50 protein-coding genes, 1 tRNA gene and 1 pseudogene (1 of these 52 running past the window's edge) are annotated in these 57,671 nt (G+C 64.2%); 32 read left to right on the top strand and 20 right to left on the bottom strand.

Translation table 11 applies throughout. The features are described 5' to 3' along the window. The 12 genes in view from nuoG to J3474_RS18200 are tightly spaced (at most 15 nt apart) and all read left to right on the top strand, a layout consistent with a single transcriptional unit that may run on beyond the window. On the top strand, positions 1–1,027 hold the 3' portion of the coding sequence (gene nuoG / locus J3474_RS18255; RefSeq protein ID WP_013833768.1) for an NADH-quinone oxidoreductase subunit NuoG. It extends 992 nt beyond the left edge of the window; the window shows 1,027 of its 2,019 coding nt (coding positions 993–2,019); the start codon falls outside the window, past its left edge; it ends in the stop codon at positions 1,025–1,027. Further along, positions 1,024–2,085, top strand: coding sequence for an NADH-quinone oxidoreductase subunit NuoH (nuoH, locus tag J3474_RS18250; protein WP_207095150.1), 1,062 nt, complete (start codon positions 1,024–1,026; stop codon positions 2,083–2,085). The genes nuoG and nuoH overlap by 4 nt, the downstream gene beginning before the upstream one ends. Further along, positions 2,082–2,567 (top strand): NADH-quinone oxidoreductase subunit NuoI, encoded by a 486-nt coding sequence (gene nuoI, locus J3474_RS18245; RefSeq protein ID WP_007015106.1) that lies wholly within the window; start codon positions 2,082–2,084, stop codon positions 2,565–2,567. The genes nuoH and nuoI overlap by 4 nt, the downstream gene beginning before the upstream one ends. 15 nt (positions 2,568–2,582) lie before the next feature. After that, a complete protein-coding gene (locus tag J3474_RS18240; protein WP_007015107.1) occupies positions 2,583–3,200 on the top strand; it encodes an NADH-quinone oxidoreductase subunit J in 618 nt (205 codons plus the stop codon). Beyond that, complete coding sequence (gene nuoK / locus J3474_RS18235) at positions 3,197–3,502, top strand: NADH-quinone oxidoreductase subunit NuoK (RefSeq protein ID WP_007015108.1); 306 nt, start codon at positions 3,197–3,199, stop codon at positions 3,500–3,502. Before J3474_RS18240 ends, nuoK begins: the two co-directional genes overlap by 4 nt. A gap of 4 nt (positions 3,503–3,506) precedes the next feature. Further along, a complete protein-coding gene (nuoL, locus tag J3474_RS18230; RefSeq protein ID WP_013833767.1) occupies positions 3,507–5,534 on the top strand; it encodes an NADH-quinone oxidoreductase subunit L in 2,028 nt (675 codons plus the stop codon). 4 nt (positions 5,535–5,538) lie between these two features. Beyond that, complete coding sequence (locus J3474_RS18225) at positions 5,539–7,074, top strand: NADH-quinone oxidoreductase subunit M (protein WP_013833766.1); 1,536 nt, start codon at positions 5,539–5,541, stop codon at positions 7,072–7,074. Continuing rightward, positions 7,074–8,537, top strand: coding sequence for an NADH-quinone oxidoreductase subunit NuoN (gene nuoN, locus J3474_RS18220; protein ID WP_207095149.1), 1,464 nt, complete (start codon positions 7,074–7,076; stop codon positions 8,535–8,537). Before J3474_RS18225 ends, nuoN begins: the two co-directional genes overlap by 1 nt. Further along, complete coding sequence (locus J3474_RS18215) at positions 8,534–9,256, top strand: biotin--[acetyl-CoA-carboxylase] ligase (RefSeq protein ID WP_207095148.1); 723 nt, start codon at positions 8,534–8,536, stop codon at positions 9,254–9,256. The genes nuoN and J3474_RS18215 overlap by 4 nt, the downstream gene beginning before the upstream one ends. 15 nt (positions 9,257–9,271) lie before the next feature. After that, positions 9,272–10,051, top strand: coding sequence for a type III pantothenate kinase (locus J3474_RS18210; RefSeq protein ID WP_013833764.1), 780 nt, complete (start codon positions 9,272–9,274; stop codon positions 10,049–10,051). Beyond that, positions 10,048–11,673: a ribonuclease J gene (locus J3474_RS18205; protein WP_007015114.1), complete on the top strand. Its 1,626-nt coding sequence runs from the start codon at positions 10,048–10,050 to the stop codon at positions 11,671–11,673. The genes J3474_RS18210 and J3474_RS18205 overlap by 4 nt, the downstream gene beginning before the upstream one ends. A 13-nt stretch (positions 11,674–11,686) precedes the next feature. Beyond that, positions 11,687–11,977, top strand: coding sequence for a DUF1467 family protein (locus J3474_RS18200; RefSeq protein WP_207095147.1), 291 nt, complete (start codon positions 11,687–11,689; stop codon positions 11,975–11,977). Positions 11,978–12,037: 60 nt separating this feature from the next. On the opposite strand, the gene J3474_RS18195 is transcribed toward J3474_RS18200, so the two are convergent. Continuing rightward, entirely contained in the window at positions 12,038–14,692 is a 2,655-nt protein-coding gene (locus J3474_RS18195; RefSeq protein ID WP_207095146.1) for an ATPase, read from the bottom strand. 69 nt (positions 14,693–14,761) lie between these two features. Between J3474_RS18195 and J3474_RS18190 the strand changes: the two genes are divergently transcribed. From J3474_RS18190 to J3474_RS18175, 4 genes are all read left to right on the top strand, one after another. Continuing rightward, positions 14,762–15,064, top strand: a complete 303-nt coding sequence (locus J3474_RS18190) for a hypothetical protein (protein ID WP_013833761.1) — start codon at positions 14,762–14,764, stop codon at positions 15,062–15,064. 89 nt (positions 15,065–15,153) lie between these two features. Continuing rightward, positions 15,154–16,335, top strand: coding sequence for a hypothetical protein (locus J3474_RS18185; RefSeq protein ID WP_207095145.1), 1,182 nt, complete (start codon positions 15,154–15,156; stop codon positions 16,333–16,335). A 35-nt stretch (positions 16,336–16,370) separates the two neighbouring features. Then, positions 16,371–17,333, top strand: a complete 963-nt coding sequence (locus J3474_RS18180) for a hypothetical protein (protein WP_207095144.1) — start codon at positions 16,371–16,373, stop codon at positions 17,331–17,333. Next, a complete protein-coding gene (locus J3474_RS18175; RefSeq protein ID WP_207095143.1) occupies positions 17,333–18,721 on the top strand; it encodes a sensor histidine kinase KdpD in 1,389 nt (462 codons plus the stop codon). The genes J3474_RS18180 and J3474_RS18175 overlap by 1 nt, the downstream gene beginning before the upstream one ends. A gap of 6 nt (positions 18,722–18,727) precedes the next feature. Here J3474_RS18175 and J3474_RS18170 read toward each other — a convergent pair whose 3' ends face one another. The 3 genes from J3474_RS18170 to gltX all read right to left on the bottom strand — a co-directional run bounded on the left by J3474_RS18170 (position 18,728) and on the right by gltX (position 21,864). Then, complete coding sequence (locus J3474_RS18170) at positions 18,728–18,937, bottom strand: hypothetical protein (RefSeq protein WP_041559020.1); 210 nt, start codon at positions 18,935–18,937, stop codon at positions 18,728–18,730. A gap of 175 nt (positions 18,938–19,112) precedes the next feature. Further along, a complete protein-coding gene (locus tag J3474_RS18165; RefSeq protein ID WP_207095142.1) occupies positions 19,113–20,396 on the bottom strand; it encodes a citrate synthase in 1,284 nt (427 codons plus the stop codon). Positions 20,397–20,409: 13 nt separating this feature from the next. Next, positions 20,410–21,864 (bottom strand): glutamate--tRNA ligase, encoded by a 1,455-nt coding sequence (gene gltX / locus J3474_RS18160; protein WP_013833756.1) that lies wholly within the window; start codon positions 21,862–21,864, stop codon positions 20,410–20,412. A gap of 20 nt (positions 21,865–21,884) precedes the next feature. Between gltX and J3474_RS22920 the strand changes: the two are divergent. Together J3474_RS22920 and J3474_RS22795 are read left to right on the top strand one after the other, a co-directional pair. After that, a pseudogene (locus J3474_RS22920) lies at positions 21,885–22,574 on the top strand (DUF4131 domain-containing protein); the annotation flags it as partial. 93 nt (positions 22,575–22,667) lie between these two features. Continuing rightward, positions 22,668–24,083, top strand: coding sequence for a ComEC/Rec2 family competence protein (locus J3474_RS22795; RefSeq protein WP_242528496.1), 1,416 nt, complete (start codon positions 22,668–22,670; stop codon positions 24,081–24,083). Positions 24,084–24,167: 84 nt separating this feature from the next. Here J3474_RS22795 and lexA read toward each other — a convergent pair whose 3' ends face one another. The 9 genes from lexA to J3474_RS18110 all read right to left on the bottom strand — a co-directional run bounded on the left by lexA (position 24,168) and on the right by J3474_RS18110 (position 33,504). Then, complete coding sequence (lexA, locus tag J3474_RS18150) at positions 24,168–24,863, bottom strand: transcriptional repressor LexA (RefSeq protein WP_207095140.1); 696 nt, start codon at positions 24,861–24,863, stop codon at positions 24,168–24,170. Positions 24,864–24,947: 84 nt separating this feature from the next. Continuing rightward, complete coding sequence (locus J3474_RS18145; protein ID WP_207095139.1) at positions 24,948–26,171, bottom strand: molybdopterin molybdotransferase MoeA; 1,224 nt, start codon at positions 26,169–26,171, stop codon at positions 24,948–24,950. Further along, positions 26,171–26,653 (bottom strand): cyclic pyranopterin monophosphate synthase MoaC, encoded by a 483-nt coding sequence (moaC, locus tag J3474_RS18140; protein WP_007015127.1) that lies wholly within the window; start codon positions 26,651–26,653, stop codon positions 26,171–26,173. The genes J3474_RS18145 and moaC overlap by 1 nt, the downstream gene beginning before the upstream one ends. 185 nt (positions 26,654–26,838) lie before the next feature. Beyond that, on the bottom strand, positions 26,839–27,627 hold the full coding sequence (trpC, locus tag J3474_RS18135) for an indole-3-glycerol phosphate synthase TrpC (RefSeq protein ID WP_207095138.1): 789 nt from the start codon (positions 27,625–27,627) through the stop codon (positions 26,839–26,841). Positions 27,628–27,675: 48 nt separating this feature from the next. Further along, complete coding sequence (gene trpD / locus J3474_RS18130; RefSeq protein ID WP_207095137.1) at positions 27,676–28,665, bottom strand: anthranilate phosphoribosyltransferase; 990 nt, start codon at positions 28,663–28,665, stop codon at positions 27,676–27,678. Then, on the bottom strand, positions 28,662–29,246 hold the full coding sequence (locus tag J3474_RS18125; protein WP_207095136.1) for an aminodeoxychorismate/anthranilate synthase component II: 585 nt from the start codon (positions 29,244–29,246) through the stop codon (positions 28,662–28,664). Before J3474_RS18125 ends, trpD begins: the two co-directional genes overlap by 4 nt. Beyond that, positions 29,243–30,028, bottom strand: coding sequence for a phosphodiester glycosidase family protein (locus J3474_RS18120; protein WP_207095135.1), 786 nt, complete (start codon positions 30,026–30,028; stop codon positions 29,243–29,245). Before J3474_RS18120 ends, J3474_RS18125 begins: the two co-directional genes overlap by 4 nt. Further along, positions 30,025–31,536 carry an anthranilate synthase component I gene (gene trpE, locus J3474_RS18115; RefSeq protein WP_207095134.1) on the bottom strand — a complete coding sequence of 504 codons (1,512 nt, stop codon included), beginning with the start codon at positions 31,534–31,536 and terminating at the stop codon, positions 30,025–30,027. The genes J3474_RS18120 and trpE overlap by 4 nt, the downstream gene beginning before the upstream one ends. An 18-nt stretch (positions 31,537–31,554) precedes the next feature. Continuing rightward, positions 31,555–33,504, bottom strand: a complete 1,950-nt coding sequence (locus tag J3474_RS18110) for a SurA N-terminal domain-containing protein (RefSeq protein ID WP_207095133.1) — start codon at positions 33,502–33,504, stop codon at positions 31,555–31,557. Positions 33,505–33,771: 267 nt separating this feature from the next. Between J3474_RS18110 and tpiA the strand changes: the two genes are divergently transcribed. From tpiA to J3474_RS18095, 3 genes are all read left to right on the top strand, one after another. Further along, a complete protein-coding gene (gene tpiA, locus J3474_RS18105) occupies positions 33,772–34,530 on the top strand; it encodes a triose-phosphate isomerase (RefSeq protein ID WP_013833747.1) in 759 nt (252 codons plus the stop codon). Between the two features lie 138 nt (positions 34,531–34,668). Beyond that, positions 34,669–35,073, top strand: a complete 405-nt coding sequence (gene secG / locus J3474_RS18100; protein WP_207095132.1) for a preprotein translocase subunit SecG — start codon at positions 34,669–34,671, stop codon at positions 35,071–35,073. A 130-nt stretch (positions 35,074–35,203) separates the two neighbouring features. Further along, the gene (locus J3474_RS18095; protein ID WP_207095131.1) at positions 35,204–36,832 is read left to right on the top strand and encodes a CTP synthase; all 1,629 of its coding nucleotides are present in this window, start codon (positions 35,204–35,206) and stop codon (positions 36,830–36,832) included. A gap of 98 nt (positions 36,833–36,930) precedes the next feature. On the opposite strand, the gene J3474_RS18090 is transcribed toward J3474_RS18095, so the two are convergent. The 3 genes from J3474_RS18090 to J3474_RS18080 all read right to left on the bottom strand — a co-directional run bounded on the left by J3474_RS18090 (position 36,931) and on the right by J3474_RS18080 (position 39,956). Further along, positions 36,931–37,272, bottom strand: coding sequence for an energy transducer TonB (locus tag J3474_RS18090; RefSeq protein ID WP_207095130.1), 342 nt, complete (start codon positions 37,270–37,272; stop codon positions 36,931–36,933). Between the two features lie 70 nt (positions 37,273–37,342). After that, complete coding sequence (locus J3474_RS18085; protein WP_207095129.1) at positions 37,343–39,223, bottom strand: methyl-accepting chemotaxis protein; 1,881 nt, start codon at positions 39,221–39,223, stop codon at positions 37,343–37,345. Positions 39,224–39,485: 262 nt separating this feature from the next. Continuing rightward, the gene (locus tag J3474_RS18080; RefSeq protein WP_207095128.1) at positions 39,486–39,956 is read right to left on the bottom strand and encodes an Hsp20 family protein; all 471 of its coding nucleotides are present in this window, start codon (positions 39,954–39,956) and stop codon (positions 39,486–39,488) included. Positions 39,957–40,120: 164 nt separating this feature from the next. On the opposite strand from J3474_RS18080, the gene grxC reads away from it, so the two are divergent. The 4 genes from grxC (at position 40,121) to J3474_RS18060 (ending at position 41,851) form a co-directional block, all read left to right on the top strand. Then, positions 40,121–40,384, top strand: coding sequence for a glutaredoxin 3 (gene grxC, locus J3474_RS18075; protein WP_207095127.1), 264 nt, complete (start codon positions 40,121–40,123; stop codon positions 40,382–40,384). Positions 40,385–40,402: 18 nt separating this feature from the next. After that, positions 40,403–41,218: a carbon-nitrogen hydrolase family protein gene (locus J3474_RS18070; protein WP_207095126.1), complete on the top strand. Its 816-nt coding sequence runs from the start codon at positions 40,403–40,405 to the stop codon at positions 41,216–41,218. A gap of 8 nt (positions 41,219–41,226) precedes the next feature. Continuing rightward, on the top strand, positions 41,227–41,724 hold the full coding sequence (locus J3474_RS18065) for a DUF1178 family protein (RefSeq protein ID WP_207095125.1): 498 nt from the start codon (positions 41,227–41,229) through the stop codon (positions 41,722–41,724). Positions 41,725–41,774: 50 nt separating this feature from the next. Beyond that, positions 41,775–41,851, top strand: a tRNA-Arg gene (locus J3474_RS18060). A gap of 99 nt (positions 41,852–41,950) precedes the next feature. Here the strand turns inward: J3474_RS18060 and J3474_RS18055 are convergent. The 3 genes from J3474_RS18055 to J3474_RS18045 are packed head-to-tail and all read right to left on the bottom strand — an operon-like array spanning position 41,951 to position 44,738. After that, a complete protein-coding gene (locus J3474_RS18055) occupies positions 41,951–42,364 on the bottom strand; it encodes a TadE/TadG family type IV pilus assembly protein (protein WP_207095124.1) in 414 nt (137 codons plus the stop codon). Continuing rightward, the gene (locus J3474_RS18050; RefSeq protein ID WP_207095123.1) at positions 42,364–42,873 is read right to left on the bottom strand and encodes a TadE/TadG family type IV pilus assembly protein; all 510 of its coding nucleotides are present in this window, start codon (positions 42,871–42,873) and stop codon (positions 42,364–42,366) included. The genes J3474_RS18055 and J3474_RS18050 overlap by 1 nt, the downstream gene beginning before the upstream one ends. Then, on the bottom strand, positions 42,870–44,738 hold the full coding sequence (locus J3474_RS18045; protein ID WP_376706543.1) for a hypothetical protein: 1,869 nt from the start codon (positions 44,736–44,738) through the stop codon (positions 42,870–42,872). The genes J3474_RS18050 and J3474_RS18045 overlap by 4 nt, the downstream gene beginning before the upstream one ends. A 538-nt stretch (positions 44,739–45,276) precedes the next feature. Here J3474_RS18045 and J3474_RS18040 point away from each other — a divergent pair. The 6 genes from J3474_RS18040 (at position 45,277) to J3474_RS18015 (ending at position 54,083) form a co-directional block, all read left to right on the top strand. Then, on the top strand, positions 45,277–46,932 hold the full coding sequence (locus J3474_RS18040) for an FAD-binding protein (protein ID WP_207095292.1): 1,656 nt from the start codon (positions 45,277–45,279) through the stop codon (positions 46,930–46,932). Between the two features lie 111 nt (positions 46,933–47,043). Continuing rightward, positions 47,044–47,436 carry a hypothetical protein gene (locus tag J3474_RS18035; protein WP_242528475.1) on the top strand — a complete coding sequence of 131 codons (393 nt, stop codon included), beginning with the start codon at positions 47,044–47,046 and terminating at the stop codon, positions 47,434–47,436. 55 nt (positions 47,437–47,491) lie between these two features. After that, positions 47,492–48,775, top strand: a complete 1,284-nt coding sequence (locus tag J3474_RS18030) for a TolC family protein (RefSeq protein WP_207095120.1) — start codon at positions 47,492–47,494, stop codon at positions 48,773–48,775. Continuing rightward, on the top strand, positions 48,772–50,031 hold the full coding sequence (locus J3474_RS18025) for an efflux RND transporter periplasmic adaptor subunit (RefSeq protein ID WP_207095119.1): 1,260 nt from the start codon (positions 48,772–48,774) through the stop codon (positions 50,029–50,031). The genes J3474_RS18030 and J3474_RS18025 overlap by 4 nt, the downstream gene beginning before the upstream one ends. Positions 50,032–50,053: 22 nt before the next feature. Next, positions 50,054–53,218 (top strand): CusA/CzcA family heavy metal efflux RND transporter, encoded by a 3,165-nt coding sequence (locus tag J3474_RS18020; RefSeq protein ID WP_207095291.1) that lies wholly within the window; start codon positions 50,054–50,056, stop codon positions 53,216–53,218. Between the two features lie 91 nt (positions 53,219–53,309). Next, positions 53,310–54,083: a glycosyltransferase family 2 protein gene (locus tag J3474_RS18015; RefSeq protein WP_207095118.1), complete on the top strand. Its 774-nt coding sequence runs from the start codon at positions 53,310–53,312 to the stop codon at positions 54,081–54,083. Between the two features lie 68 nt (positions 54,084–54,151). On the opposite strand, the gene J3474_RS18010 is transcribed toward J3474_RS18015, so the two are convergent. Further along, a complete protein-coding gene (locus J3474_RS18010) occupies positions 54,152–55,336 on the bottom strand; it encodes a hypothetical protein (RefSeq protein WP_242528474.1) in 1,185 nt (394 codons plus the stop codon). Between the two features lie 478 nt (positions 55,337–55,814). On the opposite strand from J3474_RS18010, the gene J3474_RS18005 reads away from it, so the two are divergent. Further along, positions 55,815–57,671: Ig-like domain-containing protein (locus J3474_RS18005; RefSeq protein ID WP_207095116.1), on the top strand; the 1,857-nt coding region annotated here is incomplete at its 3' end.

Below are 57,671 nucleotides of genomic sequence, written 5' to 3'. Positions count from 1 at the left end.
CCTGCTTGAAGGTCGCCAGACCGGCATGGACTACGACACCTCGAGCCTGGCCGCGGTGAACTTCAACTCCACGCTCGGTGGCATCGAGACTGCCGACGCAATCCTGGTCGTGGGCAGCAACGTGCGCGCCGAAGCGCCGTTGGTGAACGTGCGCCTGCGCAAGGCCGTGAAGGCCGGCGCGAAGGTGTTCCTCGTCGGCCCGGAGTGGGAAACCACCTTCGGCGGCGAGTTCCTCGGCGATGACCTTTCGGTTCTCGGCAAGCTTCCGGCCCATGTCGGCGAAGCGCTCAAGGGCGCGGCGCGTCCGGCGATCATCGTCGGCGGAGCAGGGCTGGGCCGTGGCGGCCTCGAAGCGGCTCTGGCGCTGGCGGGCGAGTTCAATCTCGTTCGCGATCTGGAAGACGGCACCAGGTGGAACGGCTTCAACGTCCTGCACATGGCGGCTTCGCGCATGGGCGGGCTTATGCTCGGCTACGCGCAGAAGGGCGGCATCGCCGACATCGTCGCAGCCAAGCCCAAGGTCCTGCTCTCGCTCGGTGCGGACGAAGTGGACTACACCCGGTTCGCCGACTCGATGATCGTCTACATCGGTCATCACGGCGACAAGGGCGCGCACGCAGCAGACGTGATCCTGCCCGCTGCGGCCTATACCGAAAAGGCCGGTACCTATGTGAACACCGAAGGGCGCGTGCAGATGGCCGACAAGGCCGTCTTCGCTCCCGGCGATGCGCGCGAGGACTGGTCGATCCTGCGGGCCCTGGCCGACGCCTTCGGCGTTTCGGTGGGCTTTGACAGCTTCGAGGAATTGCGCGCTGCGATGATTTCCGAGGTCCCGGCCCTTGGCATCGAGGGTCTGGCCGACTACGGGAGCGACCTGCCTGCTGGTGGCGGTTCTGCCGCCGGCGTGATCGCCTATCCGGTCAAGGACTTCTACATGACCAACCCCATCGCCCGCGCCAGTGCGACGATGCAGCGCTGTTCGGCTGAACTGCTGCACGGCGAGGAGATTGCGGAGGCTGCGGAATGACCGCTTTCTTTCAATCCCTCGGCATGTCTCACGACTGGGCGTGGTTCGTCTCGACGATCTGCGGCATCCTGCTGATCGCGCTCCCGCTGCTACTCGGCGTGGCGATGATCATCTACGCGGACCGCAAGATCTGGGCGGCCATGGCGCTGCGCCGCGGTCCCAATGTCGTCGGCCCGTTCGGTCTGCTTCAGTCCTTCGCGGACGGCCTCAAGGTCTTCCTTCAGGAAACCATCATTCCCTCGGCCGCGAACAAGGGCATCTTCCTGATCGCCCCTGTCGTGACCTTCACCGTGGCGCTGATGGCCTGGGCGGTGATCCCGTTCAATTCGGGCGCGATCCTCGCCGATATCAACGTCGGTCTGCTCTACGTTCTCGCGATCAGTTCGCTGGGCGTTTACGGCACGATCATGGCGGGCTGGGCTTCGAACTCGAAGTACCCGTTCTTCTCGGCGATGCGCGCTTCGGCGCAGATGATTTCCTATGAAGTCTCGATCGGCTTCATCCTCATCTGCGTCGTCCTGTGGGCCGGCACGTTCAACCTGAACGACATCGTCTTGGCCCAGAAGGGCCATGTCTTCGGCATCTTCAACGGCTTCGCGTTCAATCCGCTGCTGTTCCCGATGTGGGTGATGTTCCTGATCTCTGGCATGGCCGAGACGCAGCGCGCTCCCTTCGACCTGACCGAAGCGGAATCCGAGCTCGTCGCCGGTTACCAGACAGAGTACTCGTCGATGGCGTTCGCCGCCTACTGGCTTGGTGAATATGCCAACGTCCTGCTGATGTGCGCGCTCAACGCGACTCTGTTCTGGGGTGGCTGGCTGCCGCTCATGGATATTCCGTTCCTTGGCTTCTTCCCCCAGATCGTAATCCCTGGATTTATCTGGTTCCTGCTCAAGGTACTGTTCTTCTTCTTCGTGTTCAGCTGGGTGAAGGCGACCGTCCCGCGGTACCGCTACGACCAGCTGATGCGTCTGGGCTGGAAGGTCTTCCTGCCCGTATCGCTGCTGTTCGTCGTACTCGTCAGCGGCTACCTCATGGCTACCGGACACTTCGCATGACCGTCGGACACCTCATCAAGAGCTTCACGCTCTGGGAGTTCGTGAAGGCGCACTGGCTCACCTTGAAGTACTTCTTCAAGCCCAAGGCGACGATCAACTACCCCTTCGAGAAGAACCCGCTTTCGCCCCGCTTTCGCGGTGAGCACGCCCTGCGCCGTTATCCCAACGGCGAGGAACGCTGCATCGCGTGCAAGCTGTGCGAGGCGATCTGCCCGGCGCAGGCGATCACCATCGAGGCCGCTCCGCGTGCCGACGGTTCGCGGCGCACCACGCGCTACGACATCGATATGACGAAGTGCATCTACTGTGGCTTCTGCCAGGAAGCCTGCCCGGTCGATGCAATCGTCGAAGGGCCGAACTTCGAATACGCGACCGAAACGCGTGAAGAACTGCTCTACGACAAGGCTAAGCTGTTGGCGAACGGGGACAAGTGGGAGCGGGCCATTGCCGCGAACCTTGAAGCCGATGCGCCGTATCGCTAGGGGCGCGCCGAGGTCATGATTCACGTATTTGCCTTTTACCTCTTCGCCGTGATCACCATCGCGTCCGCCGTGACGACGATCACTGCCCGCAACCCGGTCCACTCGGTCCTCTGGCTGATCCTGGCGTTCTTCAACGCCGCCGGCCTGATGGTGCTGACCGGCGCCGAGTTCATCGCGATGCTGCTCGTCATTGTCTATGTCGGCGCGGTTGCGGTGCTTTTCCTGTTCGTCGTCATGATGCTCGACATCGACTTCGCCGAACTGCGTGCCGGGTTCGTCAGGAACTTCCCCCTGGGCCTGCTCGTCGCGATCGTCCTGCTGGCCGAGATGGTCCTGGGCATCGGTGCCTACCGCGCCGGCGCGATGGACCTTGGCTCGCCCGACGGCACCGCCGCGACGCCTGCCGGGGCCAGCAACATCGAGGCCATCGGTGGCCTCCTTTACAGCCGCTACCTCTTCCTGTTCGAAGCCGCGGGCATCATCCTGCTCGTCGCGATGATCGGCGCCATCGTGCTGACCCATCGCCAGCGTTCGGACACCCGGGGCCAGAAGATCTCCAAGCAGATCATGCGCCGTCCCGATGAAGCGACCGTCAACGTCAAGCCCGAAGTGGGCAAGGGGGTCCAGCTGTGATCGGTATCGAACACTATGTCGTGGTCAGCTCGATCCTTTTCGTGCTCGGCGTTCTCGGCATCTTCCTGAACCGCAAGAACATCATTGTCATCCTGATGGCGATCGAACTGATCCTGCTTGCGGTGAACATCAACCTCGTCGCCTTCAGCTCCTTCCTGGGAGACCTGACCGGGCAGATCTTCGCCATGTTCGTTCTGACCGTGGCGGCGGGCGAGGCCGCAGTGGGGCTTGCTATCCTCGTGATCTATTTCCGTGGCCGCGGCAGCATCGCCGTCGACGACGTCAACCGGATGAAGGGATAAGGCCTTGCAGTCGATCCTGCTCATCGTCTTCCTGCCGCTCCTGGCAGCGATCATCGCCGGGCTTGGCAACAAGCAGCTCGGCAATGTTCCGGCAAAGGTGGTCACCACCGGCGCCCTGTTCATTGCCTGTGCACTGTCCTGGCCGATCTTCATCAGCTTCCTGACGGGCAGCGCCGAAGCGACCGTCGTACCGGTGCTGACCTGGGTGAAGTCGGGCCCGATGGCCTTTGACTGGGCCCTGCGCGTCGACACCCTGACCGCGGTCATGCTGGTGGTCGTCACGTCGGTTTCGGCGCTCGTGCACCTCTATTCGTGGGGTTACATGGACGAGGAGCCGGATCAGCCGCGCTTCTTCGCCTACCTCTCGCTGTTCACTTTCGCCATGCTCATGCTGGTGACCGCGGACAACCTGGTGCAGATGTTCTTCGGTTGGGAAGGCGTCGGTCTGGCCTCGTACCTGCTGATCGGCTTCTGGTTCCGCAAGCCTTCGGCCTGCGCTGCCGCCATCAAGGCCTTCGTGGTCAACCGCGTCGGTGACCTTGGCTTCATGCTTGGCATCTTCGGTACGTTCCTGGTCTTCGGCACCGTCTCGATCCCCGAGATCCTGCATGCGGCACCGGGCATGGCGGGTTCGACGATCGGTTTCCTTGGCCATCGTTTCGACACCATGACCGTCCTGTGCCTGCTGCTGTTCATCGGTGCGATGGGCAAGTCGGCACAGCTCGGCCTGCACACCTGGCTTCCGGACGCGATGGAAGGCCCGACCCCGGTTTCGGCGCTGATCCACGCGGCGACCATGGTCACCGCCGGCGTCTTCATGGTCTGCCGTCTCTCGCCGATGTTCGAGACCAGCCCGACGGCGATGGCCTTCATCACCGTGATCGGCGGCGCGACCTGCTTCTTCGCCGCGACGATCGGCTGCACCCAGTGGGACATCAAGCGCGTGATCGCGTACTCGACCTGCTCGCAGCTCGGCTACATGTTCTTCGCCGCTGGCGTGGGCGCGTACGGTGCGGCCATGTTCCACCTGTTCACGCACGCCTTCTTCAAGGCGCTGCTGTTCCTGGGTGCCGGTTCGGTCATCCATGCGATGCACCACGAGCAGGACATGCGCTTCTACGGCGACCTGCGTAAGCACATCCCGATAACTTTCTGGACGATGACGGCCGGTACGCTCGCCATCACCGGCGTGGGTGTATTCGGTGTGGGCTTTGCCGGCTTCCACTCGAAGGACGCGATCCTCGAGGCGGCCTATGCCGCGGGCAGCGCCTCGGGCAGCTTCGCCTTCTGGATGGGTATCTTCGCTGCTTTGATGACCAGCTTCTATTCCTGGCGTCTGGTGTTCCTGACTTTCTTCGGCAAGCCGCGCTGGGCCGGTTCGGAGCACATCCAGCACGCCGTGCACCATCACCACGAGGACCCTTCCGAGGAAGCCGGGCATGACAACCATGTCCACAATCCCGAAGGCACTGCCGGCTATCATCCGCATGAAAGCCCGCTGGTCATGCTGATCCCGCTGCTGGTTCTCGCCTTTGGCGCGGTTGCCGCAGGTTATGTGTTCCAGCACGAGTTCGTCAGCGAAGGTACCGGCGAATTCTGGAAGGGCGCACTGGTGTTCCACGAACACCTGATCCACGCGATGCACTCGATCCCCGAGCTCATCAAATGGAGCCCGTTCATCGTGATGGTCATCGGTCTGGTTACTGCCTGGTACGGTTACATCCGCAACACCAGATTCCCGGCGGCGGTCGCCGAGCAACTCGGGCCGGTCTACACCTTCGTGTACCGCAAGTGGATGTTCGACGAACTGTACCACTACCTGTTCGTGGTTCCGGCATTCTGGCTCGGCCGCGTGTTCTGGAAACAGGGCGACGTGGGTCTGATCGACCGCTTCGGTCCCAACGGCGCGGCCTGGGTCGTCGCCAAGGGTTCGACTTACGCACAGAAAGTCCAGTCGGGCTATCTCTACAGTTACGCACTAGTCATGCTGCTGGGCCTTGTCGGCGCCATCAGCTGGGTGATCGCGGGATAAGATGATGAGTGGTTTTCCGATCCTCAGCCTGATGCTGCTTGTGCCGCTTGCGGCGGCACTGGCATGCCTCTTCCTCGAAGCGAAGCCGGCGCGAAATCTTGCGCTGGCGGCGACCTTGGTCGATTTTGCACTGGGCGTCGTGCTCTGGGCGAATTTCGACATCGGCGGCGCGCAGTGGCAGTTCACCGAGCGGGTGGAGCTGTTCTCCGGCTTCTCCTACGCGCTCGGTATCGACGGCATCGCCCTGTTGCTGATCATGCTGTCCGTCTTCCTCATGCCGATCTGCATCGGTGCCAGCTGGAAGTCGATCGACAAGCGCGTTGGTGAGTACATGGCCGCGTTCCTGCTGATGGAAACGCTCATGATAGGCGTTTTCGCGGCGCAGGACCTGTTCCTGTTCTACATCTTCTTCGAGGCCGGCCTCATCCCGATGTACCTGATCATCGGCGTGTGGGGCGGTGCGGACCGTATCTACGCTTCGTACAAGTTCTTCCTCTACACGCTGCTCGGCTCGGTGCTGATGCTGATCGCGATGCTGTGGATGGCGAATACCGCCGGTACCACCGACATCCCGACGCTGATGGCTTACGATTTCGATCCGCAGGTCCAGACCTGGCTGTGGCTTGCTTTCTTCGCCAGCTTCGCGGTGAAGATGCCGATGTGGCCGGTCCACACCTGGCTTCCGGACGCGCACGTCCAGGCGCCGACCGCCGGTTCGGTCATCCTTGCAGGCGTTCTGCTGAAGATGGGCGGCTACGGTTTCATCCGCTTCTCGCTGCCGATGTTCCCCGAAGCCTCGGCCTACTTCGGTCCGCTGGTCTGGGGCCTGTCGATGGCAGCCGTGGTCCTGACCTCGCTGATTGCACTCGTGCAGCACGACATGAAGAAGCTGATTGCCTATTCGTCGGTTGCGCACATGGCGATCGTGACCATCGGCCTGTTCGCCTTCAACGTGCAGGGTCTCGAGGGCTCGATGCTGATCATGCTCAGCCACGGTCTGGTTTCGGGCGCGCTGTTCCTGTGCGTGGGCATCATCTACGATCGCCTGCACACCCGCGAAATCGATCGCTACGGCGGCCTTTCGATCAACATGCCGCGTTACGCGCTGTTCTTCATGCTCTTCACGATGGCCTCCGTCGGCCTTCCGGGCACCAGCGGTTTCGTTGGCGAGTTCCTGAGCCTCGCGGGTATCTACCAGGTGTCGACGTGGACCACGCTGATCTGCGCCACCGGCATCATCCTGGGCGCTGCCTACATGCTTTACCTCTATCGCCGGGTCGCTTTCGGCGAGCAGAAGAACGCCGATGCTGCCGCCATGGCCGACCTCGACGTCCGTGAGCTGCTGATGGTGGTTCCGCTGGGCATCGCGGTGCTGTGGATGGGCATCTATCCCGAGAGCTTCATCGCGCCGATGCGCGCCGACATTGCCGCGCTCGACGCCCGTCTTGCCGCTGCCAAGCCGGAAGGAGACTCCAAGGTCGCCATGGGTAAGGAAAAGCCTGTGCACGAAGAAGAAGCTGCGCATGAGGGGGCACACTGATGGACTGGTCACAGTCGCTGCGCCTGATCGCGCCGGAAGAAACACTGAGCATTGCAGGCCTGGTCCTGCTTCTGATCGCCGCCTGGGGCGGTGACAAGTCGGGCCGTCTGATCTCGATCCTGGCGGTTGCTGCGCTTGCCGCCGCGTCCTTCCTCGTCGCCCCCGCGCTGTGCGGCGGCGCAATGGGGCCGGATACCTCGGCTTTCTTCGGCCAGTTCCGTGCCGATGCCTTTGCGTCCTACGCCAAGATCCTGATCTATATCTCGGCTGCGGCCTCCTTGGTCATTGCCCCGAAGTTCTTCGATCGGTTCGATGCGATGCGTGCGGAATATCCCGTGCTCGTCGTCTTCGCGGCGCTGGGCATGGGCATCATGGTTTCGGCAGGCGACCTGCTGACGCTGTACATCGGTCTCGAGATGAACTCGCTGGCTGCCTACGTCCTTGCGGCCTTCCTGCGCACGGATGACCGTTCGGCGGAATCGGGCCTGAAGTACTTCGTCCTGGGTTCGCTCGCCTCGGGCATCCTGCTCTTCGGCATGAGCCTGACTTATGGCTTTACCGGCACGACCTCGTTCTCGGGCATCAACGCCGCTCTGTCCTCCGGGCTGTCGCATGGGGCGCTGTTCGGCATCGTGTTCATGCTGGCAGGGCTTGCCTTCAAGATCAGTGCCGTGCCGTTCCACATGTGGACGCCCGACGTTTACGAAGGCGCGCCGACGCCGGTCACGACCTTCTTCGCGACCGCGCCGAAGGTGGCTGCCCTCGGCCTGACCATGCGCGTCATGCTCGATGCGTTCGGTGAGCAGGCCGCTGCCTGGCAGCAGATCGTGATCTTCATCTCGCTCGCCTCGATCGTGGTCGGTGCCCTTGGCGCCATCGGCCAGTCGAACATCAAGCGACTGATGGCGTATTCGTCGATCAACAACGTCGGTTTCATGCTGATCGGTCTGGCCGTTGCCACGCCGCAGGGCGCGTCGGCCATGCTCGTGTACCTTGCGATCTATGTCGCGATGTCGCTGGGCGGTTTCGTCGCGATCCTGATGCTCAAGGACGAGAACGGCAATTACGTCGAGGACATCGCGAAGCTTGCCGGCCTGTCGCGCACGCGACCGGCGCTGGCGCTGGGCCTGGCGATGATCATGTTCAGCCTTGCCGGTATTCCGCCGTTGTTCGGTTTCTGGGGCAAGTTCGTCGTCTTCCAGGCGGCGGTGCAGGCCAACCTGATCGCGCTGGCCGCCATCGGCATTGCGGCATCGGTCATCGGCGCCTTCTACTACCTCAAGATCGTCAAGATCATGTACTTCGACGAGGCTGCCGACGTGGTGAAGGGCGAGAACGACATCTGGCACAAGATCATCCTTGTCGCCTCGGTCGTCTTCATTTCGCCGCTGGGCTACCTGTTGACCAAGTGGCTGGGCGGTCTCGCTGACGCTGCCGCGGCAGCCCTTTACTTCTCGTTTTGATCCGAACCGTCACTCAGACGGGTTCGACCAACGCTGATCTGGCTGCTCGCCTGTCCGGAGGGGAATACCTTCCGGAGGGCGAGTGGTTGGTCGCGGACCGCCAGACGGCAGGGAAGGGCCGCCTGGGCCGCGCCTGGAATGACGGGCTCGGCAATTTCATGGGCTCGACGGTAGTGAGGCCCGGGCAGGGCGATCCGCCGTTTGCCAGTCTTGCGCTTCTGGCCGGTCTTTCGGTCCACGAAGCCATCGCCTCGCTGCTCCCCGATCCTTCGCCCCTGTGGCTCAAGTGGCCGAACGATCTCCTGCTGTCCGGCAGCAAGGTCGCGGGCATCCTCCTCGAAATGATCGCCGGGACAGTCATTGTCGGCATCGGCGTGAACCTGCGCGTCGCGCCGCATGTCGAGGGGCGTGCCGTTGCCGCACTTTGCGATCACGGCGTCGATGTCTCCCGCGATGATTTCGCGAATCTGCTGGCGCGGGCCTTTGCTCTCGAACTTGAGCGCTGGCGTTCGGCCGGCCTTGCCCCCATGCTTCGTCGCTGGCAGAGTGCCGCACATCCCAAGGGAACACGCCTCACAGTGCTTCCTCCGGGAGAGGAGGCAATCGAAGGCGGGTTTGCCGGGCTGACGCAAGAGGGGAACCTCCTGCTCAGCCTGGATGAGGGATCGCTGCGGACGATCCACGCCGGCGACGTGCTTCTTTCCGCAACTTCGCATTGAGGAAAACCAGGTCCCATGCTGCTCGCCATTGATGCTGGCAATACCAATGTCGTTTTCGCGCTGTTCGACGCAGGCGAGTTGAAGGGGCGTTGGCGCATCGCCACCGATCCGCGACGTACAGGCGACGAATATGCCGTCTGGCTGATGCAACTGCTCGGCATTCGCGGGATCGACGCCAAGCAGGTCGACACGATCATCATTTCGACCGTGGTGCCGCGCGCGCTCCACAACCTTGAGATTCTGAGCCGGCACTACTTCAATGTCGAGCCTCTGATCGCGGGTCAGGGCAAGGCCAATTACGCCATTGAAATCGACGTGGACGAGCCGCGCTCGCTTGGCGCCGACCGCGCCGTCAATGCGATTGCCGCCCATGCCAAGCATGGCGGAGACCTGATCGTCGTCGATTTCGGGACGGCGACGACCTTCGACATTGTCGATTTCAAGGGCGCGTACAAGGGCGGGATCATTGCGCCTGGGATCAACCTCTCGCTCGATGCGCTGGTCGGCAATACCGCCAAGCTGCCGCGCATTGCCATCGAGCTTCCCAAGACGACCAGCGTTATCGGCCGCAATACCGAGGACCAGATGCTGATTGGCGTCTTCTGGGGCTACGTCGCCATGATGGAAGGCCTGATCGCGCGGATGCGTGCCGAGATCGGCCGTCCCGCCAAGGTCATCGCGACGGGCGGCCTTGCGGTGCTGTTCGATGAGGCGACCGAGATTTTCGATGCCGTCGATCCGGATCTTACGCTCGACGGCCTTGCCATACTTGCCGAAAGGGCAGCATCTAAGTGATACCCGGTAACGAATTGTTGTTTTGCGCGCTCGGCGGCTCGGGCGAGATTGGCATGAACGTCAATCTCTATGGCTGCCAGGGCAAGTGGCTGATGGTCGACCTTGGCATGACCTTCGGCATGAACGAGTACCCGGGCATCGATCTCGTCTTCGCCGATCTCGAATTCATCGAGAATGAGCGCGAGAACCTGCTGGGCATTGTCCTGACCCATGCGCATGAAGACCACATCGGTGCCGTTCCCTACTTCGCCCAGGAACTGGGCGTTCCGATCTATGCGACGCCCTTCACGGCAAAGCTGGTCGCGGCCAAGCTTGAAGAGGCCGGTATTCTCGGCGATGTCGAACTCATCGTGGTGGAAGACCTCGAGCGTTTCGAGATCGGGCCTTTCGGCATTCGCTACGTGCCGCTCGCGCACTCGATCGCTGAAGGCAACGCCCTGCTGATCGATACGCCGTTCGGCCGAATTTTCCATACCGGCGACTGGAAGCTGGACGATGCGCCGCAGATCGGCACCCCGGCGACAAGCGAGGAACTGACGAAGATCGGTGACGACGGCGTGCTGGCGCTGGTCTGCGACTCTACCAATGTGTTCAATCCGAAGGCATCGGGTTCGGAAGGCGACGTCTTCGACGGCCTGCTCGAGGAAGTGAAACGTCACAATGGTCGCCGCGTTCTGGTGACCACTTTTGCGTCCAATGTCGCGAGGCTCCAGACGCTGGGCGAAGTGGCGCGCCGCACCAACCGCAAGCTGTGCGTGGCGGGGCGCTCGCTCGATCGCATCATCCAGACCGGGCAGGCTTGCGGATACCTCACGGATCTGCCCGAGATCGTCGATCCGGAAACGGCGATGGACCTGCCGCGCAGCGACGTGTTGATCGTCGCGACCGGTGGGCAGGGTGAGCCGCGCGCGGCGCTTGCGCGCATTTCCGAAGGCAATCACCCGATCAAGCTGGAGAAGGGCGATGTCGTCCTCTTCTCCAGTCGCCAGATTCCGGGCAACGAGATCGCCATTGGCAAGATCCAGAATCGTCTCGCGGACGACGGTGTCGTGATTGTCACCGACCGGCAGAGCCATATCCACGTTTCGGGCCATCCCGGGAGGCCGGAACTCGAGGCGCTCTATGGCTGGATCCGTCCCGACATTCTTGTGCCCGTGCACGGAGAGATCCGTCACATGCGTGAGCAGGCGAAGCTGGGCCTGTCATGCGGCATTCCCAAGGCGGTCTTCCAGAAGAACGGCGATCTCGTGCGACTGGCTCCGGGGGCACCGGGCAAGTTCGGCGAAGTCCGCTCGGGCCGACTCGTACTCGACGGCGATATCATCGCGCCTGCCGATGGCGAGGCCATCGTGATGCGCCGGCGCATTGCCTTCAACGGTGTTGTCTCGGTTGCAGCCGACCGCAAGGGGAACGTCGAAGTGGCCGCCATAGGCCTGCCTCTGGACGAGGACTATCAGGCGTTCATCGAAGAGGCGCGCAGCGACGTTGCCCAGGCCCTGGCCAAGTCGAAAAAGGCGGATCACGCCGACCGCGTAGAGGCCGCGCGCCTGGCCGCGCGGCGTGCGGCGACCCGTTGGTCGGGCAAGCGACCGCAGGTCCAGGTCCTGCTTCTCGAGAATTGATCGGAGCGGGCCCATGCAATGGACATCGATAGCCGCGATCTACAGCCTGCTGTGGGTCCTCAGCGCCTTTCTGGTCATGCCCATCGGCCTGCGTACGCCCGATGAGGTTGAAGGTCACAAGGTCGAGGCCGGTCATGCGGACAGTGCACCGATCAATTTTCGTCCCGGCCGCATCGCCCTGCGCGCGACGGTCCTGGCCGCGGTGCTGATGGGGCTGTTCTACCTCAACTATATCTATGGCTGGATCGAGGTCGAGGACCTCAACTTCTTCGGCGATCCGCCGGTCAAGGACCTCGGTTACTGAAGGTAACGCAGCAGGGCGGTTCCCTTGTCGGAGATCGCCCTGCCGGTCTTCCGGGCGGGTTCAGTTGCGCAGGCGTTCGATGGCCTGTGCCAAGGCCACGTAGAGCTTGCCCATGTCCGACGAGAGCAGGGTCACGCCCAGCGCATTGCCGTCACGCGTCGAGAGGATCTGGCGCAGGATCGCTTCGAAATCGTGGATGTAGCGGCTGACGTGCTCGCGGAAGGCATCATCGCGCTCGAAGATCTGCTGGATTGCCTTGGCTTCCCCGGCCTCGAGGAGCCGCACCGCACGGCGGGTGAAGATGCCGCGATCGCCCCGCAGGTAGGCCGCCCAGGCCGTGTCCGAAACATCGGATGACAGAGCGTTGGCGATGTCGATGGAATTTGAGTTGAGCGATTCCGTGATAAGGGCGACGCGCCGCGAGAAGTCGTTGTCGACCTGCTCTTCGGCCCGGCTGCGGGCATGGGCAACGCGGTTCTCGAGGTTGCCGACCAGTTCGTCGATCTTGCCAAGCTGGTCGCGCAGCTGGATAGCGGCCTCCCGGGTCGCTCCCGAGGCATGGGCGACGGCCTGATCGAGCTGTCCGGAGACTTCGGCGACGCGCGAACGCATGGCCTTGTCGATGGCCATGGCGCCTTCCTTGCCGAGCTGGTCGGCGACGCTCGCGACTTTCGCCGCGCTCTTCGTCTCTATCGCTTCGATGCTTTCGGCAATCGTTGCGTTGAGGGCCTCGATGGAGGCGCGCAGTTCGGTCCCGGCCTTCTCCGAAGCCTTGGCGGTTGCCTGTTCGATTTCGTCTAGAGCGCTACGCAGCTCGCGCAGCAGCGCGGCGTGGTCGCTGCCCTGCCGATTGATGCCGGCATGGGCCGTGGATAGCGAGGCCATGAGTTCGTGCAGCGCCGTGCCGGTGGCGTCGATCTCGCTGGCAAGGCCTTCGCTGCCGTCTCCGGCCTGCCTGAGGCTTTCGAGGAGGGCGGCCACGCCCTGATTGACGCGGTCGAGACGGTCTTCGGTAATCGAGAGGGCTTCGGGCAGGGCGTTGTGCGCCTGCTTGGCGCTCGCCTGGATGAGCTCCAGCAGCCGGATGCTGTCGTCAGTGAGCTTTTCAACGTCGTTGTCCGTTGCCGCGAGGGTTGCGCGGGCCGAGGTCAACCTTTCGGTCAATGCGGTCAGGCTTGCGCTCAGGACTTCCTCGCCTTGTGCGCTGTCTTCCGAAATGGCCCGCAGGCGCGCTTCGAACCCGGAGAGCTGGCCGGTGATCGCAGCTGCCGTTTCGCGCAGGTTCTCGCTCTGGATGCGATGGTTCTCGAGGCGTTCGGCGATGCCGCTGTCCAGCTCGCCCAGTGTCTCGCGCAGGCGGGCAATCGCGGCGTGTTCCTGTTGTTGCTGGCGTTCGAGACGTTCGGCCGCTTCACCGGCGAGACGGGCGGAGCGCTCCGCGAACTTCTGGTCGAGGCGCATGGCCTCGTTCTCGATACCGGCGAGCCGCTCGGTGAGGCCTTCGAGTGCCTTGCGCTGCGATTGCGCGATGGCATCGCTGACGCCTGCCTGTTCAGTCTGTAGTTCGGCCAGGGACGATTGCAGCCGTTCAACGGCCTTCGTCTCGGCATTGCGCAAGGCGCGTGAGACGACGTCGCTTTCATCGCGCAGGGCCTTGAGGCGGGCACGCAGCGACGTGAGACTTTCGGCCTCGTGGTTGTCGAGCTGGCTGCGCGTGTTGCCAATTTCCTCGCTGAGAGCGGCGGCACGCGTGCGCACGGCGGCAAGGGCTTCGATCTCGTGCTTGTCGAGCTCGGTACGGAACTCCTCGCTCTTCTCGGTCAGCGCGGCGAAGCGCTTCTCGGTCAGGTCCTCGAGTTTCTCGCACTGCGCGGCGAACTCGCCGAGCGTTGCCTCCACGGCGCTGCGCAAGGCTTCGACCTGACGCTCGCTTGCGGTGCCGAATTCGTTCAGGCGGTTGAAGCCGGTGATCATGTCCTCAAGCTGGACATGCGCGGCGCGGCCCGCATTGCCGATGTTGTTGGTGACGTCCTTGGCCGAGCTGGCGATGACGGGAAGCTGGCTGCGCAGCTTTTCCATGTTTTCCAGCGCCGCATGGCTGACCGAGCTGATGGAATCGACACGCGTCCCGTTGTCGCGGATCAGTTCCTCGAGACGCCCGGCGTTCTCCGAAATGCGTTCGGCGGCAATGCGGCCGAGGCTTTCCAGGTCGCGCGACTGCGAGGCGAGGAATTCGCGGGCGAGGCTGAGTTCGCGATTGACCGTGGTCAGGCGTTCTTCGAGCCGCGCGGATTCGCGTGACAGAGACTGCGCGATGTCGCCGAAGCGCTTGCCCTCGCGCGCACTGTGGCGAAGCGCGAGCAGCCAGCAAAGCCCGATCAGCAGGACCGGAACAGCCCATTCGCTAACCAATGTAGGAATGGCCTCAAGGATAACGCCGGGTTGGAACTGGGGAAGGCGGGCGAAGAGGAACAAGGCCGTCCAGCCCGCTGTTGCCAGACCGGCCAGGAGCGGAGCGATCCACGCATTGGAGGCCGCTTCTTCCGGCTCTTCATGATCGCCGACCCAGGCTTCGTCCCAGTGCTCCTGCGCCTGGCGGGGCTGCTCGGCACCCGTTTCTGCGGGTGTAACCTCGGGCGCGGTAGCCTCGGGCTTGTCCGCGTTTGCCTCGTTGCCGCCGGCGCCGAAGGCAATGATCCTGTTTTCTCCAGCCATTTCGATAGAATACCACGAGCCGGGCGGCGATAAACCCCGGTTTAATACATTGCCCATTATCCTGGGGAAATGGCTTACGAATCAGGCGCCCTCGAAGCGACATTGGCTGCTGCGGCAGGCGGAGACGCCGTGCTTTTCGAAGAATTGCGCGCCAGTTTCCTCGAAAGCGTCGCGCGCCAGGTCGACCTGCTCGAACGCGCGCGCTGCGATGGCAACTGGAACCTTGCGGCAATGCGTCTCAAGGGGCTTGCAGCCAGCTTCCATTCACGTGCCTTGCTCGATCTGGCGGAGGAAGCCCTGGAGGCGGCTCCGGGCGAACCCACGGTCGTCAGGCGCCTGAAGGCATTCCTTGCGGAGTTTTCCGCCGATTGATCGCCCGGCGATGCTTGGCACCGACCAAGCCTGTGCCTAAATGGGCGCGCTTCGCTGGAGATTGAAAACTGCGCATCGCTTTGCTTGCCATGACTGAACCCGCGGGAGCGGGACAGGCGTTTCCGCGCGGATTTCTGCGGGTGGCGGGCGTGAGCGTGGCACATCACCAGCTTGGCCTGGCCCTCGCGCTCGACTGCCAGCGTGTCATCTGCATGGCGCGCGGCACTTCGCCCGAACTTCTGGCGCTCCAGCACGCGGCGGAAGATGCCGGGCTGCAGTTCTACATTGCCACGAATGTGCGCCAGCTCAGCGGCCTCATCACGGCCAGCGATGAAGTGCTGGTCGTCACCGAGGGACTTTTCGTCGATCCGGGAAGCGTCACCCACCTGTTCGAGAGCCGCGGGCCGGTGGTGCTGGTCATGCCGGTCGAGAATGCCTTGGCGGCCGGGTTCGAACGGATCGACCTCAACCGCGCGGCGGCAGGGATCATGCGGGTTCCGGGCGAATTGATGGAGCGGCTGCAGGAGCTGCCGCCGGATTGCGACATGATTTCGGCCCTGACCCGGATTGCGCTTCAGTCGGGCATTGCCATGCGCGAGGTGCCTTCAGGGGTACGCATCGGCGCCAACTGGCGTCTGGTCCGCAACGAGGGCGAAGCCGTCGCGGTGGAGGCCGAATGGCTTGCCGAGCAGGTCAGTGACGGAAGGCAACTTTCTCCGGGCGGTTCGGTGGCTCGCCTTGGTGTCCTGACTTTCGGCACATCGCTGCTGCAGGCCGGCAATGCATCGAACATGCTCAGCCTCGGCGCCTTGGGAGCCGTGGGCCTCTCGGCAGTACTGGGCTGGTTCGGACTGGTCTGGATCGCCCTGATTTTCGCGGCGATCGCTGCGCTGCTGGTCGAAAGCAGCCGCCTTTTGCGGCAGGCGGAGCGCCGGGCGCGGGGGCAGATGAGGCCGATCATTCCGCGCGCCGACGCATTGGGCTGGCTGGTCGATATCGAAATCGGTCTGCTAAGCCTTGCAGCGCTTCCGCGCGTTGCCGGGGAATCGTTGATCTCGTGGGCGTTTCCGCCGATCATGCTGGTTCTGCTGGTGGCGCTGATACCCAATAATCTCACCGGTTCTACCGCATCGTGGTTCCGAGATCGGGCACTGCTCGGCGTTATACTGGCTCTTTCCGCGCTCTTCGGGCATGTTCAGATCGTGGTCGAGCTGATCTCGATCGGCCTCGTCCTCGCAGGGTTGATCCTGCCGCTGCGGCGCAAGGACTAACCCGGCTTTAACCAAGGATGGCGTAATACGAGCCGATGATCGATCAAGCTGTTCATTCGGCTGACCGGGACAACGTCGAAGCCGTGCTTCGCGACGAGCTTGCTCGCGGCGATGCGATGGCGGGAAGTGTTCTTCCGATCCTGCGGCACCTTATTACCGCCGAAGACAGCTCTGTCTTCAGTGACGAGATCCTCGCGCGCGTGCGCGGGATGCTGGCCGATCTTGCCAATGCCTTGCTCGATGCGCTGGCGCAGAGCGCAGGTCAGCCCGACCACGCCGTTCATCCGGCCGACAAGGTTTCCCTGCTCACGCGGGCCTTTCTCGAAAATCAGGCGCTTCTGTCGCATCTTCATGCCCTGGCGCTGGAATGGCAGTTGACCGAGCGCCTGCAGTCGCGGCTCGCGCTCGATCCGGTAGTTTCGCCGCTTTTGCAAAGCTTCGTGTCGGCCCGCGAAGGCGCGATGCAGGATCTTGCGATGAAGTTCCTTGCCGCGCAGGCGCGCTGGTGCCAATCGCAGCGGCGCATGAAACTATCGCTGTTCGAATTGCCGGCCGATCTGTTTCATGAAACGCTCGTGACCTTGAGCGCGCGTGCAGGCGATGATCCCGAGTTGATCGAGCGTGCGGCCTTTGCCGAGGCGGCATTGCGGCGCAAGTACAACGAAGGGGGCAGTCGGCTCGGCCTCGCGTCCCAGCTTGTGATGAGTATGTCCGGGGAAGCGGAGGCCTTGCTTTCGGTCGCCAATTCGGGGGCTGCCCTGTTCCTCTCGGGGCTGGCGATCGGCTCCCGGCAGAAGCGCGACGCGGTGGTCCTGTCAACCCATGAGGCGCAACTGGCGCGACTGGCGCTGGCTCTGCGCACTGCAGGCCTGTCGCCCACTGGCGTCGAGCAGCAGTTTCTTGCCCTGCATCCAGACATTACCCTGCCGCAAGGTTTCGACCGGCTTGGCGCGGACAAGGCATCCGTCATCCTCTCGACAGGGCGCATCGCAGGCTGATGCAGGCAGGCGGAACCATTCTCGCCCGGGCGGTCAGCGATCCCGAGGACAGGCTGTTGACGGCCGAAGAGCCGCTAGCCGGACTGCAATTGCGTTGCGGTGGAGATCTCCCGGGAACCATTGCGGTTCCGGAGCTGCTTGAGCTCGTGCGCAAGGCGCGCCGCTATCGCTTTCGACTTGCGCGGGCCATATCGGCCAACGATGGCAGCGATACGATTACGGCCTGGGTCGAGGTCGAACCGCGCGAGGGCGAGGCGGGCGAGACACCCGGCTGCGACATCGTCGTGCGAAACTGGCAATCCTCGCCGCTGCCCTCTGAGGAGATCAGTTTCGCCGAACGCCGGCGGATGATGACCGACCGGCACCTGGCCGAGCTGACGGCACAGCTAGATGGTTCGCAGCGCGTCCTCACCGCAGTGACGGACAGTCCCGACCTCGCGCAAGTGGCTGCACGGATGGAAGAGGGGATCGGTCGGCTCTGGACCGATTTTCTCCCGCCCGAGAATGTGACACACCAGCAGCCGCTGCACTGGCGCCTGCTCGATGGTACGCGCGTGAGCGTGGAAGGTTCGGACCGGCCCTGGCGGATCACCCTGATCCCGCATATCCGGCCGGGTTTCGATCCCTCCGGTTTCGAACTCCTGCTGATCTCCGACGAGCCGCAGGCCGGTGAACTCGAGACTGCGAACCCGATCGAACCTGCCTTGCGGCGCAGTCTCGTCGGGCAGGATCTCTCACCGGTCCTGCGTCAGCCGATTTCGCGTATCATCGCCAATGCCGAGACGATCCGCTCACGGCTCGCCGGTCCGATTCCCGATGCCTATGCGGACTATGCAGGCGAAATCGCCGGTGCGGGCAAGCTGCTGCTGGACCTGCTTGAGGATCTGGCCGACCTCGAAGTCGTGGAATCGGAGAACTTCTCCACGGCGCCCGATCACATCGACTTATCGGAAGTCGCGCGGCAGGCTGCCGGAATTCTCAACGTCCGCGCGCGGGAAAAGGGCATCGTCATCGATGCGCCGCAAGTGGCTGAAAGCCTCCCTGCCGTGGCCGAATTCCGCCGCGTGCTGCAGATCCTGCTGAACCTGATCGGCAATGCCATCCGCTATTCGCCGGAAAAGTCACGCATCTGGCTGAGACTCGAGCCCCTCGGGTCGATGGCTCGCGTCATCGTTGCCGACCAGGGACCGGGCCTGTCTGACGAGCAGCAGGCGCGAGTGTTCGAGAAGTTCGAGCGCCTCGGGCGTAGCGGCGACGGCGGATCGGGGCTTGGCCTCTATATTTCGCGCAGCCTCGCAAGGGCGATGGGCGGCGAACTGTCGGTCGAGAGCGCGCCGGGACAGGGCGCGCGCTTCATCCTCGACGTACCGGCCGACCCTGAAGCCTGAACCCGTTCAGGCCTTGCCGTTGCCGCGGCGAGCCAGCCACACGACGATGCAGCCCACGGCTGCAAGGATTGCGCCGCGAATGGCCCATGTGCGGTCTGCCAGCATGAAACTTTCCGCCGGCCACATGACCACGCCCGTGCCCTGACCGACCCAGAGAAGGCCCATGGCGATGGCCAGCAGGCCCAGGACAAATGCTACGATCCTGATAAACAGCATGAAGATTCCCCCGCCATGTTCCCGAACGGCCTACCTCATCGAGGTGGCCGGATTATGGCGGGTTGGCAAGTTCCGAGGTTCCACTTTCTCCGGCGCCCAAGAAAAAACCCCTGCTTTCGCAGGGGTTTCTCCTGGAGACAGCCCTTGCGGGCGGCCCCGTCCGGCTTGCCGGTTATCAGCGCTGCGAAAGCGGCACGTAGTCGCGCTGCGTCGGGCCGGTGTAGAGCTGGCGCGGACGGCCGATCTTCTGGCCGGGATCCGAGATCATTTCGTTCCACTGCGCGACCCAGCCCACGGTGCGGGCAAGAGCGAAGAGCACGGTGAACATCGTGGTCGGGAAGCCGATCGCCGAAAGGATGATGCCCGAGTAGAAGTCGACGTTCGGGAAGAGCTTCTTCTCGACGAAGTACGGATCGTTGAGAGCGATTTCCTCGAGGCGCAGGGCGGTCTCGAACAACGGATCGTCGACCTTGAGCGCCTCGAACACCTCGCGAACGGTGGACTGCATGACCGTCGCACGCGGGTCGTAGTTCTTGTAGACGCGGTGGCCGAAGCCCATCAGGCGGAACGGGTCGTTCTTGTCCTTCGCACGCTCGATGTAGTGCGGAATCTTGTCCGGCGTACCGATTTCCTTGAGCATGTTGAGAGCGGCTTCGTTCGCGCCGCCGTGTGCCGGGCCCCAGAGGCAGGCAATGCCGGCCGCGATGCAGGCGAACGGGTTGGCGCCCGACGAACCGGCGAGGCGCACGGTCGAGGTCGAGGCGTTTTGCTCATGGTCGGCGTGGAGGATGAAGATGCGGTCCATGGCCTTCTCGACGGCCGGGATCACTTCATACTCTTCCGCGGGCACGCCGAAGGTCATGCGCAGGAAGTTGCCGGTGTAGGACAGGTTGTTGTCCGGGTAGAGGAACGGCTGACCGATCGAGTACTTGTAGGCCATGGCCGCAATCGTCGGCATCTTGGCGATCAGGCGGTGCGAGCTGATCTTGCGGTGCTCGGGATCCGAGATGTCGGTCGAATCGTGGTAGAACGCCGAGAGCGCGCCGACCACGCCGCACATGATCGCCATCGGGTGCGCGTCACGGCGGAACCCGCGATAGAACGTGGCGAGCTGCTCGTGCAGCATGGTGTGGCGGCTGATGGTGAACTCGAACTTTTCGAGCTCTTCCTTGCTCGGCAGTTCGCCGTTGAGCAGCAGGTAGCTGACTTCCATGAACGACGAATTTTCAGCCAGCTGACCGATCGGATAGCCGCGGTGCAGCAGGACGCCTTCATCGCCGTCGATGTAGGTCAGCGCGCTTTCGCAGCTGGCAGTCGAAGTGAAGCCCGGGTCGAACGTGAACATCCCGGTCTGGCCATAGAGCTTACGGATATCGACGACATCGGGGCCGACGCTACCTTTCAGGACAGGGTAGTCGTAGTCCGCTCCACCTGCGGACAGTTTAGCCTGATCACCCACCAGTTCTTACTCCTTATACCTGTGACCCGGCCGGGACTTCGGCCTGTGCGGCAATGCGCGCGAGGCTTTCGTTCCTGCCGAGCAGAACCAATACGTCGAAAATTCCCGGCGAGGTCGTCTGACCCGTCAGGGCTGCCCGCAAGGGTTGCGCGAGCTTGCCGAGGCCCAATTCGAGTTCCCCGGCCATTGCTTTCAGGTTGGCTTCCAATGCCTCCAAAGTCCAGTCGGATTCCCCCGACAGACGCTCGTGAATGACAGCAAGGCGCCCCCGCGCCTCGTCGGTCAGAAGAGCTTGCGCCTTCTCGCTCATCGCGAGAGGACGGGTGGCAAACAGGAAGGCGGCGCCTTCTGCAAGTTCGTTGACGTCCTTTGCTCGCACCTTGAGAACAGGCATGGCCTTTTCGAGCAGGACGGGATCTGCGTCCGCGAAGCCATTGGCCGCAACGAGCGGAAGGACGAGTGCCGCGAGGCGGGCGTCATCCGCCTCGCGCAGGTAGTGTCCGTTGAGATTCTGCAACTTGGCAAGGTCGAAGCGGGCTGGCGACTTGCCGACGTGGGCAATGTCGAACCACTCGACCGCCTGGTCGCGGGCGATGATTTCCTCGTCGCCATGTCCCCAGCCGAGCCGCAGCAGATAATTGAACAGCGCTTCGGGCAGCACGCCCAGCTCATCGCGATAGGCATCGACGCCGAGCGCGCCGTGGCGCTTGGACAGCTTGGCGCCGTCCGGGCCGTGGATCAGCGGTACGTGGCCGTAAGTCGGCACTGACCAGTCCATGGCGCGGATGATGACGAGCTGACGAAAGGCGTTGTTGAGGTGATCGTCGCCGCGGATGACGTGGGATACGCCCATGTCGTTATCGTCGACTACGACAGCCAGCATGTAGGTCGGCGTGCCGTCGGAGCGCAGGATGACGAAGTCGTCGATCTCGACGTTCTGGACCGTGACCTGTCCCTGCACGAGATCGTCGATTACGGTCTCGCCATCGCGCGGGGCCTTGATGCGCACGACGTAGGGGCGATCGCTCGGCCAGGTCGCGGGATCGGCGTCGCGCCATTCGCTGTCGATGCGAAACGGGCGGCGCTCTTCCTGCGCCTTCTGGCGGCGCTCGGCGAGTTCCTCGGTCGTGAGGTAGCAGCGATAGGCGTGACCGGATTCAAGTAATTGGGCGGCCACTTCGGCGTGGCGCTGCGAGCGCGCGAACTGGAATACCGGTTCTTCGTCGCCTTCGAGGCCGAGCCAGGTCAGGCCGTCGAAGATCGCGTCGATGGCCGGTTCGGTCGAACGGGCGCGGTCGGTGTCTTCGATGCGAAGCAGGTATTTGCCGCCGTGATGGCGGGCGAAGAGCCAGTTGAACAGCGCCGTACGGGCGCCGCCGATGTGAAGGTAACCCGTGGGCGAGGGGGCAAAGCGCGTAACGACGGCTGACTGGCCGTTCGATCCGCTCGATGCACTGCCGCTTGCCATTGTAAATCCCTTCCTGTCCAATGTTCGCCATGGCCAGCCAAGCCAAAGCCCGAGATGAAAATAACGCAAGCCGCGGCCTCGCCGGGGGCGCTGCATTGCAGCATCGGCCATGGAACAGCAAGAGCGAGTTGTCGAGGGTTTTGGCGGCCCTGGAGCGATTTCTTTCTGTTGCTGGCTTCGATCGCGGGCCTTGGCTGGTCGTCTCATTCGGCGCGGGAATCGCGGCGTGGTTCGGCCTTCCCGGACCGTTCCATTGGGCCGGATGTGTCGTCGGAAGCAGTGCCATGGCAGCTTTCGCGGCGTGGATCTGGCCGGATCGTGAGCGCTTTCCCCACATGCGAGTGGCAGCCTGCGCAGTTTTTCTCATGTTTCTCGCCGGTTGCCTGACGGTGTGGAGCAAATCGGCGCTGGTGGGACAGGACGCAATCGATCGCCCGGTCTCGGGAATGTTCCTTGGCAAAGTGCTAGGTGTTGAACAACAGCCCGCCGAACAGCGGGTCAGATGGATCGTCGCAACGCGGGAACCGGGCTCGGGGCGGTCGATAAAAGTTCGGCTTAATGTTCCCGACGATCTGGGCGTTGCATCCGTTTCGTCAGGGGCGGTGATTCGCTTTGAGGCGCGGTTGATGCCGCCGGCTCCGCCGATGTTTCCAGGTGGGTATAATTTCGCGCGCACCGCGTGGTTCTCCGGCCTTGCTGCAAGTGGGAGCGTCAACGGCAAAGTCGAGATCCTCAGGTTGGGCGGCAGGGGCGCTATGCTTGAATCTGCGCGTAGCGCGCTTTCCCGACATGTCCGTGCGCGGATGAGCGGTCCGGAAAGCGGGATTGCCGCTGCTCTGGCGAGCGGCGACCGCGGGGGCATCGCAGAGAACGATGCGCAGGCGATGCGCGATGCTGGTCTTGCGCATCTCCTGGCGATCAGCGGTCTTCACGTCAGCGCGGTAATCGGGGCTGCCTATTTTCTCTCGTTGCGGTTGCTCGCGCTTTCGCCCGCGCTGGCCTTGCGGTTCCGGCTCCCGGTGGTGGCGGCGCTGTGCGGTGCTCTGTCCGGGATTGCCTATACCCTGTTGACGGGCTCGCAAGTGCCGACGGTCCGTTCCTGCATCGGGGCGATGCTCGTGCTTGTCGCGCTGGCGCTGGGGCGCGAGGCAATCTCGCTTCGGCTTCTGGCTGTCGCCGGGTTCGCGGTCCTGCTGCTCTGGCCCGAATCGCTGACAGGGCCAAGCTTCCAGATGAGCTTTGCGGCCGTACTTGCGATTGTGGCGCTGGCGACCAGCGGGCCGGTTCGCCGGTTCCTGGCACCGCGAGAGGAATCGTGGCTTTCGCGGCTTATGCGGCAAGCAGCAATGCTGTTCGTAACGGGCTTCGTCATCGAACTCGTCCTCATGCCGATCGGCTTCTACCATTTCCATCGCGCCGGAGCTTATGGCGCGCTGGCCAATGTGCTTGCCATCCCGCTCACGACTTTCGCGGTCATGCCCTGCATTGCCCTCGCGCTGCTGTGCGACATTGTGGGACTGGGCGGGCCGTTCTGGTGGCTGGCGGGGCAGTTCATCGACCTACTGCTGGGCCTCGCGCACACGATCAGTGCGCTGCCCGGCGCCGTTTCGGTTTTGCCTGCCATGGGGACGGGCGGCTTCCTTCTGTTCGTAACCGGCGGCCTGTGGCTGGGCCTTTGGAGCGGGCGCGTGCGGCTGCTGGGACTGGTGCCAGCCTGTTTCGGTATCGTCTGGCTCATCCTGCTCGAGCCGCCGGACATTCTCGTGACCGGCGATGGCCGTCATGTCGGACTGCTCGACGATAGCGGCGATGGGCTCGTCACCTTGCGCGACACCGGCAGCGATTATGTGCGCGACAATCTTCGCGAATTCGCAGGGATCGAAGGCGAATTGACGCCGCTCGCATCGTGGCCGGGTTCGAGATGCAATCGCGACTTCTGTTCGGTACGGATCGATCGAGCCGGTCGCTCGTGGCACTTGCTGATCGCCAGAGGCCGCGACCAGGTGCCGGAGCGGTCGCTGGCAGCGGCCTGCGACAAGGCCGATATCGTCATTGCCGACCGCTGGCTGCCATGGAGCTGCAAGCCGCGCTGGCTCAAGGCCGACCGGACCATGCTGGACAGGACCGGCGGGCTTGCCATCAGGCTGCGCGGCAGATCCGTCGAAACCGTGGCGACAGGGCAGGGCCGCCATGGCTGGTGGAAACCGCGCGGGCCGTGATTTCGGCCCTGTCCGGAGAGTACGCCTTCCTGAAAGTACGCCTCCCGGAGAGCGCGCCTGAAGGTTACGCTTTCCGGGGCAAGCTCAGTGATAGCGGCGCAGCAGCCCTGCGAGCTTGCCCTGAACCTCGATCTCGTCAGGGCCGTAGATCTGCGGTTCGTATGCGGCATTGGCGGGCACGAGGCGAACCATGCCGCCATCGCGCTGGAGATACTTGAGCGTCGCTTCCTCGCCACGAACCAGGGCGACGACGATTTCGCCGTCGCGTGCGGTGTTGGTGCGACGGATCAGGGCAAAGTCGCCATCGAGAATGCCGGCCTCGACCATCGAATCGCCCGAAACCTCAAGCGCGTAGTGTTCGCCCGAGCCGAGCAGGGCTGCCGGAACCGGAAGCATCGACTGTCCTTCGAGCGCCTCGATGGGAACACCGGCAGCGATACGACCGTGGAGCGGAATCTCGATGACGTCGTTCGCCGGTTGGGGCGTGCGTTCGGGTTGCTTGAGCGCGGCAAGCGATTCCTTACCGGCAGGAGCGTCGGCCTTCGTCGCGGGCTTGCTGGTAACGTCTTCGGGCTGGCGCAGGATTTCCAGCGCGCGGGCGCGGTTCGGCAGGCGGCGGATAAAGCCGCGTTCCTCAAGCGCGGAAATGAGGCGGTGCACGCCCGACTTCGACTTGAGGTCGAGCGCTTCCTTCATCTCCTCGAAGCTGGGCGAGATGCCGCTTTCTTCAAGCCGGACCTGAATGAACTTGAGCAATTCATGCTGCTTGCGCGTCAACATCTTCGTTGCCTCTTTCTCTGCGTCCCCGAGCGTTGTTCTGCTTGTGAACAATGAGAGAACAATTAAGCAACAGATTCTGGAACGTCAAGCAATACCGCCATTTTCGAGCAGGAACACCCGCACCGTGTCTCCGGGCGTGGCGGCCGGTGCATGCGCGGGGCGATCGATCAGCACATTGCTGGCGGCAAGGGCGCTGAGTGCACCGCTGTCCTGCAGCGTCATGGGCACCACGCTCTCGCCGTTCCAGTAGCCGCGCAGGAATTCGCGGCGGTGGCCGATGGCTCTGAGCGGTGCGTCCAGAACGGTCGAGATCTGCATTGGCAGCGAACGGTTTGCCCCGAGCATTGCGCGCAGCATCGGCAGGACAAAGAGATAGGCGGTGACCATGCTCGAAACCGGATTGCCCGGCAGGCCGATGATGATCTGTGTGCCGCCGCTGCTGCGTTCGCGGGTGGCAACAAGGATCGGCTTGCCCGGCTTGATGGCGACGCGCCAGAAGTCGAGCCTTGCGCCCCAGCGTTCGAGAGCCGGGCGCACGAGATCGTGATCGCCTACCGAGGCTCCGCCGCTGGTGACGATCATGTCGCAATCGGCGGCCTCGTCGAAAGCGCCGATCAGCGCATCGAGCGTGTCGGTCACGGGCCCGATTCGCTGCGCCTCGACCGGCAGGGCGCTGACCAGCGAGACCAGCATGGCGCCGTTGCTCGCGGGGATCTGGTGCGCAGGGCAGGTCTCCGGATCGGCGGCCAGTTCATCGCCGCTGTCGATCACCGCGACTTTCGGCATGCGGCGCACCGGCAGGTGGCGATGACCCGCGGAGAGGGCCAGTGCGATATGCGCCGGGCCGATGCGGACTCCTTCGCCCAGCACTTCTTGCCCCGCCGTGAAATCCATCCCGCAAGGGCGGATGTGCTTGTGCGGCGGTTCGGGCAGATCGCCGCTGAGGGTAATGCGGTCGTCTTCGCGCCCAAGGTCTTCCTGCAGGATCACGACGCCTGCATCGGCGGGCATGATCGCGCCGGTCGAGATCCGCACGGCCTCGCCCTTTTTCAGCGTGCCGGTAAAGGGGTGGCCTGCGGCGCTTTCACCGATCACCTGCCATGGCCCGGTGAGGTCGCCTTCGATCATTGCATAGCCGTCCATCGCGGAGAGATGGGTGGAAGGCTGGGTGCGCCGCGCCAGCAGCGGTTCGGCCAGGAATCGGCCCAGCGCGCTTTCGACGTCGACGCGCTCGACCGCTAGTGCTTCGGCCAGTGCAAGCAGGCGGGCCTGGGCATCTTCGAGCGGGATCGGCGCGGGACCTGCCATCAGTGCCGGTCCTCCGCGCGCCAGGTCCCGGACTTGCCGCCGCGCTTCTCGATCAGGCGGATGTCGCCGATGACCATGCCCTTGTCGAGCGCCTTGGCCATGTCGTAGATCGTCACCAGCGCCACGGAAACGGCCGTGATGGCTTCCATTTCCACGCCGGTCTTGCCGGTGAGCGACGCCGTCGCCGTGGCCCTGACGGCTTCGTCCTCGAAGCTGAAATCGACATTGATCGCATCGATGGCGAGCGGGTGGCACATCGGTATCAGGTCCCCGGTGCGCTTGCCCGCCATGATCCCGGCGATGCGCGCGGTGCCCAGCACGTCGCCCTTGGGGGCATCCCCGGCGCGGATCGCCGCGAGTGCCTCGGCCGACATCGTGATCCGCCCCGAGGCAATGGCGAGCCGCTGCGTCTCTGCCTTGGCGCCGACATCGACCATGCGCGCCGTCCCGTCCGAATCAATGTGCGTGAGGCTCTTGTTCATCTCAGACCTTGAAATCCTGACGAGGTTTACACGGTTTACACAGTCCAGAAGCACCAGCGAAGCGGCTCCGCAGGACCGGTAAGCGGGCGCTTTCGGGGCCGGGTACATTCGCGCCCATGCCCCATGGATGGCAGATTTCCCGGCTGTAGGACAGGGCGGGCTTCCCGATTGCATCGGCCCGAAGTTTATCCTTCGAGCAGCGCCCGCGTTGCCGCCTCGACATCGTCATGGCGCATCAGGCTTTCGCCAACGAGGAAGGTGCGCGCGCCGCACTGCGAGAGACGCTGCAGGTCGGCATGGCCGTTGATGCCGCTCTCACTGACGAGCAGCGTGCCTTCCGGTGCGAGCGGGGCGAGCCGCTCGGTCGTGGCGATGTCGGTGACGAAGCGCTTGAGGTCGCGGTTGTTGACGCCGATCAGGCGCGATTTGAGTCGGGCCGCGCGCTCCATCTCATGCTCGTCGTGGACTTCGACGAGGCAGTCCATGCCGCGTTCGAGCGCGGCCGCCTCGATCTCGGCCATCAGCGTATCGTCCAGCGCGGCAACGATGATGAGGATGGCGTCGGCCCCGATCGAACGCGCTTCGGCGACCTGCCAGGGATCGACCATGAAGTCCTTGCGGATGACCGGCAGCGAGACCGCGGCGCGCGCCGCGACGAGATAGTCCTCATGGCCCTGGAAGTAAGGTGCATCGGTCAGGATCGAGAGGCACGCCGCGCCGCCCTTTTCATAGGCGACGGCATGTTCGGTCGGGCGGAAATCCGGGCGGATCAGGCCCTTCGACGGGCTGGCCTTCTTGATTTCCGCGATGAGGGCGAACCCGCTCTGGGCCTTGCGGCGTAGCGCCGCCTCGAAGCCGCGCGGCGCGCTCTGGCCGGCAGCCTTCGCGTCGAGCGCGGAAAGCGAGGCAAGGGGCTTGCGGGCGGCGACTTCCTCGCGCTTGGTATCGCAGATCTCGGTGAGCTTGTTGGACATGGCGGGCCTTCGGTGCCTGATGCGGTTCGGTAGGGGCGGGAAGCGGCGCTACTTGAGCGCGTCGATCCAGCAGTTGAGCAGGGCATTGGCGAGGCCCTTGTCGATGGCCTCGGCAGCTTCCTCGACGCCTTCCCGCCAGGTCTTTGCTTCACCGGCGATAACAAGCGCACCGGCCGCGTTGAACAGCACGGCATCGCGATAGGCGCCCGCTTCGCCCATGAGCAGGCGGCGCAGGGCCTGGGCGTTGTACTGCGGATCGCCGCCGCGAATGGCATCGACCGGCGCGACTGGCAGCCCCGCGTCGGCGGGCGAAACGCGGCGCATGGCCAGTTCGCTGCCGGTCACTTCCGCAACTTCGTTGCCGCCTGCAAGGCTGAGTTCGTCGAGGCCTTCATCGCCGGAGACGACGAGCGAATGCTCGGTGCCCAGGCGAAGGATCGCCTCGGCATAGATCGGCACGTAGGCGGGCCGGGCAATGCCCACGAGCTGGCGGCGGACCTGCGCCGGATTGGCAAGCGGGCCCATCAGGTTGAAGATCGTGCGGCGCCCCAGCTTCTTGCGCAGCGGCATCAACCGCCCAAGCGCCGGGTGGTGGCGGGCGGCGAAGAGGAAGCAGATGCCAAGGTCGGCCAGTGTCGCCTCGGCGGTCTCTACGGCGCGGTCGAGATTGAGACCGAGCGCCTCGAGCGTGTCGGCGGCGCCCGCCTTGGAACTGGCCGCGCGGTTGCCGTGCTTGGCGACCGGCACGCCGCAGGCGGCAACGACCAGCGATACGGCGGTCGAGACGTTGAGCGTGTGATGACCGTCACCGCCGGTTCCGCATACGTCGATGGCATTGGCGGGGGCGACGATGGGGACCATCCGTGCCCGCATGGCGCGTGCGGCGCCCGCGATCTCGCCGGCATTCTCGCCCCGCTCGGAAAGTGCGACGAGAAACGCGGCGATGTCCGCCTCGGGCACGTCGCCGTCAAGGATCGCGGCGAAGGCGGCTTCGGCTTCGGCTTCCTCGATCGGATGGCCGGGATCGGGCAGCGTCATGCGACGGCCCTGGTCTCGATGCCGCACAGGCGCAGGAAGTTCGCCAGCATGTCGTGCCCGTGCTCGGTGGCGATGCTTTCCGGGTGGAACTGCACGCCGTGGATCGGCAGGCTTGCGTGGCGGAAGCCCATGACGTGGCCATCGTCGGAGCGGGCGTTGACCAGCAGCGTCTCGGGAATCTCCTCGACGATCAGAGAGTGATAGCGCGTCGCGGTGAAGGGCGAGGGCAGCCCCTCGAACACGCCGGTATTGTCATGCGTCACCGGCGAGGTCTTGCCGTGCATCAGCCCGCCGCGCACGACCCTGCCGCCGAAGTACTGGCCGATCGACTGGTGACCCAGGCACACGCCGAGCAGCGGCTTTCCGGCATCGGCCGCCGCACCGACGAGGTCGAGGCTGATGCCTGCCTCGTTCGGGGTGCAAGGCCCCGGCGAGATGAGGAAGCCCTGCGCCCCACTCGAAATCGCCTGTCCGGCCGAGAGCGCATCGTTGCGCACGACTTCGACCTCTGCCCCCAGCTCCATCAGGTAATGGACGAGGTTCCAGGTGAAGCTGTCGTAGTTGTCGATGACGAGGATCATGATTTGCCCTTTGCCCTTTTCTCGACGACGATCAAGGGGCCGAGCGGAGGTCCGCCATCGACGCGGCCCATGTGCGGATCCCACAGGGAAGAGACGCTGCCGTCGAGGAACAGCGCATTGGGGCAGTCCAGCGCGTCGCGGAAATAGCGGGCGAGCCTGCCGAAGGAGATCGGTTCGTCGGAAATGACGAAGTGCGCGTTTCCTTCGCGGTCGACGCCCACGCCATTGCGCAGCTTGAGCGACTGGCCGTCGGGCGCGATGCGGGGATGCAACTTTCCGGCGATGACCAGCATCGGCCCCGACTGGGTGCCGAACTGCGGGCGGTGCGAGACGCTCTGGGCAAAGTCCTCGCTGGTGCGAACGGCCCAGTGGCCGTCGGTATCGCCATAGAACACGCCGTTGGGCAGAAGGTGGAAGTTGCCGTAGCCCTCGTTGCGGTTGAGCGTGTGCAGGCGATTCCCGTCCTCGACGTAGTAGCCGATCGGCTGCCCTTTCTCGTCGAACATGCCGCCGTTCATCGCAAAGGCGACTTCATGGCTCATTTCCGGCCGGTCGACCGCGAGCTGGGAGAGGCTGCGGTAGGGCACGCCACCCTTGGGGCCCAGAACCATGTGGATGGTGTGGCGGCCCGGCTCTGCGGTGCAATGGGTGAGCGATGCGCCCTCGAAGCTGGCGGCCTCGCACGGCGGCGGCGGTGGCGCCGCGGCTTCCTGCTTCGCATCGCCCGAGGAGCAGGCGGCGAGCAGCAGCGCCAGCAGCAGGGCGGGCGCCGTACGGGTCACTGCCCGAAGCCCGGCTCTCCTGCGACGCGGACCGCTTCGCGCGCGGCAGCGAAAAGGGCGCCGGACTTGGCTTCGCATTCGCGCTGTTCGTAGGCCGGGTCGCTGTCGGCAACGATGCCCGCGCCCGCCTGGACGTGGAGCACGCCGTCCTTGAGCACGCCGGTGCGCAGGACGATGCACGAATCGACCGAACCGTCGGGCGCGAAATAGCCGACGCCGCCGGCATAGGCCCCGCGCGTTTCGGGTTCGAGTTCGGCGATGATCTCGCAGGCATGGACCTTGGGCGCGCCCGAGACGGTGCCGGCCGGGAAGCCGGCGAAGACTGCGTCGATGGCATCGTGCCTGGCGGTGTCGAGCCGGCCGACCACGTTCGAGACGATGTGCATCACGTGGCTGTAGCGCTCGATCGTGTAGCTGTCGGTCACTTCGACGGTGCCCGCCGCAGCCACGCGGCCGACGTCGTTGCGCCCCAGGTCGAGCAGCATGAGGTGTTCGGCGCGTTCCTTGGGATCGGCCAGCAGGCTCGCCTCGTTGGCCTTGTCCTCGGCCGGGGTCTTGCCGCGCGGGCGGGTGCCCGCGATCGGGCGGATCGTGACTTCGCCGTCACGCACGCGCACGAGGATTTCCGGGCTCGATCCGACCAGCGCAAAGCCGGGCAGGTCGAGGAAATAGAGGAACGGCGATGGGTTCACCCGGCGCAGCGCGCGGTAGAGCGCAAGCGGCGGCAGCGGGAATTCGCAGGTGAAGCGCTGGGCCAGCACGACCTGGAAGATGTCGCCGGCCTGGATGTACTCCTTGGCCCTGAGCACCATCGCCTTGTAGTCGTCGGCCGCCATGACCGGCGTTGGCTCTGGTATTGCCAGGTCGGGCTGGGCCGGAGCGAGCGTGGCGGGCACCGAGAGGCGGCGCAGCGCCTCGTCGATGCGCTCCGCGGCGGCTTCGACCACGCGATCCGGCGAACCGGCGTCGGGCCAGACCGGCGCCACGCAGAACAGCTCGTCGCCGAGGCGATCGAACACGAGGATCAGCGAAGGCCGCACGAACAGCATGTCGGGCACGTCGAGGCTGCTTTGCGGCGCGCGCGGCAGCTTCTCGACAAGGCCGATGGTCTCGTAGCCGAAATAGCCGACGAGGCAGGCGAGCGCCTTGGGCAGTTCGGCGGGCACGTCGATGCGGCAGGTCTCGACGAGGTTGCGCAGTTCGGAGAGGCTGTCGCCGGGCAGGGCCGCGAAGGCGTCCTTGTCGGACTGCCACTTGCGGTTGATCTCGCAGCTGGCGCCGCTGGCACGGAACACGAGGTCGGGATCGAGGCCGATCAGGCTGTAGCGCCCGCGCACTTCGCCGCCTTCCACCGATTCCAGCAGGAAGTCGCCGCGACCGTCCTCGAACAGCCGCAGGGCCGCCGCGACCGGCGTCTCGGTATCGGCGACCAGCTTGCGCCAGAGCAGGGCGGGGCGCCCTTGCTCCAGTTGCTGCCGGACCGTGTCTCTATCCGCTTCGCGCTGCATCGTCGTTCCTGCCTGCGCTTACTGGGCCGAACCGGTGCCGGCGAGTTCGTCGCGCACGGCCTTGATCGCGGCGGCATTCTTGGTGACGCCCACGTCCTTGCGGATCGCCTTGCCGAGTGCGTCGGCATAGGCCTGGCCGAGCTGCTGGCCGAGTTCCTTCTGGGTATTGGCGACCAGATCGTCGGAATCGATCTTGGCGGGGTCGATCTTCTTGAGGGCCACCACGAACCAGCCGCGTTCCTGCGGGGCGGCCTGCACCTTCACCGTGTTCTCGGCCATGTGGAACATGAGCGAGATCGGTGCCGGGACCTGGCGGCCGTTCTGGATCGCGGCGGTCAACGTGGGACGCGACATAGTGACGGGCTGGATCGGCGGCAGGCGCTTGCCGACCGACGCCATGGCCTTTTCGAGCGCGGTGCCCTTCTTGACCTCGGCCTGGACCTTGAGCGCGGCGGCCTTGGCGGCCTGCGAGCCCTTGTCCATCGACCAGGCGACTTTCACGTCATCCTTGATCTCCTTGAGCGGAGCCGGCGCGGACGCGTCGATCTCGCTGACGTCGTAGATCATGAAGGTCTTGCCGCGTTCGACTTCGGCGACCTGCGGCTGCTCTTCCTCCATCGAGAAGGCGGTCTTGAGCACCGGGGCGATGACGTCGGGCGCCTTTTCGCCGGGCTTGAGATAGACCTGGCCGTCGGCGGTGATGGGCGCAGTGGTCTGCACCTCGATCCCGAGCGACTTGGCGACTTCGATCAGGTTGGCCCCGTCGGCGAACTTGTCCTCGAGGCTGGCGAGTTCGTCGGTGAAGGCGGCGCGGCGCTTTTCCTGCTCGATCTGCTTGGCCAGTTCGTCCTTCACTTCGGCAAGGGTGCGGGCAGGCTTTTCCTGCTTTTCCTCGACGCGGATGACGTGCCAGCCCAGCGGGCTCTTCTGCGGCACGGCGAGCTTGCCGGTATCGGCGGCGAAGACGGCATCGGCGACGGCCGGCGAGAACTGCTCGCTCAGATCGGTCTTGCTGAAGAATTCGAGCCTGGCGGCCGACAGGCCCTTTTCCTTAGCCGCCGCTTCGAGCGACTTGCCGCCGTTCACTTCGGCGACGATCGCCTTGGCAGCGGCCTCGGTCGGCACGATCAGCTGGGTAATGCGGCGCTTGTCCTGCGCGGCGTACTGCGCCTTGTTGGCATCGTAGCGTGCGGCGATTTCCTTGTCGGTCGGCGCGGCGGGAGCCTTGATCGCGTCTTCACCGAAGGTCGCGTAACGGATCACGCGGCGCTCGGGCCGGATGAATTCGTTGATGTTGTCCTTGTAGAAGGCCTGGATCTCGATGTCGGTCGGGTCCTTCTCGGGCATGAAGGCCGAGGAGGGGAAGGCTGCGATCGTGCCGGTGCGGCTCTCTCCGAGCAGCGAAGCATAGCGCCTGGCGGCATCCTTCGACATCACCGCGCCATACTGCGCCGGAACCAGCAGCTGCTGCGAGACGAGGCCCTGGGCGATGTCCTCGCGCAGGACCTTCTCGGTCAGGCCCTGCTGCGCGAGCGCCTGGCGGAAGGTGTCCTGGCTGAACTTGCCGTCAACGCCCATGAAGCCGGGGATCTGCGTGATTTCGCTGTCGATCAGGCGATCGCCTGCAACGACGCCGTGCTTCTTGCCGAAGACGAAGAGCGCTGTGCGGTCGATGAGATCGTCGAGTACCTGCTCGACCCCGCCTTCCGCCACCATCAGTTTCATGGTTGCGGTGGGTTGATTGCGTTTCACGCGCTCCAGCGCGGCGCGGGCCGACTGCGTCAGCTGCGGGGCGTCGATACTTTCCTTGCCCACGGTTGCGACCTTCGTTCCGCCGCCGAGGCCGGCCGAGGAACTGAGGCCGGCGATATCGCCGCTGGCGAATGCGAGCGCGATAACGACGAGCATGATCAGCGCGACAGCCGCACCGATCTTGGATTTGAGCATTGAACGGAAGAAAGTGAGCATGGATCCGTGCCGATCAGCGATGACTTGAGCGAAAACGAAGGTTTCGCAGGAAACGGCCGCAGGCTTTAGGGGCGCTTGCGCGTTACTGCAATGCCGACTCGCATGCGATTGCTTGAGCGACACACAGGAAAGTTTTACCTGAACGAAGGCTGCATGTGTTTTGACAATGGTGGTCTGCCTGTCCTAGCTGCGCCGCGCAAGCGGAGCGGCGATTCTTTGGCTGGACCGAAGGCGGCGCTGCGCACTTGATGAAATCAAGGGTTGGAAATGGCTGGACTGCCTTACATCGTCGGTAACTGGAAAATGAACGGCACGCGCGCGATGCTCAACGAGGCGCGCGCGATTGACCGGGCGGCGGCACGCTTTCCCAAGGTGCAGGTCGCGGTCGCGCCGCCGGCGACGCTGATCTATCGCACGCGCGACGCAGCGGCCATCATCGGCGTGGGCGGGCAGGACTGCCACGCCGAAGAAAGCGGCGCCTTCACCGGCGACATCTCGGCGCAGATGCTCAAGGACGCAGGCGCGGACTTCACCATCGTCGGCCACTCGGAGCGCCGCACGCTCCACGGCGAAAGCGATGCTGACGTCAAGGCCAAGGCGGAGGCTGCGCTCGGTGCGGGTCTCGGCGTGATCCTGTGCGTGGGTGAAACCGAATCCCAGCGCGATGCCGGCGAGGCCGAAACGGTCGTCGGCGCCCAGCTCGAGGGTTCGTGCCCGCGTGTCGACGGCGCACCGGAAAAGCTTTCGGTCGCTTACGAACCGGTCTGGGCCATCGGCACCGGCCGGGTGCCTTCGGTTGAGGACGTGGCCGCGATGCACAAGGCGATCCGCGCAAAGCTCGTCGCGCTTTACGGCGAGGGCGGTGCGGACGTGCGCATTCTCTATGGCGGCTCGGTAAAGGCCGACAATGCCGCGGAACTGCTGGCCGTGCCCGAAGTGGGCGGCGCGCTCGTCGGCGGGGCAAGCCTGTCCGCCGAGAGCTTCCTCGCGATCGTCGGCGCAGCCGCTTCGCTGGACGCGGACTGATCGATAAAGTGCTGCAGGGCCCGGCATTGATGGCCGGGCCTTGCGAAAACCCGTTGACGGGTTGCGCCGCGAAGGCGTTGCGCCTATCTGCGCGACGTGTGATGCGGGCTTGATGCTCCCCAGAAGGCTGAGACTGAGATGTTCCTTTTCCTGACCGTCCTCCAGGCGCTCATTGCAGCGGCGCTTGTCGGTGTGATCCTGATGCAGAAGTCGGAAGGCGGCGGTCTGGGCGTCGGTGGCGGCAGCCCCTCGGGCCTGATGTCCGCGCGCGGCGCAGCCAACTTCCTGACCCGCGCGACTTCGGTTCTGGCCGTTCTCTTCGTGGTCCTGAGCATCATCCTGGCAGCGCTTGCCGTCGATGTGACCACCGGCCGCGATATCGACACTTCGCTTGAGCGCGGCGCTGCTGCGCCGACGGCTCCGGCACAGCCGGCCGATCCTCTTGCCGGCGCGGCGAATCCCGCCGCGGCACCGGCCCAGGGCGATGGCGCTGCGCAGCAGGCGCCGGCCGACGATCCGCTTTCGGGTGCTGCCAAGCAGTAATTCCGAGGCATTTCCCGTAACCGAAATGCCGTCTGGCAGTGGCAGGCGGCATTTCATGTAGTATTGACCTGTGGATTCAGGCTCTGGGCGCTTGCCTATGGGCCTCCATGCAATTTAAGGCCCGACTCCCATGGCGCGGCATATTTTTATCACCGGCGGCGTGGTTTCCTCGCTCGGCAAGGGGCTCATGGCAGCGAGCCTCGCGGCTCTCCTGCAGGCACGCGGTTTCCGCGTCCGCATCCGCAAGTTCGACCCATACCTCAACGTCGATCCGGGCACGATGAGCCCTTACCAGCACGGTGAGGTCTACGTGACTGACGACGGGGCCGAGACCGACCTCGACCTTGGCCACTACGAACGCTTCACCGGCGTGTCGGCCCGTCAGAGCGACAACATCACCTCGGGCCGCATCTATCAGGACATCATCGCCAAGGAGCGCCGCGGCGACTATCTCGGTGCCACCGTGCAGGTCATCCCGCACGTCACCGACGCGATCAAGAACTTCGCGATGTCCGATACCGACGACCTCGATTTCGTGCTGTGCGAAATCGGCGGCACCGTCGGCGACATCGAGGGCCTGCCCTTCGTCGAGGCCATGCGCCAGCTGCGCAACGAGATGGGCCGTGAGCAGACCTGCTTCGTCCACGTCACGCTGGTGCCCTACATCGCGGCGGCGGGCGAGCTGAAGACCAAGCCGACGCAGCACTCCGTGCGCGAACTGACCGGTCTTGGCATCCAGCCCGACATCCTGCTGTGTCGCTGCGACCGCGAACTGCCCGAAAGCGAGCGCCGCAAGATCGCGCTGTTCTGCAACGTGCGCCGCGAAGCCGTTATCCCGGCGCTCGACGCACCGAACATCTACGCGGTGCCGCTGCAGTATCACCGGGAAGGCCTCGATGCCGAAGTCCTGCACCATTTCGGACTGACTTCGCCGGCGCCCGACATGGCGCGCTGGGACGAGGTGACCGACCGCTACGAGCATCCCGAAGGCGAAGTGACCATCGGCGTCGTCGGCAAGTACGTCGGCCTGCCCGATGCCTACAAGTCGCTCAACGAGGCGCTCGTTCACGGCGGCATGGCCAACCGGGTCAAGGTCAACATCAAGTGGATCGACGCCGAGCTGTTCGAGAAGGACGATGCCGAGATCGCGGCCGAGCTTGAGCCGATGCACGGCATTCTCGTGCCCGGTGGCTTCGGCGAACGCGGCACCGAGGGCAAGATCGCTTCGGTCCGTTTCGCGCGCGAGCGCGGCGTGCCGTTCTTCGGCATTTGCCTTGGCATGCAGATGGCCTGCATCGAAGGCGCGCGTTCGGCCGGCATCGCCCAGGCGAGCTCGACCGAATTCGGCCCGACGAGCGAGCCGGTAGTGGGCATCATTACCGAGTGGATGGGCAAGGACGGCCTGGAGCAGCGCGCTGCCGGCGGCGACCTTGGCGGCACCATGCGTCTGGGCGCATACCAGGCGGAGCTTTCGCCCAACAGCCATGTGGCCTCGATCTACGGTTCGACCACGATCAGCGAGCGTCACCGCCACCGCTACGAAGTCAACGGCTCGTATCGCGAAGCGCTGGAAGGCGACGGACTGATCTTCTCGGGCATGTCCCCCGACGGCTTGCTGCCGGAGATTGTCGAGCGTCCGGACCACCCGTGGTTCGTAGGCGTGCAGTTCCACCCGGAACTCAAGTCCAAGCCGTTCGATCCGCACCCGCTGTTCAAGGGATTCATCGCGGCGGCGCTGCAGCAGGCGCGCCTCGTCTGACCGGACCGGCGACAGTCATCGCGAAATGAAAAAGGACCGGCCGCAGGGCCGGTCCTTCTCGTTTGGGGCGATGCCTTTTCAGGATCTCGTCTACAGGATCAGAGCAGCTTCCACGTCAGCGGCAGTACGACCGAGCTGGTTCCGGCCGGCGGCGCGGGCAGGTTGCCCATGCGGGAGAACACGGCTTCGGCTTCGCGGTCCAGCGCGCTCGAGCCCGAGGTCGCCACCAGTTCGGTACGCTCGACCTTGCCCGAGGACGAGACGTAGACCTTGACCTTGGCCGTGCCTTCCTCACCGCGCATCTGCGCCGTGCGCGGATAGGTCTGCTTGGAAGCGACGGAGCGCTTGACGGTGTTGAGCCAGTCGTCGGCCATGGCGGGAGCCGCCGTCATGATCAGAACCGAAGCGACCGCGGCGGCTTTGAGAACGATATTCTTCATGCACTCACTCCACTCTTATGGGAATGACCGGCCCCTCCGGCAGGCCACCCGTTTACTCATCTTGAAAGCTTCAGAAGTCCGACCAGTCATCGAGGTCCAGTGCGGCATTGCCGACGAAAGCCGGGGCAGCAGCGGACAGGCTACGCGCAGGCGCTGAGGCGACGACCGGTCCCGCGTTGCCGATGCCATCCCTGGCAGCGCCGCCCGCATTGTCGTTGAGCCCCCTGCCGTCCTTGATCCGGAACGCGGCCATCTGCGTCATGAGCTGCTGCGTTTCCTCGGAAAGGCTGCGGCTGCCGGCCGAGCTTTCCTCAACCATCGCGGCATTCTGCTGGGTGAAGCTGTCCATGCCGGAGACCATCGTCGAGATTTCCGAGATGCCCTCGGCCTGCTTCTCGGCGGCCCCTGCGATCTCGTCGACCAGGTTGGAGACGGTGACCACTTCGCCGACGATCTGGCGCAAGGCTTCGCCGCTGCTCTCGACGAGTGCAACGCCATCGCCGACCTGGCGGCTGCTGCGGTCGATCAGGGTGCGGATGTCCTTTGCGGCATCGGCCGAGCGCTGGGCGAGGGCGCGCACTTCGGTGGCGACCACGGCAAAGCCCTTGCCGGCCTCACCGGCACGCGCCGCCTCGACCCCGGCATTGAGCGCGAGCAGGTTGGTCTGGAAGGCGATTCCGTCGATGGTGCCGATGATCTCGGACATCTGGCGAGAAGTCGTCTCGATGCTGCGCATGGCGTCCACGGCCTCGTGCGCAATGCCTTCCACCCGGTCGGCCGTCTCGCGGGCGACGCCCAGACGCGAGCTGGTCTGGCGCGCGTTCTCGGCAGTGACGTGCACCACGCTGGTGAACTCGCTCAGCGTGCGTGAGGTGTCGGCGAGTGAACTTGCCTGCTTCTCGGTGCGCTCGGCAAGGTCGGAGGTCGCCGTTGCGATCTCGTTCGTACCGATGCGGATCGACTGGCAGCCGTCGATGATCCGGCCCATCGTTTCGCCGAGGCGCGAGACGGCGACATTGAAGTGTTCGTGCAGCTGCGCGAGTGAACCGCGCGCAGCGGGAACCCGGTGGACAAGGTTGCCCTTGGCCAGCTCGGCAAGGCCATTGCCGATGGCATCGATGGTGATCTGGAGCTCGCGGGCGCGCTCCTGTTCCTCGTGCGCGCGCTGCTGGTCGGTTGCCACCAGCCGCTGGAAGTTCTCCAGCGCGCGGGCCAGGCTGCCCAGTTCGTCGCGGCGGTTGCTGCCCGGGATGACGACATCGATGTCGCCTTCGATCAGGCTGCGCACCGATTCGGAAAGCTGCTTCACTGGCCGCGCGATAGATCGCATGAGAAAGAGCATCAGGCCAATGGCGCTCAGTACGCCGGTGATCGCGGCCACGAGCATGACATGGCGGGCATTGGCATGGATTGCCTCGCCTTCCGCGGCTGCCGCCTTGGCGGTGGAGGCGTTCAGGTCGATCAGGTTCAGGAGCTGATCCTCGATCGCATAGAAGGCGTCGAGTCCTTCGCCGTCGAACATGTCGACCGCAGCGGGCTTGTCACCCTGCGCCAGGTTCAGGATCGCGTCGTTCTGCTGGACGTAGGCCTGCCAGCTTTCCCGTACGCCCTTGAGCGATTGCAGCGTCTCGGGGCGCTTCACGTGCTTGGCGTAGTCGGCGAGGACTTCGTCGATCACCGCGCCGGAGTTGCGCAGGACCTTGACCTGCCGCTCCCATGCCGGGGTGCCGGCGGCCTTGACCGTGTCTTCCTGATGGATGCGATACTGCGATACGTAGGCATGCAGGTCGCCCAGTGCCCGCGAAGCCGGAAGGGAGTTTTCGTTCAGCTCCTCGGTGAGCGCATTGACCTCGCCGATCTGCTTGAGCGCGAAGACTCCCATTGTGCCCATGATCGCCAGCAGCAGGCCGAAGGCGAGCACGAGACGGTGACTGATCCGCAATCGATTCATTGCTCTGATGGTCCCCCCATGTTTTCCATTGGAGAAGCTATCTAGAGCCCAAGTCTTTGATGCGATTTAAGATGGCCTCGTGTGCGGGCCCTTATCCCACTGTTTCAAAGCGCTTAAACAATCTTGCAGCGATATTTAGTCTCGTAGTTAAGTTGCGGTAGCCTCTATTGCAGTGAGCTGCAGTAAAGGGAGATCGCCAAGCAAAAAGGGCGGCCCGGTTTCCCAGGCCGCCCCCAGACTTCTGTTCTTCGAACGGCTTCGATCAGGCCGCCTGGGTGCCTTCGTCCGACGCGTTGTCGACAACCGTGAGCGTGTTGCCGCCAATGGCGATCTTCTTGGGCTTCATCGCCTCGGGCACTTCGCGTACGAGGTCGATCACGAGCAGGCCGTCCGCAAGATCGGCGCTGTCGACGCGGACATAGTCGGCAAGCTCGAAGCGGCGCTCAAACCCGCGCTGCGCGATACCGACATGCAGATACTCGCCCTCGACACTCTCGTCGGGCTTGTTGCCCTTGACGGTCAGGAGATTGGCCTGGGCGGTGATATCGATGTCGGCGGGCTTGAAGCCTGCAACGGCAAGCGTGATGCGATAGGCATCCTGGCCGCGGCGTTCGATGTTGAACGGGGGATACTTGTCGCCTGCGTTGGGTCGGTTCTGGTTCTCGATCATGTCGAAAAGGCGATCAAATCCAACCATGCTGCGGCGATAAGGCGAAAAGTCGATACGGTTCATGACAAAAATCCTCCAATGAGCAATCTTCGTATTGTCCGGGCCCGTGAAATCCGGCGCCCTGCTATCGAGCCATCCCCACTGTGGGCCATGACTCGTCACATTAGATATGATACCGGCGCCCACTTTCAAGTGACCGTCAGCACAGATTGAAGGAGCGATTGTCCATGAACAAACCCAAGGTAGAGATCTACACCAAGTGGGGCTGTCCCTATTGCGTCGCGGCCAAGTCGCTGCTCGATGGCAAGGGAGTTTCCTACGAGGAATACGATATCACCATGGGCGGCCCCAAGCGTGACGAGATGGTGGAGCGCGTTCCCGGTGCACGCACGGTGCCGCAGGTCCTTGTTGCCGGCACGCCCTATGGCGGTTTCGACGACATCAATTCCCTCGATCGCCAGGGCAAGCTCGATCCGATCCTCGGCCTTTGACCGCAACCGATTGAAGCCATGACCCGCGCGGCCCTGTTCCAGATGACCACTGGCATCGATCCCGAGGCGAATGCCGGGACGATCGTATCCGCCGTTTCCGCAGCGAAGCAGGGCGGGGCGGCGATGCTGTTCACGCCGGAGATGTCGGGTCTGCTGGACCGTCAACGTTCGCGCGCTCGCGAGGTCATCCGCAGCGAGGCCGAGGACCGCGTGCTGGCAGCGGTTCGCGAAGCCGCTGCGCGCGAGGGGATCTGGGTTCATCTCGGCTCGCTGGCCATCACGCGCAAGGACGGGCGCTGGGCGAACCGGGCCTTCGTAATCGACGAGACGGGCGAGATCCGCGCCCGCTACGACAAGATCCACATGTTCGACGTCGATCTTTCGACAGGCGAATCCTGGCGCGAATCCAATGCCTATGCCGCCGGAGACGAAGTGGTCACGGTGGAAACGCCGCTAGGCAGGCTTGGCCTGTCGATCTGCTACGACGTGCGCTTCCCCGCACTGTACGAAGCACTCGGTCGGGCCCATTGCGACGTGATCGCCATTCCGGCGGCCTTTACCGTGCCGACCGGGAAGGCGCACTGGCATCTTCTGCAACGCGCCCGCGCCGTGGAGGCAAGTGCCTATGTCCTGTCTGCGGCCCAGGTCGGCAGGCACGAGGACGGGCGCGAGACTTACGGTCACTCGCTTGCAATCGATCCGTGGGGGGAAATCGTCCTCGACATGGGCGGCGATAAGGCCGGTCTCGGCTTTGCCGAAATCGATCCGGCCCGCATCGCGGAAATTCGTACGCAATTACCGAGTCTTGCCAATCGGCGGACAATAGCCAAATAGAACTGAACATGATCGTCTATGATCTCGAATGCCGATCCGGCCCGCACCGGTTCGAGGGCTGGTTCAAGTCCTCGGAGGATTTTGCGCGTCAGCAGGAGCGGGGGCTCGTTTCCTGCCCGCATTGCGGATCTGCCGAAGTGGGCAAGGCCATCCAGGCCCCGCGTCTTTCGCGCAAGGGCAACCAGTTGGCCGAATCGCCCGCTCGCCCGCAGCAGCCCTCCAAGCCTGTCGAAGCGCCGACAGCTCCCGTCGCCAACGCACCGCTTCCGGCAGAGGCCGTAGAAGTGATCCGCAAGCTCGCGCAGATGCAGGCCGAAGCCCTGAAATCCTCGCGCTATGTGGGCAAGAACTTCGCCGAAGACGCGCGCGCCATGCACTATGGAGAGCGCGAGGCCGAAGCGATCCACGGACAGACGAGCGCGTCAGAAGCACAGGAACTGCTGGAGGAAGGTATCGCCCTGATGCCGCTGCCATTCCCGGTAACGCCGCCCGAACAGGCAAACTGACGGGAACAGATTGCCAACCCGAAAAAGCCAAGCTAGGACCCGCCCCGAGTGCGCCCGTAGCTCAGCAGGATAGAGCACCAGATTCCTAATCTGGGGGCCACAGGTTCGAATCCTGTCGGGCGCACCATTCCCTTTCAGATCGGGGCAAGATGTCCAGCGCCTATGCTGGCGCTGCGGGTTCGATTTCGAGCATTTGCCAACGAGCCCCCGGGGAGGGAAGCGCAGGTCAGGTCAGAATCGGGAAACAACCCGAGCCACTGAGTTCCTGAGGCACGATCGGGACGATATTGCGGAGCACCGTGTCGAAGGGGCGTGCAATGGTCACCGAATTGGAGTTCGCGTTGCCCTTGCAGGTCGTGGCCCCGGTGATCACGATGCCCGAAGGTTCGACAGTAACGCCCAGAGCCTTGGCACGCTCGAGGGCGTATTGCTTTTGCGTAGCGGTGGTGGCGCAGGCCGAATCTACCGACATGCACCGCGCCGTGGCATGGGCGACGCGCTCCAGCGTCTGCTTCACCCAGAACGCGCGGCTACCCTCGATGATGCCGAAAAGCATGATCAGGAAAATCGGCGCGACGAGCGCGAACTCGACGATCGTCGCGCCGCGGGTACTGCGCGCGAGCCGGGAAAACAGGCGCATCACTGCACCCTCACGGTGACGGATTGCCCCGTGGATGTGCCCTTGAGCAGCCCGCCAGGCAAAAGGATCGGCGAAAACCTGTGATCGGCCGAAAGCGTGACATAATAGCCCGCAGTCGAACCTGAAGTCATCCCGGAACCGCTGCAGGTGCTGCCGCAGGTCCCGGCACTATACGTTCCGTCGGTCTTGAGACAGGCACAAGTGCGATTGAGATTGGTGCAGGAGCCGGCTACGCCATTGCAGCTTGCCGATACGCTGAGCGTGGGCATCTCGGCGAAATTGCGCACGTAGACGGGTAACGCGCCGAAGTCGACATTCTCGCGGTCCGCGAAGGACTTGGTTGCGGCGGCCGACAGGGCTTCGTTCACCTGCGAGCGCTCCATGTAGAAAGATGCGAAGTCGAGCACGCCCATGATGACGAGAAAGAAGGTCGTCACCCAGATGCCGAACTCGACCGTGGCGACGCCGCCCTCCGCCCTGCGGATCTTGCGCAGCAAACCGAGCATCATCGCACAAGCCTGATCGAACTGGACTTGCCGTCCGTATCGCCTGCCATAGACTGGCATGCAGACCCGGTCGCCGCACCGCCGTTCGCCGCGATCTTCCCGGCAATCAGCGTGAAGCACTGCCCGTTCCCGAGAGTCGTGTTGCCACCGGACATCTTCACGTTCGAATTGGGTACATGGACGGTGCCGGCGAAGTTGTTTGCCGAACCACCGGTCCAGTTTGTGTCCGCCGTGGTCAGTGAATCGACAAGGAGGTCAGCGATCTGTCCCCCGGCCACCGAACCGCTGGGCGCGACCAGTTTGGTCCTGGCTCCGCCGGCAAGGTTGAGCGTGCCGCCCAGGATGAAGGTCACGTCGCTGCCACCCATGTCGTAGCCCGAAAAGGCCGAGCCATAAGTGATGCCATTGAGCGGCGAAGTATAGGGCCAGGTGGTGCCGCCGGTGCCGTTCACGAAGTCACCGGCGATCGTGTAGCGTCCGGCGCCGAACACGGCCGAACCGGCTATCTTGAGATTGCCATTGATGTAGTGATTGCGCGTGCGACCGAAGGCGATGCGACTGCCGCCCGCGGTATCGATGTCGCCGTTGGCGCTGAAGGTTCCGTCTCCCATGAGATATATGGCGCTGCCCGAAAGCTTGATTGCCGAATTGCCGCTGCCCGGACCGATCAGGTAATTGCCGTCGCCCACGGCAAGTTCACTGCCGCCCGCGATGAAGATCCCCGCAACCGCGGTAAAATCGCCGTCGCCCATCTTGGCCGAACCGCCACCGCCGAGATCGAACCCGCCGAAGAAGTGACTGCCGTCGCCCACCAGCAACTTCTGGCCGCCGCCCAGCTTGATGGTCTGGTTGATGATGACGGTGCCATTGCCCTTGTGGTTCGTGCCCTGCCATTTGACCTGGCCCCCGCTGCCGATCCACAAGGTACCGTCGCCGATCGTCACGCCGCTGGAGCCGCTGTCGAAGCCGCCATTGACGAAAATGTCAGAGTCTCCGAAGTCCACGCTGGTGCCGCCGCTGATCGCGACACCCTGCTGCACGTAGATGCGTGAACCGCTCGCGAACTTGATCGAAAGGCCGCCGCCGGTCGTCAGCTTCTTGATGCAGTACGTCGCCGCCGGAAGGTTGTAGCCCGACCCCGTCCAGTAGTTTTTCGCAGGGTTCGACCCGTTCGGATTCCAATCCAGGGCATAGTCCCGGGCGCCCGTGCAGACGGAAGTGTCGGGATTCGAAAGACCGGGAATGCTCGTGTGGTGCCCCAACTCGCTGCGGGCATCGGACAACTCGGCGTTGTCGGCCCAGGGGTCGAGCAATTCGGTCGGCTGGTTCTTGCGCTTGTCGGCAGGAGGGACGTTGCCGTTCCACGAGGGCGCGCTGAAGCTGCCGGCAAAGCGCAGGGTTTCTGCAGACAAGGTGCCGTAGTTCACGGAGATGTCACCGCTGCCGGAAATGATGTCATGACCGCGGATCAACTGCCCTTTGTTCTGGACGCCGCCGATGGCCGCGATCGAACAGTCGGGCGCATCGATCGAAGCGCCTCCGGTCACGGTGATCGCATCGTTCGCACTGGAAAGCGCGAGGAAGCAGGGCGGGGCATAAGGCGCCTGCGTCGTCAGGGAGGCGAACGACTGCGTCTGCACGGCGAAGCGATCGCCCATGCCGACGACCTTGGCGAGGGTGTAAGGCGCCTGGGTCGTCACGGTCACACGCACCGACTGATCGCCTGCCGAGGGAAAATCCTCGCGCACGGTTGCCTCAACCGTCGCGCCGGCGATCCCGTTGGCCCGCACGATGTCCTTTGCGGTCGGCTCGAGTACCGCTTCGCTCGCACTCTCCTTGAAGGCCATCGCCGCGCCCAGGGCCGCCATGTCCGCTGCCCGCTGGTTCGCCGCCTGTTGTTCAAGACCGCGGTTTATATCGAAGGCAAGCCCTGCAGCACCAAGGACAACAGGCAGGGAAAGGCCAGCAATGACACCGACGCCACCGCCCTTATGGCGGTGCAGATGCAGAATTAAATGACGGAATTGGTGTGATAAAAATCTCCGCATTCAGTAAATCTCGCAGGAGATGGTAAACATACCGTGTATTCTAGAATGGCCCGGACATATCCCAAGACAGCTATCTCTTCATATAACCTCTGATGCAGGAAGCTTGGTGCCGGTCATCGAATGACAGGCCCTGCACAGCCAGATGCCTGGCCATTCTCCGAGGCTGGCACGCCAATCCCGGCGATCCTTGGGCTCGGGGCTGCTTGTACGGGCCTTTCCTTGTGCCTTCACCGTTCTGCCTATGACTATTCGGAGTGGTCGCGCGCTTTCGAATTAAATTACAACCATTGTTGTAAAAAGCGCGCTGCCTCTCGGGAAGACGGGAGGCGTGAACGGTATCGGGCTGACCGGGAGATGGATGGTGACGGAAGAATTCAAGTGGGACCGCGAAGCTGACGTCGTGGTGCTCGGTTCGGGCGGGGCGGCGATGACGGCGGCGATTGCCGCGCATGATTTCGGCGCCAGCGACGTGGTGATCCTCGAGAAGTCCGGGATGGTTGGCGGGACCACTGCCATGTCCGGCGGGATGTTGTGGATTCCGGGTAATCACTACCAGCTCGAGGCTGGCTTCGAAGACGACGATGAGGACGTCGTTGCCTATCTCGATGCGCTGGCGCCGGGGCAGCTCGATCCCGAAACCTTGATGGCATTCATGGAAACCGGTCCTGAAATGATCCGCTATTTCGCGGAGAAGACGCCGGTGCGGCTGCATGCCTTTACCGATTTCCCCGATTATCAGCCCTATTTGCCGGGTGCGAAACCGGATGGCGGGCGTTCGCTCGACAACGAGGCTTTCGCATTCGAAAGGCTGGGCAAGTGGGCGAGCCGGGTGAACCCGACCAAGATGGCTTATCCGGTCCGCGGCAGCCTGATGGAGGCAATAACCGGCGCGCTCGATGAAGCCACCCTCGCCGAGCGAGAGGCCAGGGATTACCGGGGACTGGGTCAGGCCCTGGCCGGATCGTTGTTCAAGGCTGTGCTGGATCGCGCGATTCCGGTCGAGTTCGAGAAGCGCGCGCGCAGGCTCGTCAAGGATGGCGACCGGGTCATCGGGGTCGTCGCGGAAGATGCCGATGGCAAGGACTTTCGCGTCCGCGCCCGGCGCGGCGTGGTGATCGCCACCGGAGGTTTCGAATGGAACGAGAAGCTGGTCCGGACTTTCCTGCGCGGTCCGTTGACCGGCCCGGTCAGCGTACCGGAGAACGAGGGCGATGGCCTGTTGATGGCCATCGACGCCGGGGCGCAGCTGGGCAACATGCAACAGGCCTTCTGGATGCAGAGCGTTCTGGAACTCAAGCCGCAACATCGCAGTGCCAAGCCCAATTACCTGCTGGGCTCGGACGAACGCGCGCGTCCAGGTGCGATCCTCGTCAACCGCGCCGGCAAGCGCTTCGTCAACGAGGCGGCGAACTACAATGCACTGGGAAAGACGCTGCATGCCTTCGATGCGGGAACGCACAGCTACGCCAACTTGCCTTACTGGCTGATCATCGACCAGCGCTACCGGGACAAGTACCCGACCTTCAACACGCCGCCCGGCGGCCCGGTCCCCTCCTTCATGATGCAGGCCGATACGCTGGAGGAACTGGCGCAAGTCGCCGGCATCGATGCCGATGGCCTTGTCGCCACGGTTGCGCGGTTCAACCGGATGGTTCGCAAGGGCCATGACGACGATTTCAATCGCGGCGACAACAGCTACGACAATTTCTACATGTGGGGGGACATGGCATACGAGTCCCCATACCGGACGCTGGGAGCCATCGATCAGGCACCGTATTTCGCGGTGAAGATGGAAGCGGGCGCATTGGGTACCGCCGGTGGTCCGCGTACTAACGCCGATGCGCAGGTCCTGGACTGGAACGACAACCCGATTCCCGGTCTCTACGCCGCGGGCAACGCGATGGCGGCGGTTCTGGGCGAAGCCTACGGCGGCGCGGGCGGTACGCTCGGGCCGGGCATGACCTTCGGCTACATCGCGGGACGACACCTCGGCACGCATATCCCGAACCGGTGAGGCGGATGGCGCTGCGCTCCGGTCCGATGGCTTCGGATGCGCAGCACCCTTGAGCGCACGCCCGGGTTTCGCTATCGCAGTGCACCGATGGCTTTTCCGCGTCGCCTCAATATGGACCGCATCGCTGCGATGCTCGTCCTGTCGCTCGCACTCCTGTTTGCGAGCGCGATGGCGTGGTCGAACATGGTCGTCGAGCTTCAGCATGCCCCGGGACAGGCGGATGAGCACGAAAGCGTTCTGCTCAGCAGCCTGACCGCGCAGCTCGATCATCTGGACGATCATTTCCCCGATCGGGATGACGAGGACGAAGCGGGCGGCGCACTGCAGGGGCACCATCACCACTCCGGCGATACGAATTCGGCAATCCCGGCGGACGCAGGCCATGCCAATCAGCTCGCCACGGCTGACTCGGGCCTGCACGCGATCGGGCCGGATTGCGCCAAGCCCGGATCGGAGCTTACCGGTCTCGAGCGTCCTCCCCGTTTCATGACCCTGAACGCCTGAACCCCGCGCTGACCGGGCGCGGGATGTCCCACGCTCGTCCGCGAGGCTTCATGTCATGTTTTCGAACCCTTCCGCGCGCCTTGCCGCGCGCCTGATACGTCTGGCGTCCCCGTGCGCCGTCATTCCGCTTGTCCTTTCGGCACAGGCCGCCAGTGCGCAGGGGATCACCCTGTCCGAGGCGCTGTCGCGTGTCGCAACTACCAACCCGACCCTGCAGGTGAACGCTGCCCGGCTCGATGCCGCCGATGCAGCGGTTGCGATTGCGGGTGTGCGACCGCGCGATAGTGTCGGCATCGAAATCGAGGATTTTGCCGGCACAGGCACGTACGGCCCGCTTGAGCAGCAGCAGACCACCGCGTGGTACGAACGCACCTGGGAGCGCGGGGGCAAACGCGAAGCGCGCCTGAGTTCCGCCCGCGCCGAACTGGGCGTCGCCGGCGAGCGCAACGCACTGCGCATGCTCGACGTGCTGGCGCAGGTGCAGTCCGCCTGGGTCGAGGCTCTCGCTGCCGAGGCGGGCATCGCCATAGCGCAGCAGCAACTGCAGGTGGCCGAGCAGACCCAGGCGCAGGTCGGCCGCCGGGTGGCCCGGGCGCTCGATCCGCTGTTCGCCGCCGAACGTGCGAAGACTGCGGTGATCGAGGCGAGGATCGCGCTCGATCAGGCACGCAGGCTGGCCCGCCTGTCGCGCGCCAGCCTCGCCGGCTGGTGGGACGGCAACGAGGATTTCACGCTGGCGACCGACCCGTTCTTTACGGTGCAGGAAACCGGGCCCTCGGCTGCCGACAGCCCCGACCTGACGCTACTGTCCGCCGAGCGGGAAGCGGCCGAGAGCCAGGTTCGCCTCGCGCAGACGGGCAACACCGGTGACGCCACGGCCCGGATCGGTATTCGCCACTTTGGGCAGGGCAACGATGTCGCCCTCATGGTCGGCGGCTCGATCCCGCTGGGCAGCCGGGCGGCCAATCGCGGCAATGTCGCGCGCGCGTCAGCCGAGAGCCGTGCCGCCGAGGCCGAGATCGCGGTCGCGCGGCTGCAGATCGGCCGAGAGGTGGATCGCCTTGTGGCACAGCGCGCGGCACTGGCGAGTGAAATCGCCCGGATCGAGCGCGATGTCCTGCCGTCGGCACAAAAGGCGCTGCGCTTGGTGCGTGACGGTTTCGCGCGCGGGGGCACGGCTTTCACGTTCCTTGAAATCAACCAGGCCCAGCAGGCCCTGATCGATGCCCGGTCCCGGCGCGTCGACCTGCTACGGCAATTCCATCTCGCAGGCGCGCGGCTCGACCGACTGACCGGCCGCCACGCATCCCTCGTTTCCAGCACGGAGATCCGCCGATGATCCGCTCGCTATTTTGTGTGAGCTCGCTGCTCGCCCTGTCACTGCTTGCCGCTTGCGGCGAAGATGCCGCTCATTCCGACCATGCCGAGACCGAGGGCGAAGCCCATGGTGCCGGCGCTGACGAATATGAACGCGGGCCCCACCGTGGCCGCATGTTGCGCGATGGCGATTTCGCGCTCGAAGTGACCATCCAGGAAGACGGCACGGAGCCCGAATTCCATGTCTATGCCTACCGCGGCGATGAACCGCTTGCGCCCGCAGAAGTGCAACTGGCCGTGGAACTCAAGCGCCTTGGCGGTGAGGTCGACCGCTTCGCCTTCGCCCCGCGCGAGGATTACCTGCGCGGGAAGGGCGTGGTTCGCGAACCGCACAGCTTCGATGTCAAGGTTCGTGCCGTCGAAGGCGGACGCACCCATTCCTGGTCCTACGCTTCCTATGAAGGGCGCACGACGATGTCCGCGCAGGCAGCCCGTCAGGGCGGCGTTGAGACCCGCAAGGCCGGTCCGGCGCAGATCGCGGAACTGGTCGAGCTTTCCGGCCGGGTGGAAATCACGCCCGAAGGCCAGGCGGACGTGCGCGCGCGCCTTCCGGGACAGATCATGTGGCTGAGCGGCCAGCTGGGGCAGGCGGTTCGCAAGGGCCAGGTGCTGGCGCGGGTCGAATCCAGCCATTCGCTGCAGACATACGCCATCCCTGCGCCGATTGGCGGGATCATCGTCGAGAAGAACGCCAATGTCGGCGACGTGACCGGCGACCGCGCCCTGTTCGTGATTGCCGATCCCACGAAGCTGCATGCCGAGTTTTTCGTCTATCCGCGCGATGCCGAGCGGGTGCGTGTCGGCCAGGCCGTCACCGTGCGCAGCCTTTCGGGCGATGCGCAGATGACGGCTGAGGTGGAGGCGATCCTTCCGACCGCGGACCTCGCCAGCCAGACGGTTCTGGCGCATGTGCACCTGCCGCCCGCCGCGGCCAACGTGTTCCGGCCGGGGATGGGCGTGAACGGGACTTTCACCGTCGCTTCGGCTGATGTGCCGCTGGCGGTAGAGACGAAGGCGATCCAGCGCTTCCGGGACTTCGATGTGGTCTATGCCAGGGTTGGCGATACCTACGAGGTCAGGATGCTGCAGATCGGGCGGCGCACCCCGGAATGGACCGAGGTCCTTGGCGGCCTCAAGCCGGGCACCGAATACGTGACCGACGGCGCTTTCCTGATCCGCGCGGATATCGAGAAGTCGGGGGCCAGCCATGACCACTGAGCCATCCGCCGGCAAGCCGCACGTGCTTGAACGCATCATCGCCGCCTCCATCCGCTTTCGCTGGATGGTCCTGAGCTTCATCGCGCTTTCCTGTGCCGTCGGCATATGGGCCTTCCAGCGCCTGCCCATCGATGCGACGCCCGACATCACCAATGTGCAGGTCCAGATCAACAGCGAGGCGAAGGGCTTTTCCCCGCTGGAAGCCGAGCAGCGCGTCACGTTCCCGGTCGAAACGGCCATCGCCGGCCTGCCGGGCCTGCAATATACCCGCTCGATCTCCCGCTACGGTCTGAGCCAGGTGACGGCCGTCTTCGCGGACGGGACGGACATCTACTTCGCCCGCCAGCTGGTGAACGAGCGGCTCCAGACCGCGCGCGACCAGTTGCCCGAAGGTGTCGCGCCCGAAATGGGGCCGATCGCTACCGGTCTCGGCGAGATCTTCATGTACACGCTGGAGGCCGAGCCGGGCGCGCGCAAGCCCGACGGCAGCGGCTATACGCCCGAGGATCTGCGCACCCTGCAGGACTGGGTGATCCGCCCGCAGCTTCGCAACACGCCGGGCGTCACGGAAGTGAACAGCATCGGCGGCTTCGAGCGGCAATATCACGTCACGCCGCTGCCTGACCGGCTTTCGGCCTATGGCCTTGCTCTCGGCGATGTCGTGACCGCTCTCGAACGCAACAATGCCAATGTCGGTGCGGGCTATATCGAGCGTTACGGCGAGCAGTACCTGGTGCGCGTGCCGGGGCAGGCATCCAACCTCGACGATCTGCGCTCGATCATCGTAACCAACCGGGGAGGCGTGCCGATCCGCATTGCCGACGTTGCCGACGTCGTCATGGGGGAGCAATTGCGCACGGGCGCTGCAACCGAGAACGGCCGCGAGGTCGTGCTCGGCACCGTCCACATGCTGGCCGGGGAGAACAGCCGGGTCGTCGCTCAGGCGGCAGCGCAGCGGCTCGAGGAAGCGGCAAGGGCGCTTCCGCCCGGTGTCAGGGCCGTGGCGATCTACGACCGCACAGACCTTGTCGAGCGCGCGGTCGCGACAGTCGAGAAGAACCTCGTCGAGGGGGCTCTGCTCGTCATCGTCATCCTGTTTCTCCTGCTCGGCAATATCCGCGCTGCGCTCATCACCGCGGCGGTGATCCCGATCACCATGCTGATGACCATCACCGGCATGTTGCGTGCCGGCGTTTCGGGCAACCTGATGAGCCTGGGCGCACTAGACTTCGGCCTGATCGTCGATGGTGCGGTCATCATCGTCGAGAACTGCCTGAGGCGCTTCGGTGAGGCGCAGCACGATCGTGGTCGCCTGCTCGACCGCGGTGAACGCTTTGCGCTGGCGGCTTCGGCCACTTCCGAGGTTATCCGGCCATCGCTGTTCGGCGTGCTGATCATCGCGCTCGTCTACGTGCCGATCTTCGCGTTGACCGGCGTGGAAGGAAAGATGTTCCACCCCATGGCGATCACCGTCGTAATGGCCTTGAGCTTTGCGCTCGTCCTGTCGCTGACCTTCGTTCCGGCTGCAGTGGCGCTGTTCGTCACCGGCAAGGTGGAGGAGAAGGAGAGCCGCCTCATGATCCGGGCGCGACGGATCTACGAACCTGCGCTCGATGCAGCTCTGCGCCTGCGCAAGGCCTTTGTCGCGGGGGCCGTCGTCCTGGTGGCGATTGCGGGCCTCTCGGCAACGCGGATGGGAACGGAATTCGTTCCCAACCTCGACGAGGGGGATATCGCGCTGCATGCGCTGCGCATTCCGGGGACCAGTCTCACGCAGGCAGTGCACATGCAGACGGCGCTCGAGGCACGGCTGAAGCAGTTCCCAGAAGTGGATCGCATCGTCGCGAAGATCGGCACCGCCGACATTGCGACAGACCCCATGCCGCCGTCTGTCGCCGATACGTTCGTCATGCTCAAGGACCGCGCCGAGTGGCCCGATCCACGCAAGCCGCGCGAGCAACTCGTGCGCGAGATGCGCGAGGCGGCGATGACCGTGCCGGGCAACAATTACGAATTCACCCAGCCCATCCAGATGCGCTTCAATGAACTGCTCTCCGGTGTTCGCGCCGATGTCGCGATCAAGGTCTTCGGCGACGATCTGGATACCCTGCACGAAATCGGCAAGTCGATCGAAGGCGTCGTCGAGCGCATCGACGGCGCGCGCGACGTCAGCGTGGAACAGGTGACGGGCCTGCCGGTGCTGCAGGTCACACCCGACAGGGCAGCGCTGGCCCGCCTCGGCCTCAATGTCGGCGATGTGCAGGAAGTCGTGGCCATCTCCATCGGCGGTGCCGAGGCAGGGGCGATCTTCGAGGGCGACAGGCGTTTTCCGCTGATCGTCCGCCTGCCCGAGGGCATCCGCGGCAAGGCCGACGAGATCGGTCGCCTCAGGATCCCGCTTCCCGGCGAGGACGGCCAGCCCCGCGGCTTCGTGCCGCTCAGCGACGTTGCCCGGGTGGACGTCGTGATCGGCCCCAACCAGGTCAGTCGCGAGGACGGCAAGCGCCGGGTCGTCGTTTCAACGAACGTGCGCGGTCGCGATCTCGGCTCGTTCATCGACGAACTGCGCGAGAAGATCGATGCCGAAGTCGAAGTTCCGGCCGGTTACTGGGTGAGCTACGGCGGAACCTTCGAGCAGCTCATGTCCGCGGCAGAGCGCCTGCGGCTGGTGGTGCCGGCGGCGCTGCTGTTGATCTTCGCCTTGCTCTTCGCCCTGTTCCGGTCCGCGAAGGACGCCGGCATCGTCTTCTCCGGCGTGCCGCTGGCCCTGACCGGAGGCGTGGCAGCGCTGCTGCTTCGCGGCTTGCCGCTCTCGATCTCGGCAGGCGTCGGCTTTATCGCCCTGTCGGGCGTCGCCGTGCTCAACGGTGTCGTCATGTTGAGCTTCATCCGACAGCTGCGAGAGGCAGGCCGCCCCCTGGACGAAGCCATCCGTCAGGGCGCGCTCACCCGCCTGCGCCCGGTGCTCATGACCGCGCTGGTCGCCAGCCTCGGCTTCGTTCCGATGGCCCTCAACGTCGGCGCCGGCGCCGAAGTACAACGCCCGCTGGCAACAGTGGTGATCGGGGGCATCATTTCCTCCACCCTGCTGACCCTGCTGGTCCTGCCTGCGCTCTACCGGATCGTCCATCGGCGCGAGGCGGAGCGGGAAGCGGGTGAGCATCAGGAAGAGATGCTGGAAGGCTGATCCGCACCTTCCTATCCAGTGGACGCGCCGTCGAAGTCCTATAGAAGTCGGCGGCGCGTTCGGACTCGGAAAGAACGGTGGATTGGAAAGCATGAGCAAGGTCACTGTCATTCTCCCGTTCTTCAACGAACAGGGATGGATCGGGCCGACCGTGGAAAGTCTCGCGGCGCAAGGTGACCGTCATTTTCGGCTGCTGCTCGTCGACAACGGTTCGACCGACGATGGGGCCATGGAAGCGGCGCGTTCAGGTCAGTCACTGGGAGACCGTTTTCAGATTGTCGCGTGCAACATTCCCGGGAAGATCAACGCCATGCAGGCAGGTCTGGCCCTTGTGGAGACGCCTCTGGTCGCAATTTGCGATGCCGACACTTTCTATCCTCCGGATTACATCGAACGCGTCATCGCAATCTTCGAAGGTGACCCGGCGGCGGCTGCGGTCATGGCAATCGACCTGTATGCACCTCGTCCGGATCCGGCATCCCGAGAGCGGGTGGAATTCATCATGCGCAAAAGCCGTCGCTTCGCGGACAAGTGCCATGCGGGTGGCTATGCTCAGGCGTTTCGAACGGATTGGCTACGCGCCGCCGGCGGCTTTGACACTGGACTCTGGCCCTATGTTCTCGAGGATCATGAGATCGTGCACCGGGTCGGCAGGTTCGGACACTCTGTCTATCATCCCGATCACGTGTGTTATCCGTCGGAGCGCAGAACCTCACGAGATTCGGTGAGTTGGACGCGCTGGGAGCGTCTCTTGTACCGGTACATGCCTTCTACCGGGATGGACTGGTACTTTTATCGTTTCCTTGCCCACCGCCTGAGGTCGCGCAAAAGCCTCGGAACGGCCCTGCGGCAAAAGACTTGGTGATCGCCGCTCGTATCGCTGCCTAAGGCAATCGATGATCAAAGGCCCCGCTGAAAGCGGAATTATGAGACTTAGAACTGAGCCGAGACCATCAGTCTGTCGCCGCCCGCGTCGTAGCGGATGTCGAACCCGGCCGCGCGCAGATCGGCGAAGCTGACGTAGTCGGCTGCAGCGGCGGAGCTGGCCAGTCTTTCGAAGGTTTCCGGCGCCATCTGGTCCTTCACTGGCGCGAGCAGGTCGGCGAGCTTTACCGACAGGTCGCCCGTCATGCCGATGCGGACTGTCAGGTTGCCTGCGGGCATTCCTTCCAGGCTGAGCCCGGCTACGTGCATGATGTGCTCGCCCACAACCCGATCAGGTACTTTCGCGAGTTTCGGTGCCTTTTCCAGGCGCGGCTTGGCAAGGCCTGCGTCGGTCGGGCTCTGCGCGCGCAAAGGCGAAACGCCGGATTTCCTTGCTGGCTGGCGGGCTGGGGCCAACTTGGCAAGGTCGAACTGGCGCACTTCCTCGGGCTGCGCGAACATTCCAAGTCCCTCGCTCTGGGATAGAGGTCCCGCAGCCACTGCGGGGCCGGCGCCGGGCTTTGCGCTTGGGGCAAGCGATTGCCCGGGCTGGGCCGATACCGCAACTGCGGGTTGCGGAACGGGCGAAACGGCGACTTTCAGCATGGTGTCGGGTTGGATCAGGCCGGTGGCAGCTATGACCACGTCAGGCTGAGGCATCGCGATGCGCACGGCATCGAGCGGTCCGGGCCTGGCTGCACTTTCACCTTGCGGTCGCGCATATGAGGGTTCTGGCAAGCGGATCTGGGTCGTTGGCTCAGCCTTATCAAAAGCCTGAGGGGCCTGTCTTGTCAATCCAGACTGGTGGGAATCGGTGATGTGGCCGACAGCGGCCGGCGGAAGAGCTTCCGGCTGCGGAGTTCGCGTGCCTGTTGCGGCGTACGATGCAGTCGTGGGGGCCAGCGCGCTGGTGAGACCCGCTGCGCCGACCTTGGCGGCCTGCGTCAAGGCTTCGGCGGAATCCTGGAAGGTCGTCGTGATTGTCGGGGCCTGTCCGAATCTCGGTGCAGTCAGGCGCAGGGGCTTGACTTCGAGCTTGCCGATCCAATCGCCAACCGTTCCGTTGGACACCGTCACCGCCGGATAAGTGACCGTAAATCCAGCCATGCCCGTGGCTAGGGCCAGGGCAAGCACGCGCGTGTCCGAACTGCCCAGATGGATTTTCGCAAAGTCCATTCCCATCGCGATGTTCATGACGGCCCCCCGCGCGTTCGATCGCAAGCCCCGGATATCGAACGCGCAAGTATCGCTGTAAATCAGGTTGTTGACAAACCTTATCATCCAAAATGGTCGGCGGCAGCGCCATTCGGGATCGGCTGTCATGCGGTTTGGAAGGAAACTATTACAGAAAACCAGTTAGTTAGATAAATGTTTCAACTCCCCGGGCGAGAGAATGATTACCTCTAAATGTGTGCAAGACCGGGACAGCGCCGCGTTAAGGTTAGTTAACAGACTTGTGTACACGAAGTCCGCGTGTTGCTGTGATTTCAGCCGGTTAAGTCTGCTCCGAGTCGCTTTCATCGAGCACTGAGAGAGGCAGGCACCGGCTGAAAAGGGCGCAATGGTCAAGCGGTGTTCAGTCGCGTTGCGTCCGGAATCCGCCGCCTGACCATTTCGAACCCAACTGCGTCGCGGTGTCTTGCCGCGGCCGGCAAGCGACAGGGAAGTGGTTATGGATTTTCAGGACGGTCACGGTTCGGACAACATGTCTCCGGCAGATGCCAACCTGGCAGGTGGCAATACCCTGGCAGCCGCGGCGACGGGGCCGTCGCAAGTCCTGCTGCCCGATGCCAACAATCTCGTCGTTCTGCCCGAGGGCGCTACGCTCGACGAACTGTCGGTGCAAGGCCGCGACCTCGTTCTCACGCTTCCCGATGGCCGGGTCTTCGTCATTCCCGATGGCGCCGTCTATGTTCCGCAGATCGTCATCGGCGATGTCGCGGTGCCGCCACTCAACCTCGCGGCGTTGCTTACCGGCAACGAGCCTCAGCCTGCCGCCGGCGCGCTGCAGAGCTCGGGCGGCAACTTTGCCGATCCGACCGGACCGATCCAGGCCGCGCACGGCCTGGGCGACCTGCTTCCCTACACCGAACTCTCGTTCCCGCAGCCACAGCAGGAGGAAATTCTTCCCCAGCTGGTGAACAAGGTGCCCGATATCCTGATCCAGGACGGCGGTCCGGCGTCGGACTCGGCTACCGATACGGTTTCTGAATCCGGTCTTTCCGGCGATCGTCTCAACGGCAATCAGGAAACGCCCGGCACGCAGTTCGGAAACGGGTCGGACGTCACCACCGGCACGATCTTCGTCACTTCGGAAGATGGCATCGGCTCCATTGTCATCAATGGCGAAATGCTCACGGGTGAGGCTGGCCAGCAGATCGATGGCGCTTTTGGTCGCCTGACGCTGGGTGCGCTCAACGGCGACCAGATTGCCTACACTTACGAGCTTGCCGACAATACCAGTGGCGACAACACGGCGGACGTGTTCACGGTCGTGGTCACCGATCCCGATGGCGATACCGCCACGGCCACGCTGACTGTCAATATCACTGACGACGCTCCGGTTGCCCGCGCGGATACCGACACGGTCCCGGCCGCGGACTTCACCGCGCAAACCGGCAATGTCCTGAGCGGTGAGGGCACCACCAGCGGTGCGGCGGGCGCCGATACCCTCGGCGCCGATGGCGGCAGCGTCACCGGCGTGCATGCCGGAACTTCCGGCACGTCTTCGGGCACCGGATCGGTCGTGACCGGCGAGTTCGGCACGCTCACGTTGCTCGCCAATGGTTCCTACAGCTATGTGCGCACTCCGGGAACCGGCGGCGGCGGAACCGATGTCTTCACTTATCAAGTGACAGACGGTGATGGCGATGTCTCGACTGCGACGTTGACGATCAGCATCGCAGACAGCCCGCCGATGATCATTTCGGTGCCCGAGATCGGCGAAGGAACCCAGGTCAACGAGAACCAGCTGCCCCCGTCGACCGATACGCGCGATGGCGAGGACCCCGGTTCGCAGTTCGTCAGCGGCCCCGAATCGACCACGGGCACGATCACCTTCCATTCCGACGATGGCCTGACCAGCGTCTCGATCGGGGGCACTGTCGTCACGCCGGGTACCTTCCCGCAAGTTGTCTCGAGCGATGAGACGGGTACGCTGACCGTCAACGATCTCACTTTCGATCCGGTCACCGGCGACGGCAGCGTCACCTATACCTATACGCTCAACGACAATACCTCGAACACCGATGGCACGACCGTGTCGTTCGATATCACGGTCATCGATGCGGACGGCGATCCCGCCTCCGACAATCTCGACATCCAGATCGTCGACGACATGCCAACGGCGCTTGCGGATTCGGGGACAGTCACCGAAGGCGGCACCTTGACTGTGCCGGCGACGGGTGTGCTGGCGAACGATGTCCCGGGGGCTGACGGCGCGACGATCACCGGCGTTGCCACCGGCACCGACACTTCGGCGCCGGTTACCGGCAACCTTGGCGGTGCGGGCATCGCGGGCACCTACGGC

Origin of the sequence: Novosphingobium sp. PY1 (assembly GCF_017312445.1) — a bacterium.
In the GTDB taxonomy this organism is placed as follows: Bacteria; Pseudomonadota; Alphaproteobacteria; order Sphingomonadales; family Sphingomonadaceae; genus Novosphingobium.
Note: the sequence above shows the minus strand (reverse complement) of the source record. Positions and strands in the feature narration are given on the sequence as shown.

Coding starts and splice junctions, on each gene's coding strand:
- nuoH (WP_207095150.1), top strand. CDS start 1,024: ATGACCGCTTTCTTTCAATCCCTCGGCATGTCTCACGACTGGGCGTGG.
- nuoI (WP_007015106.1), top strand. CDS start 2,082: ATGACCGTCGGACACCTCATCAAGAGCTTCACGCTCTGGGAGTTCGTG.
- J3474_RS18240 (WP_007015107.1), top strand. CDS start 2,583: ATGATTCACGTATTTGCCTTTTACCTCTTCGCCGTGATCACCATCGCG.
- J3474_RS18225 (WP_013833766.1), top strand. CDS start 5,539: ATGAGTGGTTTTCCGATCCTCAGCCTGATGCTGCTTGTGCCGCTTGCG.
- nuoN (WP_207095149.1), top strand. CDS start 7,074: ATGGACTGGTCACAGTCGCTGCGCCTGATCGCGCCGGAAGAAACACTG.
- J3474_RS18210 (WP_013833764.1), top strand. CDS start 9,272: ATGCTGCTCGCCATTGATGCTGGCAATACCAATGTCGTTTTCGCGCTG.
- J3474_RS18200 (WP_207095147.1), top strand. CDS start 11,687: ATGCAATGGACATCGATAGCCGCGATCTACAGCCTGCTGTGGGTCCTC.
- J3474_RS18195 (WP_207095146.1), bottom strand. CDS start 14,692: ATGGCTGGAGAAAACAGGATCATTGCCTTCGGCGCCGGCGGCAACGAG.
- J3474_RS18190 (WP_013833761.1), top strand. CDS start 14,762: ATGGCTTACGAATCAGGCGCCCTCGAAGCGACATTGGCTGCTGCGGCA.
- J3474_RS18185 (WP_207095145.1), top strand. CDS start 15,154: ATGACTGAACCCGCGGGAGCGGGACAGGCGTTTCCGCGCGGATTTCTG.
- J3474_RS18180 (WP_207095144.1), top strand. CDS start 16,371: ATGATCGATCAAGCTGTTCATTCGGCTGACCGGGACAACGTCGAAGCC.
- J3474_RS18175 (WP_207095143.1), top strand. CDS start 17,333: ATGCAGGCAGGCGGAACCATTCTCGCCCGGGCGGTCAGCGATCCCGAG.
- J3474_RS18170 (WP_041559020.1), bottom strand. CDS start 18,937: ATGCTGTTTATCAGGATCGTAGCATTTGTCCTGGGCCTGCTGGCCATC.
- gltX (WP_013833756.1), bottom strand. CDS start 21,864: ATGGCAAGCGGCAGTGCATCGAGCGGATCGAACGGCCAGTCAGCCGTC.
- J3474_RS22795 (WP_242528496.1), top strand. CDS start 22,668: ATGAGCGGTCCGGAAAGCGGGATTGCCGCTGCTCTGGCGAGCGGCGAC.
- lexA (WP_207095140.1), bottom strand. CDS start 24,863: ATGTTGACGCGCAAGCAGCATGAATTGCTCAAGTTCATTCAGGTCCGG.
- J3474_RS18145 (WP_207095139.1), bottom strand. CDS start 26,171: ATGGCAGGTCCCGCGCCGATCCCGCTCGAAGATGCCCAGGCCCGCCTG.
- moaC (WP_007015127.1), bottom strand. CDS start 26,653: ATGAACAAGAGCCTCACGCACATTGATTCGGACGGGACGGCGCGCATG.
- trpC (WP_207095138.1), bottom strand. CDS start 27,627: ATGTCCAACAAGCTCACCGAGATCTGCGATACCAAGCGCGAGGAAGTC.
- trpD (WP_207095137.1), bottom strand. CDS start 28,665: ATGACGCTGCCCGATCCCGGCCATCCGATCGAGGAAGCCGAAGCCGAA.
- J3474_RS18125 (WP_207095136.1), bottom strand. CDS start 29,246: ATGATCCTCGTCATCGACAACTACGACAGCTTCACCTGGAACCTCGTC.
- trpE (WP_207095134.1), bottom strand. CDS start 31,536: ATGCAGCGCGAAGCGGATAGAGACACGGTCCGGCAGCAACTGGAGCAA.
- J3474_RS18110 (WP_207095133.1), bottom strand. CDS start 33,504: ATGCTCACTTTCTTCCGTTCAATGCTCAAATCCAAGATCGGTGCGGCT.
- tpiA (WP_013833747.1), top strand. CDS start 33,772: ATGGCTGGACTGCCTTACATCGTCGGTAACTGGAAAATGAACGGCACG.
- secG (WP_207095132.1), top strand. CDS start 34,669: ATGTTCCTTTTCCTGACCGTCCTCCAGGCGCTCATTGCAGCGGCGCTT.
- J3474_RS18095 (WP_207095131.1), top strand. CDS start 35,204: ATGGCGCGGCATATTTTTATCACCGGCGGCGTGGTTTCCTCGCTCGGC.
- J3474_RS18090 (WP_207095130.1), bottom strand. CDS start 37,272: ATGAAGAATATCGTTCTCAAAGCCGCCGCGGTCGCTTCGGTTCTGATC.
- J3474_RS18085 (WP_207095129.1), bottom strand. CDS start 39,223: ATGAATCGATTGCGGATCAGTCACCGTCTCGTGCTCGCCTTCGGCCTG.
- J3474_RS18080 (WP_207095128.1), bottom strand. CDS start 39,956: ATGAACCGTATCGACTTTTCGCCTTATCGCCGCAGCATGGTTGGATTT.
- grxC (WP_207095127.1), top strand. CDS start 40,121: ATGAACAAACCCAAGGTAGAGATCTACACCAAGTGGGGCTGTCCCTAT.
- J3474_RS18070 (WP_207095126.1), top strand. CDS start 40,403: ATGACCCGCGCGGCCCTGTTCCAGATGACCACTGGCATCGATCCCGAG.
- J3474_RS18065 (WP_207095125.1), top strand. CDS start 41,227: ATGATCGTCTATGATCTCGAATGCCGATCCGGCCCGCACCGGTTCGAG.
- J3474_RS18055 (WP_207095124.1), bottom strand. CDS start 42,364: ATGCGCCTGTTTTCCCGGCTCGCGCGCAGTACCCGCGGCGCGACGATC.
- J3474_RS18050 (WP_207095123.1), bottom strand. CDS start 42,873: ATGATGCTCGGTTTGCTGCGCAAGATCCGCAGGGCGGAGGGCGGCGTC.
- J3474_RS18045 (WP_376706543.1), bottom strand. CDS start 44,738: ATGGCGGCCCTGGGCGCGGCGATGGCCTTCAAGGAGAGTGCGAGCGAA.
- J3474_RS18040 (WP_207095292.1), top strand. CDS start 45,277: ATGGTGACGGAAGAATTCAAGTGGGACCGCGAAGCTGACGTCGTGGTG.
- J3474_RS18035 (WP_242528475.1), top strand. CDS start 47,044: ATGGACCGCATCGCTGCGATGCTCGTCCTGTCGCTCGCACTCCTGTTT.
- J3474_RS18030 (WP_207095120.1), top strand. CDS start 47,492: ATGTTTTCGAACCCTTCCGCGCGCCTTGCCGCGCGCCTGATACGTCTG.
- J3474_RS18025 (WP_207095119.1), top strand. CDS start 48,772: ATGATCCGCTCGCTATTTTGTGTGAGCTCGCTGCTCGCCCTGTCACTG.
- J3474_RS18015 (WP_207095118.1), top strand. CDS start 53,310: ATGAGCAAGGTCACTGTCATTCTCCCGTTCTTCAACGAACAGGGATGG.
- J3474_RS18010 (WP_242528474.1), bottom strand. CDS start 55,336: ATGAACATCGCGATGGGAATGGACTTTGCGAAAATCCATCTGGGCAGT.